Origin of the sequence: Halorubrum salsamenti (assembly GCF_007671685.1) — an archaeon.
GTDB classification, from domain to species: domain Archaea; phylum Halobacteriota; class Halobacteria; order Halobacteriales; family Haloferacaceae; genus Halorubrum; species Halorubrum salsamenti.
Window position 1 is genome coordinate 110,996 of record NZ_VCNL01000004.1, and the last position, 55,486, is coordinate 166,481.

General features: G+C 66.9%; 54 protein-coding genes, 1 tRNA gene and 1 pseudogene (1 of these 56 only partly in view). 25 read left to right on the forward strand and 31 right to left on the reverse strand.

Annotated elements, in window-relative coordinates:
- The 3 genes from FGL94_RS11865 to FGL94_RS11875 form a co-directional block, all read left to right on the forward strand.
- On the forward strand, positions 1-23 hold the end of the coding sequence (locus FGL94_RS11865) for a 50S ribosomal protein L10 (RefSeq protein WP_144925343.1). The gene continues 1,015 nt to the left of window position 1, outside the view; 23 of the gene's 1,038 nt are visible here — the last part of the coding sequence; its start codon lies off the left edge, out of view; the stop codon is at positions 21-23.
- An 18-nt stretch (positions 24-41) separates the two neighbouring features.
- A complete protein-coding gene (rpl12p, locus tag FGL94_RS11870; protein WP_144925347.1) occupies positions 42-386 on the forward strand; it encodes a 50S ribosomal protein P1 in 345 nt (114 codons plus the stop codon).
- A 127-nt stretch (positions 387-513) separates the two neighbouring features.
- On the forward strand, positions 514-705 hold the full coding sequence (locus FGL94_RS11875; protein ID WP_144925349.1) for a hypothetical protein: 192 nt from the start codon (positions 514-516) through the stop codon (positions 703-705).
- On the opposite strand, the gene FGL94_RS11880 is transcribed toward FGL94_RS11875, so the two are convergent.
- Complete coding sequence (locus FGL94_RS11880; RefSeq protein WP_241659171.1) at positions 686-1,384, reverse strand: SWIM zinc finger family protein; 699 nt, start codon at positions 1,382-1,384, stop codon at positions 686-688. The two genes, FGL94_RS11875 and FGL94_RS11880, sit on opposite strands and share 20 nt — an antisense overlap.
- A gap of 181 nt (positions 1,385-1,565) precedes the next feature.
- Here FGL94_RS11880 and FGL94_RS11885 point away from each other — a divergent pair, with 181 nt between their 5' ends.
- Positions 1,566-1,784, forward strand: coding sequence for a DUF7472 family protein (locus FGL94_RS11885; RefSeq protein WP_144925352.1), 219 nt, complete (start codon positions 1,566-1,568; stop codon positions 1,782-1,784).
- 20 nt (positions 1,785-1,804) lie between these two features.
- Here FGL94_RS11885 and FGL94_RS11890 read toward each other — a convergent pair whose 3' ends face one another.
- The 4 genes from FGL94_RS11890 to FGL94_RS11905 all read right to left on the reverse strand — a co-directional run bounded on the left by FGL94_RS11890 (position 1,805) and on the right by FGL94_RS11905 (position 4,809).
- Positions 1,805-2,974, reverse strand: coding sequence for a DNA primase (locus FGL94_RS11890; protein WP_144925355.1), 1,170 nt, complete (start codon positions 2,972-2,974; stop codon positions 1,805-1,807).
- A 100-nt stretch (positions 2,975-3,074) separates the two neighbouring features.
- Complete coding sequence (locus FGL94_RS11895; RefSeq protein ID WP_144925358.1) at positions 3,075-3,530, reverse strand: DUF5518 domain-containing protein; 456 nt, start codon at positions 3,528-3,530, stop codon at positions 3,075-3,077.
- A 7-nt stretch (positions 3,531-3,537) separates the two neighbouring features.
- Entirely contained in the window at positions 3,538-4,239 is a 702-nt protein-coding gene (locus FGL94_RS11900) for an HVO_2922 family protein (protein ID WP_144925361.1), read from the reverse strand.
- Positions 4,240-4,735: 496 nt separating this feature from the next.
- Positions 4,736-4,809: transfer RNA gene (locus FGL94_RS11905), tRNA-Val, on the reverse strand.
- 61 nt (positions 4,810-4,870) lie between these two features.
- On the opposite strand from FGL94_RS11905, the gene FGL94_RS11910 reads away from it, so the two are divergent.
- From FGL94_RS11910 to FGL94_RS19035, 3 genes and pseudogenes are all read left to right on the forward strand, one after another.
- Positions 4,871-5,350, forward strand: a complete 480-nt coding sequence (locus tag FGL94_RS11910; protein ID WP_144925364.1) for a DUF192 domain-containing protein — start codon at positions 4,871-4,873, stop codon at positions 5,348-5,350.
- 63 nt (positions 5,351-5,413) lie between these two features.
- Positions 5,414-5,827, forward strand: a complete 414-nt coding sequence (locus tag FGL94_RS11915; protein WP_144925367.1) for an SHOCT domain-containing protein — start codon at positions 5,414-5,416, stop codon at positions 5,825-5,827.
- Between the two features lie 108 nt (positions 5,828-5,935).
- Positions 5,936-6,084 (forward strand): annotated as a pseudogene (locus tag FGL94_RS19035) (IS6 family transposase); the annotation flags it as partial.
- Between the two features lie 586 nt (positions 6,085-6,670).
- Here FGL94_RS19035 and FGL94_RS11920 read toward each other — a convergent pair.
- Positions 6,671-7,600 carry an NAD-dependent epimerase/dehydratase family protein gene (locus tag FGL94_RS11920; protein ID WP_144925370.1) on the reverse strand — a complete coding sequence of 310 codons (930 nt, stop codon included), beginning with the start codon at positions 7,598-7,600 and terminating at the stop codon, positions 6,671-6,673.
- A 197-nt stretch (positions 7,601-7,797) separates the two neighbouring features.
- Here FGL94_RS11920 and FGL94_RS11925 point away from each other — a divergent pair, with 197 nt between their 5' ends.
- Entirely contained in the window at positions 7,798-8,559 is a 762-nt protein-coding gene (locus FGL94_RS11925) for an SDR family oxidoreductase (protein WP_144925373.1), read from the forward strand.
- A gap of 37 nt (positions 8,560-8,596) precedes the next feature.
- On the opposite strand, the gene FGL94_RS11930 is transcribed toward FGL94_RS11925, so the two are convergent.
- The 3 genes from FGL94_RS11930 to FGL94_RS11945 all read right to left on the reverse strand — a co-directional run bounded on the left by FGL94_RS11930 (position 8,597) and on the right by FGL94_RS11945 (position 12,689).
- On the reverse strand, positions 8,597-9,577 hold the full coding sequence (locus tag FGL94_RS11930) for a Gfo/Idh/MocA family protein (RefSeq protein WP_144925376.1): 981 nt from the start codon (positions 9,575-9,577) through the stop codon (positions 8,597-8,599).
- Between the two features lie 114 nt (positions 9,578-9,691).
- Positions 9,692-10,501, reverse strand: coding sequence for an aldo/keto reductase (locus FGL94_RS11935; protein ID WP_144925379.1), 810 nt, complete (start codon positions 10,499-10,501; stop codon positions 9,692-9,694).
- Positions 10,502-11,513: 1,012 nt separating this feature from the next.
- On the reverse strand, positions 11,514-12,689 hold the full coding sequence (locus FGL94_RS11945; RefSeq protein ID WP_144925382.1) for a mandelate racemase/muconate lactonizing enzyme family protein: 1,176 nt from the start codon (positions 12,687-12,689) through the stop codon (positions 11,514-11,516).
- 115 nt (positions 12,690-12,804) lie between these two features.
- On the opposite strand from FGL94_RS11945, the gene FGL94_RS11950 reads away from it, so the two are divergent.
- From FGL94_RS11950 to FGL94_RS11975, 6 genes are all read left to right on the forward strand, one after another.
- Positions 12,805-13,953, forward strand: coding sequence for an ABC transporter ATP-binding protein (locus tag FGL94_RS11950; RefSeq protein ID WP_144925386.1), 1,149 nt, complete (start codon positions 12,805-12,807; stop codon positions 13,951-13,953).
- Between the two features lie 164 nt (positions 13,954-14,117).
- Complete coding sequence (locus FGL94_RS11955; RefSeq protein WP_144925389.1) at positions 14,118-15,497, forward strand: ABC transporter substrate-binding protein; 1,380 nt, start codon at positions 14,118-14,120, stop codon at positions 15,495-15,497.
- 31 nt (positions 15,498-15,528) lie between these two features.
- Positions 15,529-16,494, forward strand: coding sequence for a carbohydrate ABC transporter permease (locus FGL94_RS11960; protein WP_144925391.1), 966 nt, complete (start codon positions 15,529-15,531; stop codon positions 16,492-16,494).
- A gap of 1 nt (position 16,495) precedes the next feature.
- Positions 16,496-17,428, forward strand: coding sequence for a carbohydrate ABC transporter permease (locus FGL94_RS11965; protein WP_144925394.1), 933 nt, complete (start codon positions 16,496-16,498; stop codon positions 17,426-17,428).
- Between the two features lie 78 nt (positions 17,429-17,506).
- Positions 17,507-17,977: a hypothetical protein gene (locus tag FGL94_RS11970; protein WP_144925397.1), complete on the forward strand. Its 471-nt coding sequence runs from the start codon at positions 17,507-17,509 to the stop codon at positions 17,975-17,977.
- A 203-nt stretch (positions 17,978-18,180) separates the two neighbouring features.
- Complete coding sequence (locus FGL94_RS11975; RefSeq protein WP_144925400.1) at positions 18,181-19,047, forward strand: fumarylacetoacetate hydrolase family protein; 867 nt, start codon at positions 18,181-18,183, stop codon at positions 19,045-19,047.
- A gap of 416 nt (positions 19,048-19,463) precedes the next feature.
- On the opposite strand, the gene FGL94_RS11980 is transcribed toward FGL94_RS11975, so the two are convergent.
- Complete coding sequence (locus tag FGL94_RS11980) at positions 19,464-20,336, reverse strand: DMT family transporter (protein ID WP_144925404.1); 873 nt, start codon at positions 20,334-20,336, stop codon at positions 19,464-19,466.
- A gap of 105 nt (positions 20,337-20,441) precedes the next feature.
- Between FGL94_RS11980 and FGL94_RS11985 the strand changes: the two genes are divergently transcribed.
- Together FGL94_RS11985 and gfo6 are read left to right on the forward strand one after the other, a co-directional pair.
- Positions 20,442-20,906 (forward strand): universal stress protein, encoded by a 465-nt coding sequence (locus FGL94_RS11985; protein ID WP_144925406.1) that lies wholly within the window; start codon positions 20,442-20,444, stop codon positions 20,904-20,906.
- 222 nt (positions 20,907-21,128) lie between these two features.
- On the forward strand, positions 21,129-22,202 hold the full coding sequence (gene gfo6 / locus FGL94_RS11990; protein WP_144925409.1) for a D-xylose 1-dehydrogenase Gfo6: 1,074 nt from the start codon (positions 21,129-21,131) through the stop codon (positions 22,200-22,202).
- Between the two features lie 46 nt (positions 22,203-22,248).
- Here gfo6 and FGL94_RS11995 read toward each other — a convergent pair whose 3' ends face one another.
- A complete protein-coding gene (locus FGL94_RS11995) occupies positions 22,249-23,010 on the reverse strand; it encodes an HpcH/HpaI aldolase family protein (protein ID WP_144925413.1) in 762 nt (253 codons plus the stop codon).
- A gap of 1,686 nt (positions 23,011-24,696) precedes the next feature.
- Here FGL94_RS11995 and FGL94_RS12000 point away from each other — a divergent pair.
- On the forward strand, positions 24,697-25,746 hold the full coding sequence (locus tag FGL94_RS12000) for an AAA family ATPase (protein ID WP_144925416.1): 1,050 nt from the start codon (positions 24,697-24,699) through the stop codon (positions 25,744-25,746).
- Positions 25,747-25,749: 3 nt separating this feature from the next.
- On the forward strand, positions 25,750-26,382 hold the full coding sequence (locus tag FGL94_RS12005) for a protein sorting system archaetidylserine decarboxylase (RefSeq protein ID WP_144925419.1): 633 nt from the start codon (positions 25,750-25,752) through the stop codon (positions 26,380-26,382).
- Positions 26,383-26,438: 56 nt separating this feature from the next.
- Here the strand turns inward: FGL94_RS12005 and FGL94_RS12010 are convergent, their stop codons facing one another.
- Together FGL94_RS12010 and FGL94_RS12015 are read right to left on the reverse strand one after the other, a co-directional pair.
- The gene (locus FGL94_RS12010; protein WP_144925421.1) at positions 26,439-27,122 is read right to left on the reverse strand and encodes a haloacid dehalogenase type II; all 684 of its coding nucleotides are present in this window, start codon (positions 27,120-27,122) and stop codon (positions 26,439-26,441) included.
- Positions 27,123-27,180: 58 nt separating this feature from the next.
- Complete coding sequence (locus FGL94_RS12015) at positions 27,181-27,966, reverse strand: pirin family protein (RefSeq protein ID WP_144925424.1); 786 nt, start codon at positions 27,964-27,966, stop codon at positions 27,181-27,183.
- 200 nt (positions 27,967-28,166) lie between these two features.
- Here FGL94_RS12015 and sod point away from each other — a divergent pair, with 200 nt between their 5' ends.
- Positions 28,167-28,766 carry a superoxide dismutase gene (gene sod / locus FGL94_RS12020; RefSeq protein ID WP_144925427.1) on the forward strand — a complete coding sequence of 200 codons (600 nt, stop codon included), beginning with the start codon at positions 28,167-28,169 and terminating at the stop codon, positions 28,764-28,766.
- Positions 28,767-28,899: 133 nt separating this feature from the next.
- Here the strand turns inward: sod and FGL94_RS12025 are convergent, their stop codons facing one another.
- Positions 28,900-29,898, reverse strand: coding sequence for an ArsR/SmtB family transcription factor (locus tag FGL94_RS12025; protein WP_144925430.1), 999 nt, complete (start codon positions 29,896-29,898; stop codon positions 28,900-28,902).
- A gap of 121 nt (positions 29,899-30,019) precedes the next feature.
- On the opposite strand from FGL94_RS12025, the gene FGL94_RS12030 reads away from it, so the two are divergent.
- Positions 30,020-30,439 (forward strand): Rieske (2Fe-2S) protein, encoded by a 420-nt coding sequence (locus tag FGL94_RS12030; protein WP_144925433.1) that lies wholly within the window; start codon positions 30,020-30,022, stop codon positions 30,437-30,439.
- Positions 30,440-30,471: 32 nt separating this feature from the next.
- Here the strand turns inward: FGL94_RS12030 and FGL94_RS12035 are convergent, their stop codons facing one another.
- Genes FGL94_RS12035 through FGL94_RS12050 form a run of 4 tightly spaced genes read right to left on the reverse strand, consistent with a single transcriptional unit; the run spans position 30,472 to position 36,020 of the window.
- Positions 30,472-31,287: a DUF7856 family protein gene (locus FGL94_RS12035; protein WP_144925436.1), complete on the reverse strand. Its 816-nt coding sequence runs from the start codon at positions 31,285-31,287 to the stop codon at positions 30,472-30,474.
- Positions 31,284-31,622, reverse strand: a complete 339-nt coding sequence (locus FGL94_RS12040; protein ID WP_144925438.1) for a DUF7855 family protein — start codon at positions 31,620-31,622, stop codon at positions 31,284-31,286. The genes FGL94_RS12035 and FGL94_RS12040 overlap by 4 nt, the downstream gene beginning before the upstream one ends.
- Positions 31,623-31,673: 51 nt before the next feature.
- On the reverse strand, positions 31,674-31,982 hold the full coding sequence (locus FGL94_RS12045) for a DUF7854 family protein (RefSeq protein ID WP_144925441.1): 309 nt from the start codon (positions 31,980-31,982) through the stop codon (positions 31,674-31,676).
- Entirely contained in the window at positions 31,983-36,020 is a 4,038-nt protein-coding gene (locus FGL94_RS12050) for an LAGLIDADG family homing endonuclease (protein ID WP_144925445.1), read from the reverse strand.
- Positions 36,021-36,238: 218 nt separating this feature from the next.
- Between FGL94_RS12050 and FGL94_RS12055 the strand changes: the two genes are divergently transcribed.
- On the forward strand, positions 36,239-36,484 hold the full coding sequence (locus FGL94_RS12055) for a hypothetical protein (protein ID WP_144925448.1): 246 nt from the start codon (positions 36,239-36,241) through the stop codon (positions 36,482-36,484).
- Between the two features lie 87 nt (positions 36,485-36,571).
- On the opposite strand, the gene FGL94_RS12060 is transcribed toward FGL94_RS12055, so the two are convergent.
- Positions 36,572-36,931: a hypothetical protein gene (locus FGL94_RS12060; RefSeq protein ID WP_144925451.1), complete on the reverse strand. Its 360-nt coding sequence runs from the start codon at positions 36,929-36,931 to the stop codon at positions 36,572-36,574.
- A 180-nt stretch (positions 36,932-37,111) separates the two neighbouring features.
- Between FGL94_RS12060 and FGL94_RS12065 the strand changes: the two genes are divergently transcribed.
- Both FGL94_RS12065 and FGL94_RS12075 read left to right on the forward strand, forming a co-directional pair.
- Positions 37,112-39,454, forward strand: a complete 2,343-nt coding sequence (locus tag FGL94_RS12065) for a DEAD/DEAH box helicase (protein WP_144925454.1) — start codon at positions 37,112-37,114, stop codon at positions 39,452-39,454.
- A 582-nt stretch (positions 39,455-40,036) separates the two neighbouring features.
- Entirely contained in the window at positions 40,037-40,798 is a 762-nt protein-coding gene (locus FGL94_RS12075; RefSeq protein ID WP_186313403.1) for an endonuclease NucS domain-containing protein, read from the forward strand.
- A gap of 62 nt (positions 40,799-40,860) precedes the next feature.
- Here FGL94_RS12075 and FGL94_RS12080 read toward each other — a convergent pair whose 3' ends face one another.
- From FGL94_RS12080 to panB, 3 genes are all read right to left on the reverse strand, one after another.
- Entirely contained in the window at positions 40,861-41,847 is a 987-nt protein-coding gene (locus FGL94_RS12080) for a tyrosine--tRNA ligase (protein ID WP_144925460.1), read from the reverse strand.
- 113 nt (positions 41,848-41,960) lie between these two features.
- Entirely contained in the window at positions 41,961-44,015 is a 2,055-nt protein-coding gene (locus tag FGL94_RS12085) for a DUF460 domain-containing protein (RefSeq protein ID WP_144925463.1), read from the reverse strand.
- Between the two features lie 173 nt (positions 44,016-44,188).
- Positions 44,189-44,995 carry a 3-methyl-2-oxobutanoate hydroxymethyltransferase gene (panB, locus tag FGL94_RS12090; protein ID WP_144925466.1) on the reverse strand — a complete coding sequence of 269 codons (807 nt, stop codon included), beginning with the start codon at positions 44,993-44,995 and terminating at the stop codon, positions 44,189-44,191.
- A gap of 125 nt (positions 44,996-45,120) precedes the next feature.
- Between panB and FGL94_RS12095 the strand changes: the two genes are divergently transcribed.
- A complete protein-coding gene (locus FGL94_RS12095) occupies positions 45,121-45,492 on the forward strand; it encodes a DUF5822 domain-containing protein (protein ID WP_144925469.1) in 372 nt (123 codons plus the stop codon).
- A gap of 34 nt (positions 45,493-45,526) precedes the next feature.
- On the opposite strand, the gene FGL94_RS12100 is transcribed toward FGL94_RS12095, so the two are convergent.
- The 8 genes from FGL94_RS12100 to FGL94_RS12135 form a co-directional block, all read right to left on the reverse strand.
- The gene (locus FGL94_RS12100; protein ID WP_144925472.1) at positions 45,527-46,192 is read right to left on the reverse strand and encodes an HAD family hydrolase; all 666 of its coding nucleotides are present in this window, start codon (positions 46,190-46,192) and stop codon (positions 45,527-45,529) included.
- Positions 46,189-47,388, reverse strand: a complete 1,200-nt coding sequence (locus tag FGL94_RS12105; protein WP_144925475.1) for an acyl-CoA dehydrogenase family protein — start codon at positions 47,386-47,388, stop codon at positions 46,189-46,191. Before FGL94_RS12105 ends, FGL94_RS12100 begins: the two co-directional genes overlap by 4 nt.
- Before the next feature lie 75 nt (positions 47,389-47,463).
- Positions 47,464-48,483 (reverse strand): AIR synthase family protein, encoded by a 1,020-nt coding sequence (locus FGL94_RS12110; protein ID WP_144925478.1) that lies wholly within the window; start codon positions 48,481-48,483, stop codon positions 47,464-47,466.
- A complete protein-coding gene (locus FGL94_RS12115) occupies positions 48,480-49,775 on the reverse strand; it encodes an alanyl-tRNA editing protein (RefSeq protein ID WP_144925481.1) in 1,296 nt (431 codons plus the stop codon). The genes FGL94_RS12110 and FGL94_RS12115 overlap by 4 nt, the downstream gene beginning before the upstream one ends.
- 312 nt (positions 49,776-50,087) lie before the next feature.
- A complete protein-coding gene (locus FGL94_RS12120) occupies positions 50,088-50,288 on the reverse strand; it encodes a dodecin (protein WP_144926154.1) in 201 nt (66 codons plus the stop codon).
- Positions 50,289-50,364: 76 nt separating this feature from the next.
- Positions 50,365-50,703, reverse strand: a complete 339-nt coding sequence (locus FGL94_RS12125; protein WP_144925484.1) for a DUF7116 family protein — start codon at positions 50,701-50,703, stop codon at positions 50,365-50,367.
- Positions 50,704-50,831: 128 nt separating this feature from the next.
- Positions 50,832-51,077 (reverse strand): DUF5816 domain-containing protein, encoded by a 246-nt coding sequence (locus FGL94_RS12130; RefSeq protein ID WP_144925487.1) that lies wholly within the window; start codon positions 51,075-51,077, stop codon positions 50,832-50,834.
- A gap of 83 nt (positions 51,078-51,160) precedes the next feature.
- On the reverse strand, positions 51,161-51,526 hold the full coding sequence (locus FGL94_RS12135; protein WP_144925490.1) for a HesB/IscA family protein: 366 nt from the start codon (positions 51,524-51,526) through the stop codon (positions 51,161-51,163).
- 90 nt (positions 51,527-51,616) lie between these two features.
- Here FGL94_RS12135 and FGL94_RS12140 point away from each other — a divergent pair, with 90 nt between their 5' ends.
- The gene (locus tag FGL94_RS12140) at positions 51,617-53,872 is read left to right on the forward strand and encodes a GH32 C-terminal domain-containing protein (RefSeq protein WP_144925493.1); all 2,256 of its coding nucleotides are present in this window, start codon (positions 51,617-51,619) and stop codon (positions 53,870-53,872) included.
- A gap of 8 nt (positions 53,873-53,880) precedes the next feature.
- Here FGL94_RS12140 and FGL94_RS12145 read toward each other — a convergent pair whose 3' ends face one another.
- Positions 53,881-55,338, reverse strand: coding sequence for an MATE family efflux transporter (locus tag FGL94_RS12145; RefSeq protein ID WP_144925496.1), 1,458 nt, complete (start codon positions 55,336-55,338; stop codon positions 53,881-53,883).
- Positions 55,339-55,486: the final 148 nt, after the last annotated feature.

Below are 55,486 nucleotides of genomic sequence, written 5' to 3' on the forward strand. Positions count from 1 at the left end.
GTCTCGGCGAGATGTTCGGATAACACCACGAGGACACACCAATGGAATACGTTTACGCTGCGCTCATCCTGAACGAGACTGGCGAAGAGATCAACGAAGACAACGTCACCGGCGTGCTCGAAGCCGCCGGCGTCGACGTCGAGGAGTCCCGCGTCAAGGCGCTCGTCGCCGCGCTGGAGGACGTCGACATCGAGGACGCCATCGAGACGGCCGCCGCGGCCCCCGCCGCCGGCGCCGCTTCCGGTGGCTCCGCGGACGCCGCGGACGCCGACGAGGCCGACGAGGCCGACGACGAGGCCGACGAGGAGGAGGCCGCCGAGGAAGCGGCGGACGACGACGAGGAAGACGGCGACGGCGGCGAGGGCCTCGGCGAGCTCTTCGGCTAACGCCGGACGACCACCGAGACCCCGACCGCGTCGACCGGCTCTCGAATATCCGATTTTATCGAACCCGATATCCGGAGTGATAACGCCGTCCGCGAGTTTATATACCGATCTCGGAAACCGAGAGGTGATGAAGATCGTCGACGGCGACAAGGTCGAGTGCGATCGGTGCGAGTCGGTGCTTCCGATCGAGGACGTCTCGCTGCTCGAGAAGGAGACGAACCGCGACTACGAGCGGGCGCTGTGCGAGGAGTGTCTGGGCGTCGTCGGAGTGCCGAAGGGCTACACGCTCCGCCGCGACATCAGTCACCTCGCCGGCTGAGCCGCGAGGCGGGGAACCCGTACCGGGCGCAGTCCGCGACGCTCCGGCCGGGCCGGATCGACTCCGCGTAGACCGCTTCGACGACGGGCTCGTGGGCGCCGTAGTCGACGTTCGTGGGGTACTCTGCGACGACGCGCCCCTCGTCGGTCCGGTAGGCGTCGGCCCGCTCGGTCGTGACCGCGACGACGACGAGTCGCTTTCCCGTCTCGCGGTCGCGGACGACGGCGCCCGGCTCGAACGCGTGTCGGTCACAGAGATGCGGGCCGCCGGCGTCGAACGGGACGAACGTCTCCGCGCCGCAGACCGCGCAGGCGCCGACGCGCTCGTCGGGCGCGGGGACGGATCCCGCGGTCACTTCCATCGCGACGCGGCGGAGGTGCTTACAGCGCGAGCCGCGGATCGCGTGGTCGGGGCAGGTGCAGGTGCCGGCGTCGAGCGCGACCACGTAGGTGCCGCCGTCGGTCTCGACGACGTAGCGCCGGTCGCGGAGCGGGCGGACCGTCATCTCCTCGGCGGCGGCGCGGGCGGATCGGCCGTCACGCTCGTCGTCTTTGCCGGAGGAGACCATAGACGGTGGAGGCGACTCGCTCGACGGTGTCGGTTGGGGCGTCGAGGACGACCCTCGCGACGGAGTCGGATCGGGGGGTGCTGACGCGGGTGAGTTTCGGGTGTGCGTCATAAGTGACTGCGAGGGGGACCCTCGCTTCGCGTCGAGATAGGGGACGGAAACGGATAAATTCGCCGCCAAGGCGGGTCAAGGAGCCGATATTCTGTGATGAGGGCGTTCTCGATCGCCGAATCCGGCCGACCTCGACGCCCTCATCGAAGTCCTTTTTTAGCGGCGACGGAAACTCGCGGGCATGGAAATCGACGCGGAGCTCCGTCGGCAGATCGCGGTCTCGCTGGCGGCGGCCGCGGTCTTCGTCGCCGGACTGGTCGGAATCGGGGTCGCGTTCGGCGGTCCCGAGGGACTGCCGGAGACCGGTGCGATCGCCCTCGTCGCGCTGCTCGCCGCATTCGTACTGTTGATGGCGCTCGTCGGCGCGTACCTCATCCGCGCGAACGGCGACGACGCGTAGAACGGGTCCTCGTCGGACGGCTATTCGCTTTCGGCCTCTCCCGCGGCCGCGTTTTCCTCCCGCCAGTCGGTGACCTCGTCGGCCTCGGCCACGCGTTGCTCGTAGTACGCGAGCGGGTCGACGGCGACCTGCATGTGGTCCTCCTCGTTGTGACAGATCCCGTAGTTCGCCAGCGTCTCGCAGGTCGGCGGCGGGTACTGGCTCCCTCGGTCGTCGCTCAGGTACTCGGTCTGGTACCGGATCCCCTCGGCGTCGAGGCTCGTGTCGGCGCAGAACGCGACCACCTCGTCGGGGCTCATGCCGATTCCGACGAGGAACGCCATCAGCGCGAACGACTCCGGCGGGGAGAGGTCCGTGCCGCGCTCGGCCTTCTCGATCAGGTTCCGCATGCAGGGCGGGAACAGCTCGGGCGCGACCACGTCGACCGGGCCGGCGTAGGTGCGCTCGGAGAGCAGTCGCTTGAGGTCCGCGACGCCGGACTCGAGCTCCGCGGCGATCCCCTCGCCGGCGGCGAGCTCGAACGGGAGCCCCTCCCGGACCCGGTCCTCGACGGCGGCTTCGAGCGCGTCCAACAGCTCCTCGCGGGAGACGCGCACCTCGCCGTCGGCGAGCGCGCGGTTGACGAGCCGCCACGACTCGCCCCACGATGGCGACGTGAGCCGGAGGTACGGCCCCACGGCGATCCAGTAGTGCTCCGGATCGCGGCCGGGCCCGGAGCCGGTCCCCGTCGCGGTCGCGCCGCCGGTTCCCGGATTCGGTCGGGGGGACTCCGGCCGCACCGCGTCCGCGAGGTCGAACTCCGCGAGCACGTCGTCCAGCGTGACGGTCGGGGTCGACACCGACCGCAGCTCGTCGTCGGTCGCGAGGTCCTCGCGGATCCGGTCGATCGCGGTCGCGGCCTCGGCGGCGGCGTACTTCTCGATGGCGGGCTGGGAGTCCAAAAGCGAGACGAGGATCCGCGCGATCGGGTAGGAGAGCAGTTCGGCCTGCGCGTCGTACTCCGACTCGGCGGGGAAGGCGCCGCTCTCGGACGCGACGGTTCCGTCCATCAGGGCGCGTTCCACGCGCTCGCGGGCGCGCTCGACCGCCGGCGCGTCGGCCGCGACGAGCTCCGGAAGCGACACCGCGGCGTCGGCGACCGCCTCGCGGGCGGTCGCGAAGAACGGGTACTTGGCGTCGAGCGCGTCCATGTCCGGGCCGAGGTAGCCACGGGCGGCGAATAAGCGGTGCGGTCCGTGTCGAGGATGGGGACGACCCTCCCCGCGGCAGGCGAGCGTGCCGGAGCCGGGCTCAGAGCCGTCCCCGGAGATAGCGTCCGAGGTAGCCGCCGACGATCCCGGACCCGAGGGTGTAGGCGGCGGCGAGTCCGACCACGAAGAGCGCGATGACACCGAACTCCGCGGGCGCCCCGGCGAATCCGAGGAAGAACAGCAGGAAGACCACGACGGCCGCGAACGGCAGCGTCATCACGACGCCGGCGACCGTGCCCGTCTTGAGCGCGTCCGCCGGCCGACCGCCACAGAGGTAGCCGGCGACCGCGCCGCCGAGGACGGTAGCGAAGGGGACGAACGACAGCACCGATCCGGCGATCCCGCCGACGAGGCCGTATACGAGCACGTCGGCCAGATCTGCAGGCGCGTCGTCTCCGGGCGCGAGGAAGTCGTTCGAGTCGGTTCCGTCCGCGTCTGTGGGGGGTGTGTCAGTGGAACCGATGTCGTCAGTGAGGGACGTGTCGTCGGGGACCATCGTTCGATTACTCCTCCGCTTCCTCCGTCTCCTCCGCTCTTTCCTCGTCGACCGCCTCGTCGTCTCCCGGCTCCTCGACGGCGGCGCCGGGCGCGTTCGACTTCACGCTGTTGAGCCCCTGTTTCGCCTTCTGCTTGGAGGCGTACCCCTGACCGCCGTCGGCGATGACGTTGCCGTTGTCGTGGCGGAGCCGCCAGCGGTGTTCGTCCGCCTTGTCCCTGAATATCTCGAAGATCGCGTCGCTGCCACCTTCGTCGGGCGCCACCTCGTCGCGGGAGACGTCGATCACGTGGGCGCCGGGCGCGTTCCGCTGGACGCTCTCGATGCCGGACGCGGCGTCGCGCTTGTCCGAGTACCCCTCGCCGCCGTCGGCGATGATGTTCCCGTTGTCGTGGCGGAACCGCCAGCGCCACTCGTCGGCGCTGTCCGCGTACAGTTCGAAGGTCGCCTTGCTCGCGGCGGCCTCGTCGTCGATCTGCCCCTCCGCCTCCGGCCACTCCATCTCGACCTCGAAGTGAACCGTCCCGTCCTCGCGTTCGAGTTCGATCTCGACCTCCTGTTCCGCCGCCGGGTCGACCGTCACCGTGCCGGCGTCGTCGACGGGGACCGGCTCTCCGCGGCCGAGCGCCCGCGCGATGCGCCGGAAGTAGGTGGCAAGCGCCTGTCGGCTCCGCGACTGCCGCGACTCGTGAACGGTTTCTTCGGGCATACGGGGAATACGTCACAGCGAGCGCACAAAACGCTATGGCCGATCCCGGGCGACCACCGGTCATTTATAAGCAGATGTGGCGGTGGCGCGTGCCGCCAAGCGGCCGACAGGCCGTGAGGAGGGAGAGACCGAAGGTCTCTCTGAGAGCCGGCGGCTTCGCCGTCGGCGAGAGCACGCCCGAGGGAGTCGGCCGGCGCTTATAAGCGCCGGCCGACGAGGTTGGGGAGGCGTGAGGTGCTGTGCGATTGCGGACGGACGGGACTCGAAGGGGCAGTCCCGAGGACGGCGCAGACGTCGCGTTACCGATCACGTCGGTCCACGGCCGATCGACAGCGCGAGTCGCATCTGCGGCTCGCGGATTGCTCGCCGCAGGAAGTGGGCTCGGGCGGGTTCGAACCGAATAAAGACGGTCGTCTCGCTTCGCTCGACGCTGCGTCTTTCAGGGCTCAACCCGCCTCGCCTACATTTCTGTGACTCACTTCGTTCGTCCCAGAAATGGGCTCGGGCGGGTTCGAACCGCCGACCTCAGCCTTGTAAAGGCCGCGTCATGACCAGCTAGACCACGAGCCCGCAAGGGTTCAAACCCGCCGGGAGCGGAAAACGGTTTCTTTCTGCGGTGCGAGGATCGACCGTGAACCGCCGTCTCCTCGCGGTCGCCGGCGCCTCCGTCGCGCTCATCCTCCTGCTCGCCGCCGCGGTCGCGGCGAACCCGACCCTGCTGATCGCCGGCTACGACACCGCGACCGTCGAGGCGATCGACGGCGAGACCGGCGAGTCGCTCGCGACCGTCGAGGCGCGCGTCGCCGACGGCCTCGCGAAGCAGTACGTCGGTCTCTCCGAAACCGACGAACTCGCCGCCGACGAGGGAATGCTGTTCGTCCACGACGAGACGGGCGAACACGCCTACGTGATGCGAGACATGGCGTTCGGGCTCGACATCGTCTTCGTCGCGCCGAACGGCACTGTCACCGAGATCCGCGAGGCGGAACCCGACTCGCGCCCGTACACCCGATACCGCGGCACGGGGCGGTACGTCCTCGAAGTGCCGCGCGGGTGGAGCGAGCGCAACGGCGTCGAACCCGGCGACCGACTCGTCTTCGATCTGGACTGACCGCCGCCGAAACGCACCTCCCGCGACGAAACCGATTTGCCCCTCGCGGGCGTCGGTCAAGCTATGACCGATCTCCCCCGCCGGATCGCGTGGAACGTTCGCCACCGCTGGCGGCGGATGTTCGCGATCCTCGTCGTCGGCGTCGGCGTCGCCGCCCCCCTCGTCACCGGGCTCTGGTGGTCGCTCCCCCTCGTCTGGTTCTTCGGCCTGTTCGTCGCGTTACCCGTCCTCCACACGCTGACGAAGCCGGTGCCCGACGAGGACGGCGACGGCAACGACGCCCCGGACGACCCCGCGCTCCGCGCGCTCCGCGAGCGCTACGCCCGCGGCGAGATCGACGAGCGCGAGTTCGAGCGCAAGCTCGACCGACTGCTGGAGACCGAGGACGCGGAGACCGCCGACCGCGGCGACGCCGAGGACATCGCGGACCGCGTCCGCGACGGGCTCCGGCGCGAAGTCGAGCGCGTCCGCGAATAAGCCCACAGGTCGGACACCGCTTCGGCGTGTTCCGTGGATCTTGCGGGTCGCCACACCGCTACTCATACTTCCGTTACCGATGGGTGAACCCGGCTCCGATCGCCTAAACTATACTTTTCAAATACTGTTTCGTTTTTCGATATATTCGGTGCTGATCGGGTTCGATCGACGGTCCATAACTGGGTCTCAAGCGTGATCCACAGCCGAAAGTCGATCGGAAACGGAATCACGTTGCGGGTGACGAAACCGTTATTCAGCCTGTCGAAAAACGACACAGACAGTGCTCTACTGCCGATCTGCGTCAAACTATTTGCTGGACATACCGCTTGAAACGACAGGCTTCGCAATTCACCCGGATCGGCAAGAATAAACGTATATATGACTATATTATGTGAAAATCTACAAAAATACGGTACAAATGGTCGTGTGTCCATTAGTAGGGACAGATCACCACTTCGTCGATTCACTCACAAATGCGGCTTGGGTTTAGATATAAACGACACGGAGATCGAGACGTTGATAATCATATTCTATAATATATCTCTTAGAACCACTCAACTTTCAGACTACTTTTTAACACCGGCCAGAAACCGCTAGCGAGTGGCTCAGACCGTTCCGCTTTCGCCGGACTCGGCGTGGCTGAACACTATCGGCAACGCGACCCAGCGACAGAAACCGATGGCCACCGCGAAATCATCCGCGGGAAATCATCTCGGGCCGCGTCGGCGATACCTCGGCCTGTTCCCCTGCGTGGCCGCGGCAGTTCGACCCCACAGGTGGTCTTCGACCCGTTCGTAGCCGGCGCTCGTGTCGTCGTGAGGATCGGTACGGTGGGAGCCGATCTCAGACGAAGCTCGGGCCGTCGACCGACTCGCCTTCGGCCTCGCGCCAGGAGTGTTCGGGCTCCCAGTCGAGGACGTCGCGGGCGTTCTTATAATCGATCGCCGACTGATCGCCCTCCAAGTCGACCTCGGACGGGAGGTCGCCGTAAGTGGCTTCGACGGCGTCGGCGGTGTCCACGCCGAGCAGATTCTCCTTCGCGACGGCCATGAACGGCTCGTGTCCGTCGAAGTCGACCTCCATCGCGCGCTCGGTCAACGAGACCACGTCGCGAATGTCGACGTAAGAGAAGAAGTTGCCGGCCGCGTTGTGGAAGCTGACGCCGAAGTCGTCGTCGAGGCTCGCGGTCTCCATGTCGAAGTGCTCCCGGATCGTCGCCGCGTCGTAGTTTCCGGGGTAGTTGATCCACGACGGGCGGATCGAGGCGACAGACACGTCGTGACGCCGGGTCACCATCTTCGCGATCTCCTCGCCGGTGACCTTCGAGGTCCCGTACGGGTCCTCGGGTCGCGTCGGATGGTCAGTGTCGATCGGGAAGTAGTCCGGGAGGAAGGAGGGCTCCGCGAAGACGGTTCCGTACACCGTCTCGCTGGAGGCCCAGATCACGTCCGCACCGGCGCTGCCCGCGCCTGACAGGACGTTGTACGTGCTGATAGTGTTGTTCTCGTAGACGCGTGCGCCCCCGTGCCCCAGTGGGTTCGGATAGGCCGCGTAGTGGATGACGTAGTCGGGGTCGAACTCCGAGATCAGTTCCCAGGTCTGTCCCTGCTCCGTCAAGTCCGCCGCACGGAAGTCGACGTTCGCGGGCCCTGCGGCCGGGTCGCTCGGCCGTTGAAAGTCGATGCTCCGCACGTCCCAACCCTGCTCTGCGAGTGAGGAGACAATCCAACTCGCCGCACCGCCCAGGCCGCCAGTAACGACTGCTCGTGACATTCGGTCAGAAGGACGGAACCACCGAGTATATATGTTCTGTTGCTGAGCAGAGAACGGGACCCGCATCCCAGAGAAATGCTCCGATCCCGGCCGGTCGCCGCTCATCGTCGCCTGGGGTCACCGTGAGGAGCCGATACTCCTCCGGCTCTCTGGCAGCCAGGGGAAACACATACGGTTACACGGTCCACAGAACGGGTATGGCAGAACGACCGAGTCAGCGGACGGACCCACTTGACGGACAGGCGGCAGTCGTGACCGGTGCGAGTTCCGGGATCGGCGCTGAGATCGCGCGCGTCCTCGCCGAGGACGGCGCGAACGTGGCGATCGCGGCCCGACGCACGGAGAAACTGGAGTCGGTCGCCGAGACCATCAGATCGGAGACGGACGCCGCAGTCGAGGTCGTCACGACTGACGTGACCGACTCCGACGCCGTTGCGGCGCTCGTCGAGGCCACGGTCGAACGCTTCGGCCGACTCGATATCGCGGTGTGTAACGCCGGCCTCGCGGTCGACGAGCCGGTCGCCGAACTGACCGACGAGGAGTACGGTCTGATGCGCGGCGTCAACATCGACGGGATGTTCTACACCGCGCGCGAGGCGATCCCCCACCTGAAAGAGACGGCTGGACACCTCGTGTTTATGGGGAGCATGTCGGGGAACCATCCGCGGCCGGCCAACCCGGTCTACGCCGCGACGAAGTGGTGGACGCGCGGCTTCGCGATCAGTCTCCAGGCCAGCCTCGGCGAGGACGACGTCGCGGTCTCCTCGATCAACCCGACCGAGGTCCGCACGGAGTTCGGCTCCGAAAGCGGGACACCCTCGAAGGAGGCGTTCGAGCCCGGCGAAGTCACCGAACCCATCGAGGTGGCTGACGCCGTGGCCTACGCCGTCCGTCAGGAGTCGCCAAACTCGATCACGTCGCTGGACCTCTACCGGCGCGACAAGATATCGCACTTCTGAGCCGGCAGCGAAAATCCGATTCGACGCGTCTTGGGCCTCAGTCGTCGAGCGAGACGGGGTTGCTGTCCGCGGCGCTCTGGAAGACGGCGTCAAGGACCCGAGCGTGGTTCACGCTCTCCTCCCGGTCGATACGCGGCGTCTCGCCGCGTTCGACGCGGTCCGCGAAGTGCTCAACCTCCAGCCGGTAGTGGTCGGCGGGCCCGAACGTCTCCGTGACCTCCCGGCCGTCGACGCCGTAGGTCAGGGAGGTCTCCCCCTCGACATCGACGTCGAAGGTCGGCTCGGCCTTCAGCCAGCCGTCGGTCGTCTCGACCCGGTAGTACTGGGTGAGCGGCGTCTCGAAGCCCGATTGGACGCGAGCGCTGGCACCGGAGTCGTACTCGAGAACACCGGCCATCTCGGTGTCGACGCCGCAGTCGCGGCCGTCGTGGGTGCGGGCGTAGACGCGGTCGGGTTCGCCGAGGAACATGCGCGCGGCACCGATAGCGTAGGTTCCCACGTCGTACACCGACCCGCCATCGAGGTCGGGATCGAGGCGGATGTCCTCGGCACCGTCGGGCATGCGGAAGGTGAACGCCGACGTGACCGCACGGATGTCGCCCAGTTCCTCCTCGACAACTTCGACCGCACGCTCCGTGAGCGGGTGGAAGCGGTACATGAACGCTTCCATGAGCGTAACGCCGCGCTCCTCGCAGTAGTCGAAGACCGCCTCGGTCTCTTCGGCGCTCCCCGTCAGAGGCTTCTCACAGAGAACGTGGAGGCCCGCGTCGGCGGCGGCGCGGATCCACTCCGCGTGGAGGCCGTTCGGGAGCGGAATGTACACGGCGTCGAGCCCGGCGTCATCGAGCATCGAGTCGTACCCTTCGTAGGCGGCGTCGACGCCGAACCGGTCGGCCAGCGCGGCCGCAGACCCTCCGTCGCGTGACGCGACGGCCGCCACCTCGTGGTCGCTCGCGGCGATAGCCGGGATGACCGATTCAACGCCGATGTTCGCAGTGCTAATAATCCCAAATCGCATACTCGGGTAGATACCCGGGAACAGTATAAAGACCGTGGTCAGCCCGGAGGAATTCAGAAAGGGATCGACCGAATCGCAGACTGGCGCGCGAGCCGACGGGCGCCGTCCGCTCCCCTACCGCCAGGGCGCGCCCTCGCGGTCGACGAACCGTTTTCGCGCTTCGACGGCGTCGATGCGTTCGACGTCCTCCGGATCGAGTTCCAGATCGACGGAGCCGAGATTGTCCGCTAAGTGGTCCCTCCCGGTCGCCTTCGGCACGGCGACCACGTTGTCGGGGTGAGTGACCCACGCGAGACAGGCCTGCGCCGGCGAGACACCGTGTTTCTCTGCCACGGCCGTGACCGCGGGCAGATCGAGCGCCTCGCCGCGACCGAGCGGTGAGTAAGCGACGAGATAGTAGTCGTGTTCCTGCGCGTGGGCGACGAGGTCGCCGCGCGGCAACATCGGATGGCGTTCGACCTGGTTCGCGAACAGCGGCACGTCGAGCGCGTCACGGGCCTCGGCGAGCAGCTCGACGTCGAAGTTCGAGACGCCGACGTGGCGGGCGAGTCCGTCGTCGACGAGGTCATCGAACGCCGACAGCGTCTCCGCGGCGTCGTAGTTGCCGACCGGCCAGTGGACGTAGACGAGGTCGAGCGCGTCTACGCCGAGGAGCGAGAGGCTCTCCTCGATGCCGTCGTACACTTCGTCGTAGGCGAGTCCCTCGGCCATCGGGTGGAGTTTCGACGCGAGGAAGACCGCTTCGCGAGGCACGTCGGCGGCGTCGATCCCCTCACCGACGGCCGCTTCGTTCTCGTAGAAACGCGCCGTGTCGACGTGTCGATACCCCATTTCAAGGGCCGCAGCGACGGTTTCGGCGCACTGTTCGGGGTCGTCGTTCTGCCAGGTGCCGAGTCCGACTGACGGGAGCGGTTCGAGCGTCATGGCTCTATACAGTCGCTGTCCCGTGGTAGTTCATTCGGTTCCTGATGTCAACGGTACGTGCTGACTCTGGACCCGGTCGAACGTCCGACTCTGGACCCGGTCGAACGTCCCTCTCGTGAGGGAACCACTCGGGACCGTTCAACAACGCCGAAGCAGGAACTGCAAACGAGTGGCTCGGATCGTTCGCTTTCACGCGGACTCAGCGTATCTGAACGCGGTCGTTCCGATACCCAGAACACACGTGGACCCGACAGACGAAGCACGGTCGTATAGACGCCATATCTCAGGCCCGAACGGCCGTGAAACCGCTCACGTCGGTCGAGGGGGTGATGCGGCGGAGCGGCTCCGGCGTCACGGCGAGTCCTGAAGACCGGCACCGGAATCAGCTCGGATCGAAATTCCATGGATCCGCGGGTCGATACGCAAGTCGATGCCGCTTCGGGCGCGGTACTCGGCGCAGAGAGCGTATCCTCCCTCGCGAGCCGCGTCAGCAACGGGGCCCTTCACGGAGAGCCCTCCGAACGGGTTCTCGGCGCGGCCAACGCCGTTGGATTCAACGCCAACGTAGCACAGTGTTCTGTCCTCCAGAATGGTCGTTTGCGATCGCGGATACGCTCGTCTCGACTCGACCGGTCCGCTCGGGGTATCGTCCTCGTGGCTCGTCTAGCCCTCGATAAACGATCATTACATAGTACGCTGACAAACTATTTACCGTGAATATCTCTTTATTTTCCATTTTGAATTACGTTGCTACTATTGTAATTTCTACAGACAACGTGTCGGATCGTGTTCTCTAACTCAGAATCTGGCGTGATAGAGGAAGACAACCGTATCGGTCAGCAGAGCCGAGCGGATGACCGCGGGTCACGGGTGTCGCGGGGTGGACGGACACCGAGGACGCTTTCGGCGGGGCGTCGTGGATAGCCGGCGATTGGACCGACCGAGAACGGGTGGACAGCCGAAAGCGAAACGCAACGCGGAGACACCGGGGTGAGAGGCGGACGGCCGTGTGTTACCGGCGCTGGACCTCGCGTTTCTCCCAGTCTTTCTCGAAGAGGTTGATCGTGTGGACGCTGTCTTCGGTGTAGGCGTGCTCTTCGACCACGTCGTGGTCGAGTTCGATCCCGTAGCCGGGGCCCTCTGGGATCTGGACGTAGCCGTCCTCGACCTCGAGCGGGTCCACCAGCAGGTTGTCGACCCAGTCGACGTCGTACGTTTGGAACATCTCTTGGATCCGGAAGTTCGGGATGGACGTACAGAAGTGGGAGTAGATCGCGCCTGCAACGGGACCTTGCGGGTTGTGCGGGGCGATGTCGACGTGGTCGGCCTCCGCGAGGCCGGCGATCTTTTTGCCTTCGGTGATTCCGCCCGTGTTCATGAGGTCGGGCTGGAACACGTCGATGTCCGTCCGGGTGACCAGCTCGAAGAAGTCGTGTTTGGTCATGTGGCGTTCGCCGGTCGCCACCGGGATCGGGGACTTGCGAGCGACCTCCGCGAGGCTGTTGATCGAGTCGGGCGGGCACGGCTCCTCGAACCACGTCGGGTCGAACTCGTCCAGCTCGCGCGCGATCTCGACGGCCTGTCCGGCGGAGAAGCGGCCGTGACATTCGATAAGCAGATCGACGTCAGGGCCGACGGCCTCGCGAACCGCTCCAACGATGTCGACGGCATGGTTCTGCTCTTTGCGGGTCATGGACTGCCAGGCGGTGCCGAACGGGTCGAACTTCATGGCGTCGTAGCCGTCGTCGACGACGCGTTCAGCGGCGCGGGCGAAGCCTTCGGGCTCACCTTGGGTGTCGGTGTACCACCCGTTGGCGTACGCTCGGAGTTCGTCGCCGTGGACCCGTCCGCCGAGAAGGTCGTAGACGGGCTTCTCGAGGAGTTTGCCTTTGATGTCCCAACAGGCCATGTCGACGGCCGAGCAGACGGTGGTGTTAATGATATTTTTCGAGAACCACTCGTCGCGGTACATTTCGAGCCAGAGTTTCTCGGTGTCGAAGGGGTCCTTGCCGATGAAGAAGTCGGACATCTCTTCGATGGCGGCCGCGACGGTCCGCGGCTTGTCGTGTGTGGTGGCCTCGGCGAGCCCGGTGACACCGGCGTCCGTCTCCAGTTCGACGAACACCCAGGGTTTCCACGGGTTCGCGACGAGGTATGTCTCTACACCGGTGATTTGCACGTCCGTCATACAGGCTACATCCCCGATACTACGATATTAAACCTATCGGACCCTGCCGTCTCGTCGTCCCGGCTGCCCGAACCAAATCAAATAAATATATGAGGGGAGAGGATCATGAAATACCATGGCAAACCTCTCGTTACGAGACGCGACGAAGACATTCAACGACGACGGCGACCAGATCGTCGCGGTGGACAATCTGAACTTGGAGATCAAAGACGGTGAGTTCTTGGTCCTCGTCGGCCCGTCGGGCTGCGGGAAGTCGACGACGCTCCGGATGGTCGCCGGATTGGAGACGCCGACCAGCGGGGAGATCGCCCTCGGCGACGAACCGATCCATTGGCAGACGCCGCAGGAACGCGACATCGCGATGGTGTTCCAGTCGTACGCACTGTACCCGCATATGACCGTGTACGAGAACATGGCGTTCGGACTGGAGGAATCGAGCGATCTCCCGGACGACGAGATCGACGATCGGGTCCACACGGCCGCGGAGACGCTCGGGATCACCGATCTCTTGAACCGCAAACCCGGCGAACTCTCGGGCGGGCAACAACAACGCGTCGCGCTGGGCCGCGCTATCGTCCGCGATCCGAAGGTGTTCCTGCTCGACGAGCCGCTCGCGAACCTCGACGCGAAGCTGCGTGCGGAGATGCGGACGGAGCTCCAACAGCTCCAAGAGGAGTTGGGGACCACAACCATCTACGTGACTCACGACCAGACCGAAGCGATGACGATGTCCGATCGGATCGCGATCCTGGACGGCGGAACGCTCCAGCAGGTCGGGACGCCGATGCAATGTTACCACGAACCCGCGAACCTGTTCGTCGCCGGGTTCATTGGGGAACCGTCGATGAACTTCTTCGACGTGACGTTGGAGGACGGCGTCCTCGTCGGTGACGGGTTCGAATATCCGCTTTCCGAGGAGGCGCTCGCGAGCGTCGAGGGAACGACCGAGTTGGTGTTGGGCATTCGGCCGGAGAACATCGAGATCGGCGATGACGCCTCCGATCTGAACGATTTTCCGGGAGTTATCGACGTGATCGAACCGCACGGCAACGAGAACGCCGTCCACCTCCGCTTCGCCGAGGCCGCCACGGAGGAGACCTTCACGTCGACCATCGACGGGATGCGACACTTCACCGGTGGACAGAACGTCAGCGTGTCGTTCCCCGAGGACGCGATCCACCTGTTCGACGCGAGGACCGGCGAGGCGGTTCGGAACCGTATCGTCGAGGAGGTCGAGCAGGTCCAAGAGATCGGGACAAGGTAGAGACGACCGATCGCTCGGACGGCGGCTGGGGACGGAGGGGAGTACAGGGCGAGAGGGAGTACAGGGCGAGAGGGAGTACAGAGGGGCGGATCGATCGTTTCTCACACGATCGATCGGTGTGAAAAACAAAATTATTATATGTGATGAATACAAGTATCTATGGTATGCCTGAACAAGGTAACTCGGAGAGGAACGGCGACTACCTGACACGGCGGAAAATGATCGGTACCGGAGCGGCCGGCGTCGGCGTGATGCTCGCCGGTTGTAGCGGGGGCGGCGACGGTTCCGACGGCTCCAACGGGTCCGACGGTTCCGACGGCTCTGACGGCTCCAACGGGTCCGACGGCTCCGACGGGTCCGACGGGGAAGTGACGGACAACCCGATGGAAGCGCTCCACGGATGGACCGGCGGCGACGGAGCCGAAGCCGCCGCGGAGATCGTCACGATGTTCGAGGAGCGCTACCCCGACTACGAACATCAGATCGAACCGGTCGGCGGCGACGCGAACGTGAACCTCAACGCGACGGTCGCTCGGCGGCTCGCGAACCGGAACCCGCCGGACGCGTTCGCCGGCTGGCCCGGCCTCAACATGGCCCAGTACGGCGGCACGCTGGACAGCCTGACGGAGATCTACGAGGAGAACGGCTGGGAGGACGTGATGGTTCCCAAGGCGCTCGAGGCGTGCCAGATGAACGACGAGTACCGTGCCGTTCCGCTCGGGTCCCATCGACTGAACAACCTCTTTTACAACGTCAGCGTCCTCGAAGAGGCCGGCGTCAATCCCGACGACATCACCGACTGGGACTCGTTCACCACCGCGCGCCAGGCCATCGCCGACGAGACTGACTACATCCCGGTGACGACGACGACGATCGCGCCGTGGACGGTCCTCCAGTACTGGGCGCAGATCATGTTGGGTACCGAGGGACAGGAGCCCTACGAGGCGTGGCTCGCGGGGGACGGCAACAAGGACGCGCTCGTCCGCGCGCTCGAGAAGACGCAGGACTTCGTCCAGACCCACACAAACGAGGACCGAGCGACGCTCAGCTTCCCCGAGGCCAACGACAAGCTCATCAACGGCGAGGCGGGCTTCTTCACGATGGGCAACTGGGCCGCCGGGATGTACCGGAACGCGGAGGACTTCGAGTTCGAGGAGGACTGGGGATGGCTCCCGTTCCCGGGCACCGAGGGCATGTACGTGTTCCACCTCGACTCGTTCATGTTCCCCCAGGACGGGAACGCGCCGGTCAAGGCTCGGGCGTTCGCCGAGCTGATCGGCGATCCCGAGCTCCAGGTCCGGTTCAACAACCTCAAAGGGTCCATCCCGCTCCGGACGGACATCGACGACGGGGAACTAGACGACTTCCTCACGATGAACGTGGAGCACCTCAACAACAACGACCAGTTCCCGCGGACGCTCGCACACGGACTCGCGTGTACGCCCGAGGAGCTCGACGCGTGTAAGGACGCGATGGCCAATAACTTCAGTGACCCGTACGACGCGGAGGCAACGGCGGACGCCCTGCTCGCCGTGTTCGAGTAATTCCCCGAACCTCACCTCTTAAATCATATTTATGGCACGTTCAGAAGACACGGTTACGAGGTCCCAAACGACCTCTTCGAGCGCGACCTCGGACGACCGGTGGGACCGGCTACGGCGGTTCTCGAAGAGCGACTTCGTCCGGAGTTTCCCCTACTGGTTCATCCCGTTCAGCATCATGGGCCTCGGCGTCTACGGCGGGATCGGCTGGAACACGCTGATCTCCCTCACCGACTACGAGGGGTTCACTGACCGGCCGGACTTCACGGACCTCGATCTGGACATGTACGTCCAGGCGATACAGGACCCGGCGGTGATCGTCACCACGAAAAACACGTTCATCCTGATGATCGTTTTCACGACGATCACCATGCTCCTCGGGCTGTTCCTCGCGATACTGCTCGACCGAGAGATCAGGTACAGAGAGAAGATACAGACGATCTACCTGCTACCGATGGCGCTGTCGTTCGTCGTCACCGCCCAGTTCTGGCTCTGGATGTACAACGTCAACAACGGGCTGGTGAACGTCATCTTGGGAGTGGTCGGGTTGGGACCGTACAACTGGATCGGGAATCCCGACCTCGTCCTTTGGGCCGTGATCTTCGCGCTCATCTGGCAGTTCAGCGGCTACGCCATGGTCGTGTTCCTGGCCGGACTCCAGTCGCTTCCCGACGACCAGTTCGAGGCCGCGAGGGTCGACGGCGCGAGCACGTTCAAGACCTACTGGCGCGTGATCATTCCACAGCTGAAGTCGTCGTCGGTCAGCGCGGCGGTCATCCTGTTGATCTTCGCGCTGAAGGCGTTCACCTTCCTCTACTCGATGTTCGGGCAGTACCGGGTGCCGCAGGCCACGGACATCCTCGCGACCCTGATGGTTCGCGAGGCGTTCCAGCTACAGAACTGGGCGTACTCGGCGGCGGTCGCGACGATACTGCTCGTCATGTCGCTCGCCATCATCGCACCGTACCTCCACTACCAGCACAAGCAGGGGAGCCTCTGACATGAGCAAACCAACTCACTCCCGGGCGGAAAGCATCGCGCGGATACTGCCGGCGCTTGACTACAGGAAGATCGGGCTCTCGTTCGTGGTCATGTTCTTCTTCGCCTTCTTCATCTCGCCGATCTGGACCGGGTTCGTGACCGCGTTCAAGACCACCGGGGCGGTCACGTCGACGACGCCGTTCATCCCGCCGGGGCCCAGCGGATTCACGTTGGAGAAGTGGACCGTGGCGTTCGACTACCTCTCGACGGGGATGATAAACAGCCTCATCATGTCCGTCCCGTCGACGATAGCCAGCGTGTTCCTCGGGAGCATCGCGGCGTACGGGCTCACGCTGGTCGACTGGAACAGGCGCCTCCAGTTCTCGATCCTCGTGTTGTTCCTGGTCGGTATCTTCATCCCGTATCAGGCGGTGTTGGTCCCCCTCTCGGACTTCTGGATCAACATCGTCGGGGTCGACGGGCTGCTCGCGCCGCTGGGGGGACTCCCGTACTTCACCGCCCGACATTCGCGGCTGTTCGCGGTGACGGTCACCCACGTCGTCTACGCGATCCCGATCTGTATGTTGCTGTTCCGGGGGTACTACATGTCGCTCTCCGACGAGCTCATCGAGGCCGCCAAGATCGACGGCGCAAGCATCACCAGCATCTACCGCCGGATCGTGCTCCCGCTGTCGAAGCCGATGATCGGCGTCGTGTTCATCTACCAGTTCACGATGATCTGGAACGAGTTCCTGTTCTCGTTGACGCTCATCGGGAGTTCGAGCAGCCCGGCCGCGACCGTGACGCTCGTGTTGTCCGGCTTGGGAAGTGACCTCTCCGGCGTCGACTTCGGCCTCCGGATGGCGGGGGCGTTCGTCGCCGCGCTTCCGACGCTCATCATCTACGTCCTCTTCGCGGAGCAGTTCGCGGAGGGACTCGCCTCGGACAACTAACCCGGTTTCACTTTTTTCGGCGACGGAAGCCGAGCGCTCCCAAAAGGATTACACGGGCGCGGGCGATGTACTGTTACCATGGCGACCGATCCGAACCGGAACGACCGACCGACGAGCGACCCGGGCGACGAGCCACGAGGACGGTGGGGACTGGCGACCTCATGGGCGATCGGCCTGGGTCTGTTCACAGGCGCGGTCGCGGGGACGATCGTTCCCTCCGAAACCGGCGCACAGGAGGTCAGACAGATGGCCGGATTCACCCTCGTGTTCATCCCGGCATTATACGTGGTGGTCACGAGCCGCTGGAGCTACTGGCGGCGGACGAACTCGTACATCCGGTTTGCGGTCTATCAGCTGTCGTTTCTCCCAGCCGCGTACGTCCTCGTTCGGATCGCCGGCTCCGTCTTCGGCTTCACCGGGGCGCTCGGTCAGATCGTGGAAGTGATCGCGGCGCTGGCGGCGTTCGCCGTCGCCGTATGGGTAACGTTCTACGGCGGTGCCGACCGGGCGTGGGTGGAGCTAATCGATCGAACCGGTATCGAGTGGTAAGGGGAGTCGCCAACTTCAGGCCCCGTAACCGACGGCCGTCCCAGACGACCGTCGGTAGCGGTTCGGTGCGGCGGGCGGCGGAACTCGACGGTTGGGCCGTTCGTGTCCCGACCTCGATCGATCCCCGAATTTATTAGTGGTGTCTGTGATACTACGATAGGTTTACGTATGCGGAACACCCGCATACGACGACCGACGAGACCATGCAGTATTACAAGCTCGACACCGCTGACACGGGACTGATTGTCGAAACCGACGGGACGGTGTACGACCTCGGGACGGCCGACACCTCGGTGAACACGTTCCGCGAACTGGCGAAGGCCGCGGCCGTGAGCGGGACATCCATCGACCGAATCGGAACGCGATTGACCCGGTCCGCGGAGACGCTGTCGCCCGCGGTACTGGAGGGAAGTCTGGACCGACCGATCGCCCCCGACGAGGTCTGGGCGGCCGGGGTCACCTACGAGATAAGCGAGGCGGCTCGAGAGCAGGAAAGCGACCGTCCCGACGTGTACATGGACGTGTACGCCTCTGAGCGCCCGGAGCTGTTCTTCAAGGCGACCGCCAGCCGTACCGTCGGAGACGGGGCGGCAGTCGGGATCCGCGGGGACTCCACGTGGGACGTCCCGGAGCCGGAGCTGGGGATCGTCCTGTTCAGGGGAGAGGTCGTCGGATACACCGTCGGCAACGACGTGAGCAGTCGATCGATCGAGGGCGAAAACCCCCTGTACCTCCCGCAGGCGAAGGTGTACGACCGGTGTTGTGCGATCGGTCCCGGCGTCACCTCGGCCGGGTCGGTCTCGGACCCACACGACCTCCGAATGGAGATGCAGATCGAACGGAACGGCGACCGACTGTACGAGGGCTCCACGACGACCGCGAATATGAAGCGGAGCTGCGAGGAGCTCGTCTCGTACTTCTGCCGTCACAACGCCGTTCCCGAACTCGCGGTCCTCCTCACCGGGACGTCGCTCGTGCCGGAGGACGACTTCACACTGGAAGAAGGCGACACCATATCGATAGACATCGACGAACTCGGCCGGATCAAGAACTCGGTCACGCAGGTGTAGCGGGGCGAGTGGATCGCCGCCCCTCTTGTAGGGATACGTTTGCGTGGCTCCGTTGAGATCCCTCTCAGATGACGCTCTCCTCTGAATCGGCCAGTCGATGACGACCGCTTCCCGATCGATAGCGGGGGTACGTGAATCCCTGTGGCGGATCGGTTATTGATAAGTGGCCGAGCGGTGTCGACGGCAGCTGTTTATAAGCGAACGACGAAATCGCTCACGGTCGTTTAAATATCTCATCGCGGCTGACGGACTACAACGCCCACTCCCGACATCGATCGTTCCGAGAGGAACTCCGATCGCCGAGTTCACGCCGCGGTGGGTCCTTGACTCCGGCGCGGTTCCGACGGTTATCCCGACCGTCGCCGGTGGACCGTCAGCAGAGGGGATCGACACTGCGGGTCGTGCGTTTGCGGTCGTCAGAGCGCGATAAGCGTCACTCCGAGGACGGCCATGACGGCCGCGAGGAGCCGGAGTCGGAAGTAGCGTTCCCCGAGCAGGACGCCGCCGAGAACCACAGCGATGACTGCCTGAGTGTTGACGATGGGAGACGCGATGCTCGCGGGAAGGATCGCGAAGGCCGTCGTCGTCGTGTGTTCGGCGAGCGCGACGATTGCCCCCACGCCGACGAACAGGGGAATCTCGCTACGAGTGACCGAGGGCGGGTTACGCACGGCGCTCGGCAGCAGTATGAGCGTGATACCGACGAGCAGTACCGGGACCCACAGGGTCGTCGGTACCCCGATCTCTTGAAGCACAACGCGTTTGCCCACGTCGCCGACCGCATAACACATTGCGCTCAGCAGCGCGAACTGTGCCGGTCGGGAGTGATACACGTTGACGACCGGTCCGAGCAGGTTCCCCGGCTCGTAGTTCACGACGTACACCGCGACTGTCGCCACGACGACGCCGAAAATCTGAACGGCGGTCAACACCTGGCCGAGCAACAGGACCTCGATCGGGAGGACGAACACCGGAACGATCTTGCTGATCGGCGTGACGTACGAGAGGTCCCCGCTGCCGATAGCCCGTAAGAACAGCACGAACGCTATCGCGTGCATGAGGACGGTCAGCACGACGACACCCAGCTCGAGCGGACCGATCCCGCCCGCGAGTTCCCTGCTGAAGTCGGTTCGAGAGACCATGACAGGGGCATACCAGACGACCGCACACGAGTTGAGTAACACCGTGAGCGCCGCCGGCGAGAAGTCGCTGAACAGCCGCTTGAGCGAGAAGATGTATACGCCCCAGGCGACGGCCGCGAGCACCGCGAACGAGATCCCGGGATCCATTACGCGAATGAGACGGTTCACCCCACATCAATAGTTCGGTACCGGCGTTCGCGGAGGGCGGCGACGGGACATACCATTAAGCGTCTCCGGAGCGAGGGTGGACTCATGGCACTCGACACCCTTCTGCTCGCGGTCGGGCCGGGAGACAGCGATCGTACCGACCAGCTGGCTCGGACGGTGGTCGACATCGCAGGACCGGGCGGGACGACGGTCGTTCTTCTCCACGTGTTCACCCAAGAGGAGTACGACTCCGCGACGAACAACCTCGGAATCGACGACGCGTCCGAGGTCACCGCCGACGACGTGGCGAGACGGCACGGAACGGTCAGATCGATTTCAAAGACGTTCGAGGAGGACGGGATCGACTACGAGATCCGAGGCGCCATCGGAACGCACGCCGACGAGATCGTCCGCCTCGCGACGGACACCGACTCCGACCTCGTGGTCGTCGGCGGACGCGGGCGCTCGCCGGCGGGGAAGGCGGTCTTCGGTTCGACCGCACAGGAAGTGATACTCGCCGCACCCTGTCCCGTGACGTTGGTCCGAAACGATCAAAACGGGCATAGCTAATCGACCGTTTCGACGGATTTTGGGGTGGCTCCGCGACGAGGTCGCGGCGGACTGCGACGTGGTCGCGACGGCCGGCGGCGATGTCGACGTGGTGTCGTCCACTGGAAGCGCGCGGATCGGCGAGCGTGTACCGAACGAGCGTCGACGAAGACGGTGTACGGCACTACTGAGCCCGTCCGAGTGGTGGGAACGCTTTTGTGGTCGAGCGCCGATCAGATCGGTATGTCTCCGAACACGCTGTTCAGGGAGTTCGATTCTCGCGACTGGCAGACGGCGACCGACGGGACGGTTCGCTACGCGCTCGTCGGCCTCGGCTGGTGGACGATGGACGTCGCGCTCCCGGCGATCGAGGAATCGACGTTCTGTGAGGCCGCCGTGTTGGTCAGCGGTTCGACCGAGAAGGCGACGCGTCTCGCCGACGAAAACGACGTTGAGCGGGGCATCACCTACGAGCAGTACCATGACGGGGTCGCCGCCGACGCTTACGACGCTGTGTACGTCGCGACGCCGAACGCGTACCATCTCGACTACGTCGAGACCGCCGCGGAGCTCGGCAAGGGCGTCCTCTGTGAGAAGCCGATGGAGGCGACGGTCGAGCGAGCCGAGCGGCTCGTCGAGGCGTGCGAGCGCCACGACGCCCCACTGATGGTGGCCTACCGGATGCAGACGGACCCGTTCGTGCGACTCGCGAAGTCGCTTCTCGACGATGGCGTCATCGGCGAGCCGGTTCAGGTGTACGGCGACAACACGCAGCCGTTACTCGAGATGATCCCCGACGAGGAACAGTGGCGGCTCGACCCGGATCTCACGGGCTACGGCACCTCCGTGATGGATCTGGGGATCTACTCCATCAACACGACACGGTTCCTGCTCGACCGGGAGCCGACGGAGGTACGGGCGAGCATGGCGTCGCTGCATCCGGCATTTGAGGGGGTCGACGACGAGCGGTCGTCGTTCCTCCTCAGGTTCGAGGACGACGTCCAGTTCGTCTCGACGGCCTCACAGCGGGCTCACGAGGACACTCAGTTGAAGATCACGGGCACCGAGGGACAGATCGAGTTGCGGCCGGCGTTCCACGGCGAGGTGGAACTGCGCGTCGAAGCCGGCGATCTCTCGGTCGAGATGGCACACGCGGCTGCCGGCGAGGTCGACGAGATGCGCGAGGAGTTCGACTACTTCGCCGATCGGCTCCTCACCGGGGCGGAGATCGGTCCGGACGGTCGCCACGGGCTCCGAGATATGGAGATCATCGAGGCGATTCACGAGGCGGCGGAGGAAAGCGGACTCCCCCTTTGAATCGGGAGCCGGTGAGAGGCGGGGAGACTGGGGCCGCCTGACTCCACTAGGTCGTGTCAACGTCCGCAGCCAGCGACGACAGGTGTTCGGTGAACAAGCCGGCGTCGACGCCGAGGGTCACGTACTGGACGCCCGCGTCGATCCAGCGGTTCGCGATCGCCGGCGTATCGGCGAACGCGCCGACCGCGACGCCGGCCTCGGCGGCGCGCTCACAGACGTCCTCCATCAGAGCTTCGACCCGCTCATGGGTCACTTGGCCGGGGATCCCCAGCGACTGCGAGAGGTCGTAGGGGCCGAGAAAGACGGCGTCGATTCCGTCGACGCCGAGAATGTCCTCGATATTCTCGACTCCGCGTTCCCCCTCGACTTGGACGATGAGGACGACGTCCTCGTTTTGATCCTCAGTGTACGTGTCGCTCCCCCAGTAGTCGCCGGCTCGGACATACTGTGAGAGGCCGCGGCTCCCAAGCGGATCGAACCGGGCGGCGTCAACGGCGGCCCGAGCGTCGGCCTCCGTTTCGACCTGCGGAACTTGGACGCCGGCCGAACCGATATCAAGTGCCCGTTGGATCTCGGCCTCGTCGTTCGACCGGACGCGGACAATCGGTGCGACGCCGCGGTTCTGCGCGGCGGTGGAAAGTTCGAGAGTGGTCTCGGCACCCAGCGGTCCGTGTTCTTGGTCGTAGACGACGAAATCCATGCCGGCGACCCCGATCATTTCCGAGACCATCGTTGAGTCAAGCAGTTGGATGGTGCCCACGACGGTCTCGCCGTTCAAGAGACGGTCACGGAAGGTTGCGTTCGCCATGGTCGGAGATGTTTTGGATCGTACAAAGCTTTTGTTGTTGCCCCGCTTCCGCGTGGATTTCTTCCTTGACGATCCCCCAATTACGATCGAGAGAGGACTCAATACCGGTGACCTCCGAACAGCGGCCCAGAGGGAGACAACTGACGAGGAAAATCTCCCCCAGTTAGTTTCATATATCAGAACGTAGTTTTCGGAACTCGTTCGTCACTGGACGCGAGGTCCGACCGTCTGTGCGCGTAGACACGGTACCCGTTCTAGAGCATCGATCACGCTCAAAAAAGGTGTTTCGCGATGTAGAACAGTAGAGCTCACAGTGAACCCACCTCGGGGTCGAACCCCGAGGCACTCACCCTATTTATATATAGAGTAACTGATGTGCATTGAGTAGGAATTGACCGCGGCCACCGGAACAATTGGTCTAGAAGGCCGTACGGGCCGATACGTGACCTATCAGCTCTCGATCAGTACGTTACGCAGATTATTCTCTATTACAGAACAGATAGCTGCACTGAGACATCATAGAGACCGGGAGTAATCGTAAGATGCGGGCGTTTCTACAAAGAACCGGCTGCAAACGGATCGGTCGGGTGTCTCGTCGCGATTACACAGTGTGATTGCAACGGTCGTTCCACACCCATAACGACTGCGCGCGTAGATACGTTGCTTCTCCGGTATCCATTCCTCTACAGTATCCATTACAACCTTAAGATCATAATGGCGAGCCATTCGATCGAGATCCCGGAGTAGGCGAGCGAATTGTAAGGACAGAGCCGACCGTCCGGGGAAATCGAACGCGATGATAGTGTTCAGATACGTTGCTGCCACGCGAACGCAAGCGATCTCAACCACTCGTTCGCAGTTTTCGCGATGATGATTAAGATATCTGAGGGGATAACAATTTCATAATATATCTTATGAATAATGTGTTCGACTTTTGTTCCGGTTTCCAACGTCGGTCAGTTTGCGAACGAGACTGTGTTTATGACCGCCTCTTGGAGTAAAACTGATCTATCTGTGAAACACCCATCCTATTTATAAAATATTTATGATGAAACTCGGCAAAGCCGATCGGAAAAATCAGTACATCTTGTCGGATCAAGCGATCTGTGTAGTGGACCTTTTAAACCGGGATCGACGGTTATATACGGTTGATACTGTTCATTATCAATCTGAATCACCCGAAACGTGATTCGGCTCTGGCCAGTTTCTGACTGCAGATCGGCCTTGTACATTTGTTATAGAAACCATTATAAAACTTAATTGTGGTTTATTTATCGCAGCGTGATTCAGACTGCGGCCTGATTCCGGCCGTAGATCAGCGTTGTGTACCTAGTTACGAACGGTAGGTCAACCCCCGATCAATACCAAACACATCAATAAATAAAATAGTATCTAAAAAGTATATTTCAGTCAAGCAGAGGCGTGTGCTGAGCTTCGGCAACAGCTACGATGTCGCTTCTCTCCACAGACGCGACGGTGCTCTCGTTTAAACAACCGCTGCAGCGGTCATTTTCGGCGATAAGTCGTTCGAAGCTGTCTTCGCCGTCAGTCCGTGTCTGGACACGCCTGAACCGGGATGCAACTGACGTCTCCCACGGGGGGCGAGCTCACAGAGGCGTTAGGACCGGCGGTCCGGACGAATACCGGACCGACCGATTCTTGAGCGCGTGGCCCGGAGGGTGCGACATGGAGGGACCGCTGTGGATCGACGCGCACGCCCCGGCGCTCGACGAGATCCGACAGGACGAGGCCCGCGAGCGGTTGGAGCGCGCGGTCGACGAGCCGATGAACCTCGTCGTGCAGGGGCCGCCCGGCGTCGGGAAGACGGCGGCGACGCGGGCGCTGACCCGGGTCGCCCACGAGAACCCCGACAGCGACCTGATCGAGATCAACGTCGCAGACTTCTTCGGTCGGACGAAAAAGGAGATCCGGACCGACCCCCGCTTCGAGGGGTTCCTGCAGGGGCGCAGCCGGATGGCGAAACGCGACATGATCAACCGCGTGCTGAAGGAGTCGGCGTCGTACGCGCCGATGTCCGGTGAGTACAAGACGGTCCTACTCGACAACGCCGAGGCGATCCGCGAGGACTTCCAGCAGGCGCTCCGTCGAGTGATGGAACAGCACCACCGCACCACGCAGTTCGTTATCGCGACCCGCCAGCCGTCGAAGCTCATCGCGCCGATCCGCTCGCGGTGTTTCCCGGTCCGCGTGCGCGCGCCGACCACCGACGAGACGATCGACGTGCTCGAAACGATCTGCGAGCGCGAGGGCGTCGACTACGACGGTGACGGGCTGGAGTTCGTCGCCAGCGCGGCCGGCGGCGACCTCCGAGAGGCGATCCTCTCGGCGCAGGCCACCGCCGTCGAGGGCGGCGAGATCACTATGTCGACCGCCTACGAGACGCTCGGCGAGGTCGGCGACGACGACGCGATCCGAGAGGCGCTCGCCGACGCCCGCGCCGGCGACCTGAAGGACGCGCGGTCGACCCTCGACGACCTGCTCGACGAGGGCGGGTACGGCGGCGAGGAGCTCCTCCAAGAGACCCTGCGCGTCGCCCGCGCCGGCTCCGAGTACGGCGGCGACGACCTCGCGCGGCTCCACGTCCTCGCCGGCGAGGCCGACCTCGACCTCGTCGACGGGCTCGACGACCGGACCCACCTCGTCCACCTGCTCGCGGCGTGGGCGGCGGGGCGCACCGAGCTCCGACCGGACCTGCGGGACCCCGCGGAGGCCTAATCTATGGGACGGAGCCCCCCGCTCGCGGCGGTCCTCCCGTTCGACGTCGTCGACGAGGCGTGGCGGCTGGCGCTCGCGCCCGCGCTCGCCGCCGCGGTGGCGTTCCCGTTCCTGCCGCCGGTCGGGATCGGCCTGCTCGCGCTCGCGCTCGGCGTTCTCTGGTTCCACCGCGACCCCGACCGCTCGACGCCCGACGCAGAGGGGACCGTCGTCGCCCCCGCCGACGGCACCGTGTCGGTCGTGCGAGAGGAGGGAGAACGCCTCCGGGTCGGCGTGTTCATGAACGTCACCGACGTGCACGTGAACCGCGCGCCGCTCGCGGGCGAGGTCCGCGAGGTGCGACACCGCCCCGGTGCGAACCGCCCCGCGTTCAGCAAGGAGTCCGACCGCAACGAGCAGGTCGCGATCGACTTCGGCGAGTACGAGCTGTTGGTCATCGCCGGCTGGTTCGCCCGCCGGATCCACCCCTCGGTCGAGCCCGGCGACGCCGTCGACCGCGGCGAGCGCGTCGGCCACGTCTCGTTCGGTTCGCGTGCGGACGCGGTTCTCCCCGCCGATATCGACGAGAGCGACCTCCTCGTGAGCGAGGGCGACGCGGTGCGCGCCGGCGAGACGATCGTGGCCGAGCGGGACTGAGCTCGCAGATTCTCTTCACTGAGCGTGAGCGACCTCGAACACCGGAGGCGACCGCCTCAGACACCCAGCGCGTCGGCCAGTTCGTGGATCGACTCCACCGTGAGGTCCGGGTCGCCCGCGAACGGCTCCCACGGCGTCCCCTTCCGGTCGACGCGGACCGCCTGCATCCCCGCGTGCGACGCGCCCAGCACGTCGAACCAGCCCGCCGTGACGTGGACGATTCCGTCGATCGGCGTCCCGGTCCGGGCGGCGCCGTGGCGGTACAGCTCCGCCGCCGGCTTGAACGTCTCCACCTCGTCGGCGCTTATCGTGTCCTCGACGAGGTCGCCGATCCCGGCGTGTTCGACCATCGAGTCGAGCATCTCCGGGTTTCCGTTCGAGAGCACGTACGGCTCGTACCCGCCCTCTCGCAGGCGCTCGATCCCCGACCGCACGTCGTCGAACACCTCCAGCTCGTGGTACACCGCGAGGATCTCGTCGCGCTCCTCGGTCGACAGATCGACGCCGTGAGCCGCCAGCGCGTGCGTCAGCGCGTCGCGGTTCATCTCGTAGAAGGGCTGGTAGGCGTCGATCGCGTTCGCGACGAACGTGTACGCCAGCGAGCGCGACCGCCAGAGCCGCGACACCGGCTCCGGGTCGGGGACGCGGTCGGCGAGCGCCGCCTCGGCCGCCTCCACGTCGACGAGGGTGCTGTACGAGTCGAAGGTGACGGTCTGAACGCGGTCCGGGTCGAGTGGCATTCGGTCGCCCCTTCGAAGGCCCGCGTTATCATACCTCGTTCTCTACCGCCGAGCGGTTTTATAAGACGAACGGCCCTTGTTGGCGGATCGGCTCGCCGTGCGGACGCCCGGAGACGGCGACGAACCGGAGCCTCTCTCCCTCGTCGCTCTCTACCGTCACCTCTCTCGCGTCCGCGTTCGGGAGCACGTCGCCCGCGCCGAACTCGCGGCGGGCGTCGGCGTCGGCGCCGGCGTCGGCTTCTCTGACGGTCCCGCTCCCCTCCACGCCGTAGAGGAACCCGGACCACTCGTCGGGAGTCTCCCACGTCCACGCGTCGGTGACGCGAACGTCGAGGTACTCCATGGGGGTGTACAGCTCGATCGGCGATCCCTCGCCGACGACGGTCGTGACGGTCGCACCGTCGAGCTCGGCCGTGGGAAGCTCCTCGGCGCTCGCGTCGACGTAGTCCGGGTCCGCCTCCTTCTCCTCGCGGGGAAGGTTCACCCACAGCTGGAGCCCGTTACAGGCCTCGCCGTCGGCGGGGAACTCGGAGTGCCGGATGCCGCTCCCGGTCGTGATCCGCATCGCCTCGTTCTCGCGGGCGGTGTGCTCGACGCCGAGCGAGTCCGCGTGGTCCATCCCGCCCTCGATCATGTACGAGACGATCTCGAACCCCTTGTGCGGGTGCATCGGGAACCCCTTGTCGGGGTCGATGTAGAACCGCTCGAACAGCACGAACGGGTCCAGGTTGTCGGGATGGCCGCTCGTCGGGAACGCGCGATCGGAGTTCACGCCCGTCCCGTGTCGGACCGTCTCGCCGGAGAGCGGTTCGACGCCGCCCGCGGCCGCCTCGTCTGGTGTCATACTCGATCTGACTAGTTCGGCACTGATAAGGGTCGCGACGCCGGTAGTCGAGAATAACCAGATACCGTATGGTTGTCTCAAAATATCGATCCAGTACCCTATTGAGTGGTGTATAACGAGCTGTAGTAGTAACAGAAATATTACTGAAATGCGTTACAGAGAACGTTCATACCCGTTCCGTGCATAGACAGGAATGTAACATGAGCTACGAACTCGATCCGCTGCCGTACGATTACGACGCGTTAGAGCCGCACATTTCCGAGCAGGTGCTGGAATGGCATCACGACACCCATCATCAGGGGTACGTGAACGGGTGGAACGCGGCCGAGGAGACGCTCGAGGAGAACCGCGAGTCGGGCGACTTCTCGTCGTCGGGCGGCGCGCTCCGGAACGTGACCCACAACTCGTCGGGGCACATCCTCCACGACCTGTTCTGGCAGAACATGAGCCCCGAGGGCGGCGACGAGCCCGAGGGCGCGCTCGCCGAGCAGATCGAGGAGGACTTCGGGTCCTACGAGGCGTGGAAGGGCGAGTTCGAGGCGGCGGCGTCCGCGGCTGGCGGCTGGGCACTGTTAGTGTACGACTCGTTCTCGAACCGGCTCCGGAACGTCGTGGTCGACAAGCACGACCAGGGAGCGATCTGGGGCGGTCACCCGATCCTCGCGCTGGACGTGTGGGAGCACTCCTACTACCACGACTACGGCCCGGCCCGCGGCGAGTTCGTCGACAATTTCTTCGAAGTCGTCGACTGGGACGAGCCCGCGACCCGCTACGAGCAGGCCGTCGAGCTCTTCGAGTAACGAACACTGACCGATCGGCCGAACTCGGCCGATCCGACCGAGGTATTCCACCGTTCGCCCGCCGGGTCGTTCGGCCCGCTCGACGGGCGCTTTCGTTCCGCGAGCGGCGGCGCCGGCTTGCGACCTCTCCGACTCACTCCGACAGCGTCGTCTCCACCACGTTCACCGACTCGTCGACGACCACTCGGAGCTCGTCGCCGGCGCAGGGCAGCGAGAGCCGAACCCGGAGCGGATCCTCGGAGACGACCGTCGTCCGCTCGTCGCTCACGCACCAGTCGAACTTCCAGAACGGTTCGGTGTTCAGGTCGACGCCGCGCTCGGAGAAGAACAGCAGCGTCTCCGCGTGGTCCAAGAGGGTGACGCCCACCGTCGACCGCAGCCGGTAGTTACACCGCCCGCAGACGTGTTCGACGGCGACGTCGAGGTCCTCCTCGTCGGGGTCGCGGACGAGCGTCGTCTCGACCGCGCCGGTGCACTCGGGGCAAACGCCGTCCGCGGCCAGACAGTAGTGGTGGCGGACGTAGTGGTGGAACGCCTGTAACAGCTCGTCGGTCGTGCGGTCGTCGAGCCCGCCGGAGGGGAACGGGTAGCTCACCTGAATCGTGCCGCAGTCGGCACAGCCCACGGTGAGCGTGTCGTCGACGTACCAGCCGTGGAGGTCGCCGTCGCAGTCGTAACACGACCCCTCGACCGGGAAGAACCCCACCTGCGCGCGCTCGGTGAGCGTCCCGGTGAAGATGGCGCTGACGACCTTGCGGCCGGGGTACCGGAACTCGTAGCCGTCGTCGCTCCGCTTGACGAAGTGGCCGGTGAGCTGTCGGAGGTGGTAGTTGAAGTTGGCGCTGTCGTCGATGTCGACCCGCTCGAAGAGGTCGGTGAAGCTCACGGGCTCCTCGTCGGCGCCGAGTTCGAGGAGGGCGCGCAGGATGTCCACTCGAGTGTCGTTGCCGAGGGTGGCGAACACCTCCGCGGGGAGCACTCGGGACTCCGTCCGGAGGGCGGCCGTCAGGTCGCCGTCGGCGTCGACCTCTCGCTCCGCTCCCGCGTCGGCCTCCGCCGCCGGATCCGTTTCGGTCGCCGCGTCGGCCTCCGCACCCGCGTCCGCGCCGGCGGTCCGATCGAACTGACTCACACCGGACATACGCGACACGACCGGATAAAACCCATCGAACGGAGCAGTCCGCCGAACCGGTACCGGTCGAACGTCGGACCGGTCGGCAAACTTTTCGACCGCACGGCCTTACAGCGACCCCATGCCTGGCACCACCGCGATCGCCGACCGCTCCGAGATCCCGGAGAGCGGGTCGTACCGCTTCACCGCCGAGGACGCCTTCGGAAACGAGACGGAGGTCATCCTCGTTCCGTGCGAGGAGGAGCCGGGCGTCAGGGCGTGGGTCAACAACTGCACGCACGAGGACCAGCGCCTCGACACGGGCCGCGGCGCGGCGATCCGCGAGGGCGAGATCATCTGTCCGCGACACGGGTCGATGTTCGACGCCTGCTCCGGCGAGTGCGACAACGGAGAGGCGTCGGGGACCACGCTTCCCGGGGTGGATGTCGCGGTCGAAGACGACACCGTCCTCCTCACCGACGAACACTACGACTACCTGCACGACGGCGGCCTGAACGACGGCGACGACGGACCGGAGTCGTCCTCGCACCTCTCGTTTTGAGGCGGTGTGATTCCGGCTCCGATCGAGTACAATCAGGATCTCGGCCGCCCGAACGGTCGGACCGCCGGCGCGTCGATCACCGACTCCGGTGCCGCTTCGCCGCGGTCGGCGATCCACTTGACCGCTTCCGCGCCGAGCGCGATCGGACCGCCCAAGTCCGAGATCCGGACCGCCGCCAGCGACGCCGCGAGAGGTGGGCCGTCGTACGCCGCGGGCTCTACGCCGGCGTTATCGGGGTCCGCGCCCGGAACGACCGACAGCGCGTCGCGGAACGCCGGATACACTTCCCGCGCGAGCTCCCGCCGGGCGTCTCGGCGTCGATTCCGTAAGCGGTCCCGAAGTTCGAGGCGTCGCTCGCGGGCGTCGCGGGCGTCGGCGGCCCGTTCTCGGGCGCGTTGAAGCGCCTGTTCGGCCGCGATCCGCTCGCTCTGTGCGGCCGACAGCTCCGCGGCCGCCGACTCCAGGTCGCCGAGGGCCTCGTCGGTCTCCGCCTCGATCTCTCGGCGCGCTCGCACGCCCCCGCGGAGGGCCGCGACGCGCTCCTTCAGCCGGTCCTCCTCGCCGCTCGCTGTCGCGACCCGGCGCCGAGCCGCGTCGAGATCGACCGGCTCGACCTCGATCGCCGCGACGCGATCGCGGATCTCGATCAGTTCCTCCGCGATCGACGACGCCAACCCGAGCGTTCGGGCCGCCGCCGCGAGTTCGCGCCGAAGGCTCGATTCCGTCGGAACGCGACCGATCACGGCGGTCGGCTCGGGAATCGGCAGTTCGAGAGCGGTAGCTATCTCGTCGTTTTCGGGCACTTCGTCGGGTCGTTCTCGATCGCCCCGCCCACCGGTCTCGCTCACAGTTCGTCGCCCCGCATCGAGTCCGGGGCCGGGTGGTCAGTTCCGGCGGCGAACGCGGCGTACGGCGTCGATTTCGCGTCGCGGTTCGCGTACGCGCTCGCCGCCTCGCGGACCGGTCCGTCGAGCGCGACGAACTCGTTGAACGGCTCCGTCCGCTCGATCTGTACGTCTCCGCGGTACGACTCGCGCAGCCGGAGTGCGAGGAACGCGGCGTACACCGTTCCGTCGAGCAACGCTGCCCGCCCGAACCGCCGCGCGACGACCTCTTCGTGGCGCCGACAGAGGTTCCGGAGTCCGGTGCGGGCCGCCGTCGAATACGTCACGACCAGCAGCACGAATGCGGCTGATCGGCTCCGGAACTTATCGGTTCCGAACCGATACGACGATCATACTCGTTCCACGTCGAATTCGGGGACAGAGTCGGCTTTCGTATTTGTCATATCCGTTAAACGATCGAGCCCAGAGAGCGTGAGCACCCGCTCCCGTGCCGCGGGCGCCGAGGGCGCGACCACGATCGTCCCGTCGAGCGGTTCCTCGCCGACCGCGCGGAACACGTCGTCGTCGCCGTCGAACTCGGTGGCGTACGTCCGGAGGACCGCCGCCACGCGCTGCTCGGTGTCGGCGAGGTCGGCGTCGCCGTTCTCGAACGCTCGAAGCGCGTCCTCGACGTTCCGTATCGCGGAGATCCGGTCCATCTACGTGGTACGGAGGTGACCCTGCTTGGGCTCGTACACTTCGCCCTTCGTCCGGAGCTTCTCGATCTCCTGTTCGGCCTTCCCCGGGTCCATCCCGATCTCGCCGGCGCGGTCGAGCACCTCCTCGACGGGCGCACCCTCCTGGTACTCCTCCTCGACGTCCGCGATCAGTCCCTTGATGTTCTTGATTCGGTCGCGCTGGCTCTTGGAGGTGCCCGTCTCGACCACGTCGGCGTCGAACTGCCCCGTCTCGGGATCGACGCCGATGTCCTTGAGACAGGACTCGACGATGTCGGTCGCGCGGTCGGCGTCCTCGCGCTCGACGGTGTCCGAGAGCCGGAGCCGCGCGCTCGCCTCCGCGAGACGCACCATCGCCTCCAGCTTCCGGGCGGTGACGGGTACCGGGGCGTCCTCGTCGGCGCCCTTCGAGCGCAGGTCGACGTAGAACTCCTCGATCAGCTCCTTCGCCTCCTCCGTCATCGTCGGGTAACAGGAACGCTTCGCGTGGGCGATGTACTTTCGGAGCAGTTCGGCGTCGATCTCCGGCGCGACCTCTTCGGTCACCTCCGCGACCTGCTCCGGCGTGAACTCCGAGCTCGCCAACTCCTCGCGCTGGGTGTTGAGCTCGCCGGCGTAGTTCGTCTTGATGATGTGCTTCGCCAGCCTGGAGTCGTGTTCCGGATCCGGGCTGTCCGTCACGGTGAAGATGAGATCGAACCGGGAGATGAGCGCGGGTTCGAGGTCGATCTGCTCGCCGATCGGCTCGTACTGATCGAACCGCCCGTACTTGGGGTTCGCGGCGCCCAAGAGGGAACACCGCGCCTTCAGCGTCGCGTTGATCCCCGCCTTCGAGACGGAGATCTTCTGCTGTTCGAGCCCCTCGTGCATCGCGGAGCGGTCGGAGGAGTTGTGAACGACCACGCCGTTCGCGACGAAGTTGTGCGTCTCCTCGACTGTCAGGTCGTACACCTTCGGGGTCCGTCCGTCCTCGATCCTGGCCAAGATCGACCGGAGCTCCGCCTTGACGGCGTCCACTTCGCTCGCGATCGCGTCTCGTAGGTCCTCAAGTCGGTCCGGCTCAACGGCACCGGACAGCCACCGCGAGACGGTCGCCTGATCCACGTTGAGCGACGACGCGACATCCCCTTGACTGACGCCGTATGCCTCCAGCGCCGACGCCAACTCCGCCCTCGTGTCTCCGACCGGACCGCGTTCGATCAGGCTCCGTGCGCGCTGTTCAACGTTCTCGACGGGGCCGCCGAGAACGTCAGCGAGCCGCTGCCGGAGCACCTCGCTGCGGTGTTCGGCCGATTCCGGGGGGACAGCTTCGACCGACTCCACCCGGCGCCACTTCACGTCTCCGCGGACGAACTCCCGTAGGCTACCGAGATCGGTCTCCTCGACCGCAACGAGCGTCTCTCGGAGTCGGTCGGTCACCATCTGGCGAACCTCGTCGCTCTCGCCCCACCCGCGGGAGATCTGTTGCTGTGACAGCGCCGTTCCCTCCGCGAGTTCGGACTGTGACACGTGGTACCGGCCGCGCATCTCGGAGAGAGTCTCCCACGACGGATCGTCGCCGAGCATCGATCGGTCCGCGGTCGCCGCCTCCAATCTGTCCTCGAACGCGGCGAGCACCCGGCGGGCGCGGTGGAGCGACACGTTCGCCGTTCCACTCTCGAAGTCGTGATACGTGACCGCGTTGAGTCCGCATTCGCTCTGGTGAAGCCGGAGCGACTCGCGACGCTCCGCCAGCACGCCGTCGATCTCTGGAATCACGTCCAGAATTGTGCGGTCGCCGTCGGCGGCGTCGACAACGCGGTCGAGCGCTTCTGCCTTTCGAGAGGCGGTGAACCCGATAGCGCGGCGGAACGCCGTGAGCGAGTCGGCGTCGGTCACCGTGAGGTAGTACACGTCTCGACTCTCGTCTCGCTCGCGATGCTGGAGCTGGCTCGACACGCCGAACTGTAAGAGGAGGGTTTGCGTGCCCTCCAGCAGGTCCCGGCTCGCGGAAGCGATCCGAACGTTCCCGGCCGACTCGTCGACGTGTCCTTCGCTGTCGGCCAGCGCGCGGACGAACGCCGATTTCGCCGCGCGGCTTCCGGCCGACACGGCGGTCGGGAAGCATTTCTCGTCGTACCGACCCAAGTTCATCCCGGCGTCGAGGACGGCGTCGGCGTGCTCTTTCCCGGTAACCCGGACCGTCTCGACGCCGCCCTCACGCTTTTCGCTCGGAGGACGCGTTGGTTCCGAGCCGAACGCCGCCCGCGCCGCTCGCTCGAAGTCGTCCAAGAGCTCGTCGTCCGCGTTGGTGAACCGGACGCCGTACACGCCCTCGTCGCGGTCGTAGTAGACGTTCCCGTCGCCGGAGAGGTACCCGAGGACGCTCGCGGTCGCGGGGTCGACGCCGTCGTCGACGGGCTCGGCAGCCGGCCGATCGCCGCCGTTCGCGGCCATCGTTCCGCCGTCGGCCGCCTTCGTCGGAATCTCGCGGGGAACGTACACCCAGTCGCCCGCGTCGATCGCGGTCGCCTCGCGCTCGACGCGCTCGCCGCCGTCGAGGACGAAGAACGGGTGGTCCGCCGTCGCCGTCAGCGACTCGCCGGTCTCCGTCGTCACGCGGGTCAGCTCCGAGGGCGCGTCGTACTCGTGGACCGAGAACACGGGACGCTCGACCAGCTCTCCCTCCTCGCCCATCGACCAGACGTCGAGGTCGACGTCGCGGATGCGGCGACCGTTCGAGAGCTCCTCGATCTCGCCGTCTTCGGCGGCCTCCCTCGCCAGTTCGTCGATCCGTTCCACGCGGCCGTCGGCGAGCGTGACGAGGGTGTCGCCCGTGACGCAGTCCATCTTGTCCAGCTCGTCGACCGCGGCGATCCCCTTGTCTGCGAGGACGAGCGCGCCGGCTTCGAGCGACCACTGCTGGCCGTCGCCGAAGTCGTCTCTCACAGCTGCGGCCGTAAGGCCTGCAGCGGATGATCCCTTACCCGAAGTATAAACTGATCTTGGAGCAATATTTTCTACATAACTGATCATCTGTGATTTTCCGGTACCAGGGTCACCGATCAGGAGCATATGCAGGTCCCCGCGGATCCGCGAGCCGTCGGGGAGGTGTTTGGTGACCCCGGAGAACAGCTGGAGGATCATCGCGAGCTTCTCCTCCTCGTAGCCGTAGATGGCGGGCGCGATGGAGTTGACCATCGCGTCGTAAATGTCGTCGCGGTTGGAGAGCTCGATGATCTCGCGTTTGTCCGCCTCCGTGATGTCCATGTCCTCGAACTCCTCGTCCTCGATGGCGATGGAGACGCCGTCCATGTACAGATCGAAGATGGCGGACTTCTCGTTGCCCTGTTCGACCTGCTCGATGTGGAGGACGCCGACGCAGGTGACGTGGTCGCCGGGGCTCACCTCGCCGGTGATGTCGTCGACGATGTCGACGTCGATGTTCTGGGGCGTTTCCCCGCCGCGAAGTCCCTCGGGCGACTCCTGGATACGGAGCTTCTGGGAGTCGATGAACTCCGACTGATCGAAGTTGACGCGGAAGGGGCCCTGTCGCTCACACCCCTGACACTCGTGGGGCTCTTGGAAGCCGCCGTCGCTCTGCGGGATGTACGTCATCGTGCCGCAGCGCTGGCACTCGAAGGCGGCCTCGGTCACCTTCGGGCGAACGTCCGTCGCCTTGCGGACGATGCCCTTGATCGAGACGAGCTTGCCGATGTGGTCGTCGTGGACGCGGATGCCACGGATATCGATGCTTTCGGGGAGGTTCTCGATCCGAACGTGCGCCCGCCCGAGGCTGACGTCTGCGGGGAGGTCGTAGAGCCGAAGCGCCTCCTCGGCGTACTCGCGCATCTGCTCCGGCTTCGTGCGGAAGTCCTCGGCGAGGTCGCGGTCGAACTGGTAGAGGTCGTCGTACTCGACGTACAGCGAGCGCTGTTCGTTGGGGTATCGCTGCGCGAGGGTGCCGATCTCCTCGCGGTAGTAGTTGCGGTAGAACTGAATGAACCGCTCCGTGAGGTCCTGATTCCCGGCCTGAGCCATTACGAAATCACTTCGTCGCCATCACGTATGAACCTCATGCTCGGGGCGGACGTGATTCCGCTCGGTCCGCTGCGTTCGAATTAGCTCGGACCTGATTAGTTTTTGGGGGTACTCGAAATCAGACGGATATCGATACTAATCAACGACTGGAGCGTTGTAAAATTTATAACTTTTGAAACATGTATCTTTATAATACCTTAAAATAACGTACCGATCACATGTCAGGAGAAAATGACACCGGTAACCCGATCGTCGTAGCACTCGTCTCTCTGCTTATCCCCGGGCTGGGACACATTATCGGCGGACTGAAAGGCCGCGGCCTCTACTGGATCGCGGGCTGGGCGATCTACCTGCTGGTCTCCTTCGTCCTCGTGTTCGTCGGGATCGGGATCTTCATGTTGTTCCTCGAACCCGTGTGGCGGATCGCGTCGGCGATAGACGGATACGTTCAGGCCAGCGACTGAGGCGTCGACGGCGTCGGTCGCCGTCACCGAACCGGTTTCTCTCGGCGAGTCCTGTCAGAGGCGACCGGCACGAGACGAGCGACCGGCCTACGTCTTCCCCACGTACGTCGCGTCCGCGGAGGTACGTCCGTCGTTGAAGGAGAGCACCTTCGCGCGGATCACGTCGCCTTTCGCCACGTCGCCGGGGATGTCCTCGGTGAAGACGACGAATCCCTCCACCTTACCGACGGCGACCTCTTCGCCCGAGTGGTGGTCGGTGAGTTCGGTGACACCGAACTCGTACGTCTCGCCGATCTCGACCGGCGGCTCGCGCTCTTGGGCGGCCTCGTGGGCGCGCTTCGACTCGCGCGCGTCCGACGAGGGAGCGCGCAGGCGACGCGCGACGACCAACAGGACGAGCAGGACGATCACGGCGGCACCGATGACGACCGGCGACGACGGTAACATACCGGGCGGTCGACCCGTGGTCACCTAAACGCTCGGGGTTCGCGGTGCAGTTCGGGTCCGCCGGCATCGACTGCGGTCGCGCCGGCCACATGAGAAACGCCTTTGCTCTCGAAGCCCCCCGTTCGACGTGATGCGAACGACTCTCGGTCGCCGTCGAGTCGCCCACGGGCGTGGTGCGGCGTGAAGGTCGCGGACGCGGTGCCGGAGTTCGCCGACGCCTTCGGGTTCGAGGAGTTCAATCGGATGCAACGCGAGGCGCTCCCAGGAATCTTGGAGACCGACCACAACGTGGTCGCGTCGGCGCCGACGGCCTCGGGCAAGACCGCCCTCGCCGAGCTCGCGATCTGCAAGACGCTCTCGGAGGGCGGGACCGCGCTGTTCATCGCGCCGCTCCGAGCGCTCACCAACGAGAAGGAGAGCGAGTGGGAGCGGTTCGAGGAGCTCGGCTACTCGGTGTACGTCGTCTCCGGCGAGCGCGACCTGAACCCCCGTCGCGCCGAGCGCGCGGACGTGCTCGTGACGACGCCCGAGAAGGCCGACAGCGCCACCCGAAAGCACGACTCCGGGCGCTATTCGTTCATCACCGACGTGGACTGCGTCGTCATCGACGAGGTCCACCTGCTCGACAGCGAGAAGCGCGGCGCGGTGCTCGAAGTCACCGTCTCGCGGCTCCGCCGCCTGCAGGACCCCCGCGTCGTCGCGCTCTCGGCGACGATGCCGAACGTCGCGGACGTCGCCGAGTGGCTCGACGCGCCCGCGGAGACGACCTACGAGTTCGGCGACGAGTACCGTCCGGTCGATCTGGAGACCGGAGTCAAGACGTACTCGCACGGCTCGAACGCCTTCGCGGACAAGTACCGGCGACTCTACCGCGCGCTCGACCTGGCCGAGCCGCACGTGCGCGAGGACGGGCAGGCGCTCGTGTTCGTCTCCTCGCGACAGGACACGGTGCAGGCCGCGAAGAAGGCGCGCGACGAGATCACCGACCGCGACATCCCGATCGACTCGCGGGGCGACTACGACTTCCACAACGAGGCGAAAGAGCTGACCAACGACACGCTCCGCCAGTCGGTCACCGACGGCGTCGGCTTCCACCACGCGGGGCTCGGGAAGGAGGACCGCGACCGCGTCGAGGAGTGGTTCAAGCAGGGGAAGATCAAGCTCCTCTTCTCCACGTCGACGCTGGCGTGGGGGGTGAACCTCCCGGCGCGCTGCGTCGTCATCCGCGACACGAAGTACCACGACCCGCTGGAGGGCGAGACCGACATCTCGCCGCTCGACGTGCTCCAGATGCTCGGGCGCGCCGGCCGCCCTGGCTACGACGACGTGGGATACGGCTGGGTGGTCTGCGACCGCGCGGACGCCGACAAGTACCGCGAACTGCTGAAGGAGGGCAAAGAGATCGAATCCCGGCTCGCCGCGGAACTGGAGTCGCACCTCAACGCCGAGATCGCGATGGGGACCATCCGCGGGCTCGAAGACGTGATGGAGTGGCTGGAGACCACCTTCTACTACGTCCGCGCCGAGTCGAAGCCCGAGGCGTACGAGTTCGCCACCCTCCGCGACCGCGTCCGCGACACCCTCGAATCGCTCGTCGACGACGGCTTCGTCGCGGCCGACGACCAGCTCGCCATCGAGCCGACGGGACTCGGACGACTCGCCTCGAAGTACTACCTGCGGCTCGACACGGCCCGTCGTTTCCGGCGGCTCGCCGACCGGGAGACGCTGACGGTCGATTCGGTGTTAGAGACCGTCGCGTCGGCCGGCGAGTTCGACTCGGTCTCCGCGCGGTCGGCCGAATCGGACGCGATCGACCGGATCCTCGACGGCCGCGACACCGAGTTGGAGGACGGGCACCGCAAGGTGTTCGCGATCCTGCTCGCCGGGATGGCGGACTCGATCCCCTCGGACCTGCGCTCGGACGCGTGGGTGATCCGGCAGAACGCCCTCCGTCTGCTCGCCGCGCTCTCGGAGTTCCTCGACCGGTTCGCCGGCCCCCGCGCCGCCAACCTCGCGTGCCGCGTGGAGGCGCGCGTCGAGCACGGGGTCTCCCGCGAGGCGGTCGCGCTCACCGCGATCGACGGGGTCGGCTCCGGCCGCGCCGAGCGGCTCGCGGACGCCGGGCTCACCTCCCCCGCGGACGTCGTCGACGCCGGCGCCAAGGAACTCGAGAACGCCGGCATGAGCGGCTCCGTCGCCGAGCGGATCGTCGACGCCGCCCGGGACTGTCCCCGGATCGACGTGGACTGGGGCGACTTCCCCGACGCCATCGCCGTCGGCGAAAACGAGATGTGCGAGGTCGCCGTGGCCGCCGTCTCCGGGAGCGCCCGCGCGGGGATCCGGGTGACCGTCAACGACGTGGAGATGACCGCGACGACGACGTACCTCGACGGGGCGACGACGGTCCCGGTCGGCGTGTTCGGAACCCCGGACGCCGACGAGCTGGAGTTCGTCGTCGAGGTCGTCTTCCCCGACCTGCCGCTGATGCCCGTCAGAGCGACGCGGACGGTTCGGGTGGAGTAGGGAGTGTTGCTGTCGGAATCCGACCTTGTGAGTCGCCGCTGACGACGGGGTATTTAAACAGCGATGAGCGACAGCGACGATCGCTTATAAATAGCTGTGCGGTGGCGCGCGCCTCCGAGTGGCCGGTAGGCCACGAGGAGCGCCGCGTGAGGGAGTCGGTCGCCCGGAGCAACGCGGAGGGCGACCGACGAGGCTGGGGAGGCGTGAGGTGCTGTGCTGTGCGGGGTGGGACTCAAAGGGGCAGCCGCGAGGACGAAGACGGGCGGCGCAAGGACCGCAGGAGTGAACGGAGTGAGTGACGAGGACCGCAGCGAGGCCATCAAGTCCTCGCGGCTGGGGCTTTGGAGGTGTTCACCGTCGATCTAGTGCCAGTAATCGTTTATAAACGAGCGACTGTGGATTTGGTTGCCTTCACCGTCAATCCGGAATCTCTCATTTATAAGCGATCGATCGGAACTCCGGAGTCGTTCACCACGCTAGCAACCAGAGACACCCGATCTCGATCGCTCACGACACCCGTTCCACATCCGTAATAAACCCCCGCTCCCGCCGCTTTTCACCCATACCGCGGCCACCCGTCGTATGCCCGAACGACTCCGCGTGTTCGCAGGCGACTGCCGAGTGACCGAACGCGGCGACCGTTCCCGCACCCACCGCGGGCGCGTCGTCGTCCTCATCAAGCCCGACGACACCACCCTCGTCCACGACGCCGACGGCTACCAACCGGTCGCGTGGCTCACCCGGCCCGACTCGGTCGTCGTCGAGGGCGACGGCGACGGATTCTCGATCACCGCCCGCGACGGCACTCGCCGGCTCCGGGTCGTCGCCGAGGAGGCGACCGCGAGCCGCGCGCTGCCGGTCACCGAGGCCGGCCTCCCGGTCGGCACCTGTCCGGAGGACGGCGGGGTGCTCGTGCGCTCGCGCGGCGACGTGGTCTGTCTCGACTGCGAGGAGCGATGGGGGCTCCCGGCCGGCGCGAGCGTCACCGACGGGGTCTGCGACGACTGCGGGCGCCCGAAGATCCGGATCGAGCGCGGCGAGCCGTTCCACCTCTGTCTCGACCCCGCGTGCGACCCGATGGAGGCCGCCGTCAGCGACCGGTTCGACCGGGTCTGGGACTGTCCGGACTGCGAGGGCGACCTCACCGTCCAGTCCGCGCCCGGTCGCGTGTATCTCGCCTGCGAGAACCGTCCGGACTGTGAGACCACCTTCTCGATCCCCTCCGGCGTCGTCGTCGACGAGTGCGACTGCGGGCTCCCGGTCTTCGAGACGGCCGCCGGCCACGGCTGTCTGGACGGGAGCTGTGAGCATGAGGGACACGTCGCTCCCGGCGGGGAAAACTGAAATCGCGGCGCGACTGCGCGCGACCGGGACCGCCGCGCGACCGGGACCGAAACCGCCTCCGCCTACTCCGCGAGCTGCTCGCGCCCAGGCGCGATCAGCCGGTCGAGGTACTCCGCGAGCGCGCCCTTCGCGTCGGCGGGGTGGAGTTCGCCCGACTCCAGATCGGCCTCCAGCGCGTCGTAGGTCTCGTACTCCAAGTCGCCGCCGTACTCCTCGGGGCGCTCGACGACCACCGTCTCGAACCGCGGGAACACGTGGTACTCGAACACCTGTAGGACGGGGTTCTCCCGCGACTCGCCGTCGTCGGTCGGCTCGGGGTCGGCCGTCGGCGGGCAGTACGCGTCGTTCACCTTCGACTCGATGTCGTCGCGAGAGTCCTCCATCGAGATGGTGACTCCCTCGCTGGAGGACATCTTCCCGCGGCCGGTGCCCAGGTCGGCGATGAGCGGGGTGTGCAGGCTCGTCGGCGGCTCGCGGTCGATGCTCGGGAGCACGTCGCGCGCGAGCATGTGGACCTTGCGCTGTTCCATCCCGCCGACCGCCAGATCGACGCCGAGGTACGGGATGTCGAGCGCCTGCATCAGGGGGTACACCGCCTGCGACACCTTCACGGAGTCGCCGGAGGTGATCTCGGCCATCGCGCGCTCGGCCCGCGCGAGCGTCGTCTCGAGCTCCAGCGAGTGGAGGTCGAGCGTGTAGTCGTCGTCGAGCTGGAAGTCGGAGCCGAGCACGAACTGCGTGTTCGACTCGTCGAGCCCGTAGGCGATGAACTGGTCGCGCATCCGTTCGGCGGTGTGGCGGATCTCCTCGAACGACCCCTTGTCGTTGAGGTAGGCGTGCACGTCGGCCAGAAGGACCGTCACCTCGAACCCTGCCTCTTGGAGGTCGATCAGCTTGTTCGCGGTGAGCATGTGCCCGATGTGGAGGACGCCCGAGGGCTCGTAGCCGACGTACGCCCGCTTCCCGTCGGGGTCGTCGGCCAGCGCCTCGATCTCCTCCTCGGTGACCACCTCGGCCGCGTTCCGGGTGATCCGCTCGTAAGCGTCCATACTCCCGACTGTGCGGTTGTCGGTCATATGACTTCTGGATGCGTGCGGACGGGTGGCGGGGACGGGAAGGAGAAGAGCGTCTCGGCGGGGAGCCGCCGCGGAGGCCTCCGGACTTACTCCTCAGTTTCGGGCAGGGTCCGCCCCGCCCGATGCTCCGAGATGATCCGGTCGAGGTGCTCCTGTTTCTCGGTCTTCCGCCGCCGTTCGGCCCGGCGCTCCCAGTCGTCGAGGGCGGCCGCCACGGCCTCCTCGCTCGCGACCGCCAGCTCGTCGACCTCGCGGACCGGGACCGCGTCGGCCGGGAGCACCGGCACGTCGTGGTCGAAGAGGACCTGATCGGCCACGTCCGAGAGGTTCCCGTCGCGGATCACGGCGCGGGGGTCGGTCTCGGCCAGCCGCTCCGCGGTCCGCCGGCCGGCACCGGAGGCGTCCCGGAGGTAGACCACGTCGCCCGCGACCAGCCCGTACGCCTCGTCGGCGGCCTCGATCGCGTCGAGCGTGAACTGCTCCACGATCTTCACGCTGACGAGCCCCCGATCGTCGGCCACGTCGTCGAAGTTCGAGTGGTCGAGCCGCCACAGCTCCTTCAGCGTCTCCACTTTCCCCTCGAGCTCCGCGACCCGCTCTCGCGCCTCGTCGCGCTCGCGCTCCAGCCGGTCCGTCTCGCGTTCGAGCCGCGACACGGCGCGCCGGGAGCGCGCCTCGATGCGCTCCTCGCGTTTCGCCTCCTCCAGCTCGCCCTCCAGCTCTTCGATCCGCTCGTCGCGCTCGGCGAGGTCCTCTTCCAGCGACTCCGCGTGCGACTCCAGCCGGTCGACGCGCTCGCGGAGCCGCCGGATCGTCTCCTCCTCCTCGGTGCGCTCGGGCTCGGTGGGGTCGGCCTCGTCGGCCTCGTCGTCGCCTCCCCCGCCATCGCCGCTCCCGCCGTCCTCGCTCAGATCCGCGATGACGGACTCCACGGAGGCGTCGCCGGCGACGACGCCCGCGATCACCGCCTCGCGGTCGAGCCGTGGCGGGGTCTTCGCCGCGATGCGTTCGAACTGGTCCTCGTGGTCGTCGTAGGCGTACAGCGCCGCCGCCAGCGCGTCGCGTTCGTGGTCGTTCTGGTAGTTCGTCTCCCGGGTCCGGTGGAGCTTCTCGTCGACGGGGAGGTCCGTGGTCGGTCGCCACCCGGCGGCGTCGAACGAGCGCCGGAACTTCTCGACGGTCTCGGGCATCGGCTCCACGTCGGCGGCGACGATGATCGGGCGCCCCTGCTCGATGATCCACTCGGTCACGTCGGCGGTGTCCGCCGTCCGCGAGGAGTACAGCGCGTGGACGGTGCCGTCGAGCCCGACCACGGCGGCCGCGGTGGTAGTGCCGGGATCGATCCCGACGATCACCCGATCGCGCCGCTGCACGAGCGGCTCGTACTCGATCCCGTCGCGGCGCTCGCGCTCGACCTCGACGCGCACGTCGCCGGCTCGCGAGCTCGACACGGGGATGTCCTCCGGGCGCGCTTCGACCGTGAACGTCGCGTTCGCGTAGCCGCCGTACTTCTCGGTCACGTCGCGCTCGAACGACAGGTTCGCCTCCTTCAGCTTCGACTGGACCTGTCGCGTCCGCTTCCGAACGTTTCCGTGGATCCGCCGGGTGTAGCGGTCCTGGCTCCACCCGCCCTTCCCGGTCGAGCGCCCGCGGGACACCTTCACCGTCGTCTCGTCGGTGAAGGCGGTCACCTCGTGACCGACGTTGGCGGCCGCGAGCCGAGCCGACGCCTCCGCCTCTTTCATCGGCTCCTTCCCGTAGGGGATCCCGTGGCGAGAGGCGACCCGCGAGAGGGGCTCCGGGCGCTCCGCGCCGGTCACCTGCACCAGCCGCGTGCCGTCGGGGAGCGACCGGAGGAACCCCACGAGTTCGTTTTTGTCCGCCGCCAGCTCGTAGGCGTTGTCGGTGGCGACGTACAGCGGCTCGCGGTCGTCGATCAGCCGGCAGAGCTTCCGGAACGACACCACGTCGCGGGTGACCCGCGCCATCGGGCCGTCCGCGTCGGGCGCGTCCGGGTCGTCCTCGTCGACGGGGTCCAAGATGACGAGGGCGTAGGAAGGGTCGTCGCCGCGAACGTCGCCGCTGTGCACGTCGACGCCGAACACCGGCCGGTCGCGGGCGCGGATGGTCCGGGTTGTCACGGGTTCACTAGGCCGTTGGCGCGTATATACCCCACGCCGGGTGTGGCGGTTTCGGCGCGGGATCCGGCTCAGTAACTGACGACTGGTGTGGGTGTTGCAGTTTGTCGACTGCGGATACGTTATTTATAAGCCTGCGAGCGATAGCGACGACCGTTTATAAATAAACATCCGACTCAGTACAAATCCTCAAGCTCCGACTCGACGTGCGAGTGCTCCTCGGCCGGGAACTCGCCGTCCGTCACCGCCTCCTTGTACGCCTCGACCGCGTCGAGCATCTCGCCGCGCACGTCGCCGAACCGCCGGGAGAACGGCGGCGACCACTCGCCGAGCCCCACCGCGTCGTTGATCACGAGCACCTGCCCGTCGCAGTCCGGGCCTGCACCGATACCGATCGTCGGGATCTCCAGCGCCTCGGTCACCGCGCCCGCGAGGTTCGCGGGAACGTGTTCCAACACGAGCGCGAACGCGCCGGCCTCGACGTGCTCTCCGGCGAGGTCGATGATCTCCTCGGCGGCGTCCCGATCGGTCCCCTGTCGCGTGTAGCCGCCGAGCCGGTTGACGTGCTGGGGCGTCAAGCCGAGGTGCGCCATCACCGGAATCCCGATGTCGGTCATCCGCCGCGTCATCTCGACGGTGTGGGGACCGCTCTCGATCTTCACCGCGTCGGCGTTCGCCTCCTTCAGGAGCCGGCCGGCGTTGCGCACCGACTCCGCCTCGTCGACGCCGAAGGAGAGGAAGGGCATGTCGGCGACGACGAGCGCGTCCTCCGTCGCGCGGGCGACCGCCGCGGTCCGGCTTTTGACCTCTGCCATCGTCACGGGGAGCGTCGAGTCGTAGCCGAGGGCGGCGTTGCCCATGCTGTCGCCGACGAGGATGACGTCGATCCCGGCCTCGTCGACGACCGCCGCCGTCGGGGCGTCGTAGGCGGTCAGCATCGTGATCGGCTCGTCGCCCTCCCGGAGTCCCCGCGTCGTGGTCATACCTCGAACACACCCGGGCACCCCGTTAAAGTCGCCGGAATCAGGAAAATCGGGTCCCTCCCGGACCACTCCCTCCGCGTGCGCGGACCGTCACCGATTTGCGCGTCCGTCACGGACGGTCCGGCGTGCAACCTGTCGAGCGGGCCGACTACGAGGGCGTCGACTACGGCTGGGTGATGCAGACGACGTTCGTCGTCACCATCCTCGTGGGCGCGCCGGTCGTCGCGGTCCTCTCCGCGTTCGTCACTCTCGACTCGTGGGGGGCCCGCGCGGCCTTCGCTATCCGGGTCGGTGCCCCGATCTGGTTCGTCACCGCCGTCGCCGTCGCGGTCTACGCGCGACGCACCGACGCCGGTGACGGTGGAGTGGCGAAAGCTGACGACAGCGACGCCGACAGCGGCGACAGCGATGGCTCCGGGGCCGCCGATTCCGGAGACGCCGACGCCGGCGAGGGTGAGACGTCCGGCGAGGACGACTCCGCCGACGGAAACGCCTGAACCGCTACCCGATCTCCCTCATCCCCCGGTTCGGTCACCGATCGATCAGGTCCGCCGCCCACGCGAAGGGGACGCCCGCGCGCTCCGCCGCCACGGCGTCGCGCCGCGAGTCACCGACGAACAGCGCGCGCGCCGGCTCGGCGCCGAGGCGCTCGACCGCCGCGAGCACCGACTCCGGCTCCGGCTTGTGCGTGTCGACCGTGTCACGGCCGACGATCGCGTCCGGGTCGAGCGCGTTGCCGAGCCCGTGGGTCTCCACGGCGACCCGGCAGGCCTCCTCGCAGTTGAGCGAGCAGACGCCCGCGGGAGGGGCGTTCCGGCCGTCGTCGACCCCCGCGACGCCCTCGATCAGCCGCCCACCGAGCGGGAGCAGTATCGAATCGCGCGCGCCGGCCCGTTCGTGAGCCGCGATGGTCTCCTCGACCGGGCCACGGATCCCGTACTCCCCGGCGGCTTCGAGCAGGCCCCACAGGTCGTCGGTCGGGGATATCATCGCGTGCTCGGCGTACACGTCGAGGACCGACTCCGCGACCGCGCCCCAGTCGACCGCGAGCTCGACGAGGGTGCCGTCCAGGTCGTAGACGACGGCGTCGTACGCGGCGAGGTCGATCGGTCGGCCGACGCTCGAAACGGTGCCGGCGACGCTTTTGGGGGCGTCCCCGTCCGTCTCGACCGGGAAATCGGCGTCGTTGCCCGTCATTGGCCCAACACCCCCCGCGCGATGATCGTCTTCTGGATCTCCGTCGTTCCCTCGTAGATCTCCGTGATCTTCGCGTCGCGGTAGAACCGCTCGACGTCGAACTCCGTCGTGTAGCCGTACCCGCCGTGGATCTGGACGGCCTCGTTGGTCACGGACATCGCGGTCTCGCTGGCGCGGTACTTCGCCTGCGAGGCCGCGACGCGGTTGTCCTCGCCGGCCTCCGCCTGCCGGCACGCCTCGCGGACCAGCAGGCGGGCCGCCGAGACGTCGGTCGCCATCTCAGCGAACTTGTGGCGAATCGTCTGGATGTCGTCGATCGGCCCGCCGAACTGCTCGCGCTCCGCGGCGTACGCCTTCGCCTCGTCGAAGGCCGCCTGCGCCAGCCCGACCGCCTGCGACGCGATGCCGATCCGGCCGCCGGTGAGCGTCCGGAAGGCGGCCGAGAGCCCTTTCCCCTCCTCGGTGAGCCGGTTCTCGACTGGAATCCGGCAGTCGTCGAAGCTGATACCGGTCGTGTCCGAGGCGCGGAGCCCGAGCTTCTCCTCCTTCTTGCCGACCTCGAACCCCTCGGCGTCGGCCGGGACGAGGAACTGGGTGATCGACCCGCGGTCGTCGGCGGTGCCGCCTTCGCCCGTCGCCTCCCCGACATCGGGGGCGTCGGCCTTCGCGAAGACGACCGCGACCCCGCCCCGCTGCCCGTTCGTGATCCACTGCTTCTCGCCGTTGAGGACGTACTCGTCGGTCTCCGGGTCGTACTCCGCGGTCGTCGACATCTCCGCCGGGTTCGACCCCGCGTGCGGCTCGGAGAGGCAGAACATCCCCACGGGCCGTCCCTCGGACGCCATCTCCGGGAGCCAGCGCTCCCGTTGGTCCTCACTGCCGAACTCGGCGATACAGGAGGTCGCGAGGCAGTGGACGGAGAGCGCGGTCGCGACCGCGAGGTGACCGTACGCGAGCTCCTCGTTGACGATCGCGTAGGTCGTCTCGTCGGCGCCGAAGCCGCCGTACTCCTCGGGGACCGTGAGGCCGGTCAGGCCGAGTTCGGCGAGTCCGTCCCACACCTCCTCCGGGAACGACTCGGTCTCGTCGGCCTCGCCGGCCCCGGGCCGGACCTCCTCGGCCGCGAACTCGCTGACGAGGTCGCGGATCGCCTCCTGTTCGTCGGTGAGCGACGAGCCGACGCGTGCGCCAGTCATACCATTCGGTTCGATCTCACACTGAAAAAGGTGAGCGATCGGGGGTGGGGGTCCGGCTCGCTCCGGAGCCTCCCGCTACTCCCACAGCGGGTACAGCTCGTCGCGCGGCGCCTCGTCGATCCGGTCGCCGTCGAGGAGGACGGTCCCGGAACCGTCGCCGCCCTCGCTACCCTCGCCCCCGCCACCCCCCTCGTCCTCTGCCGCCCGCACCTCCCCGATCTCGCCGGCGCCGATCCCGGCGGCCGCCAGCGCGTCGGTCGCCTCGTCGACGCGCTCCGGAGGCACCGCCGCCAGCAGCGCGCCGGAGCCGAACGTCGCCAGCGGGTCGACGCCGAGCGCGGCACAGCAGGCCTCCGTTTCGGGTCGAATCGGGACTCGGTCGCGTTCGACCACCAACCTGGTCCCGCTCGCGCTCGCGGTCTCCACGAGGGCGGTCAGCAGGCCGCCCTCGGTGGGGTCGTGCATGGCGCTCGCGGCGTCGCGCGCGGCGGCCCCGTCGGGGACGACGCTCACCTCGTCGAGGAAGCCGGCGGCCGCGTCGAGCGTCGCGGCCGGCACCCCGGCCTCGGCGCACTCCTCGCGGAAGTCGGTCGCGAGGATCGCGGTCGCCTCGATGCCGGCGCCCTTCGTGAGCAGGAGCCGGTCGCCCGGCTCGGCCCCGCCGCTCGACACGAACCGGTCCGTGGTGCCGAGCGCGGTCATCGAACAGAGCGGACGCTCCAGCGACGGCAGCACCTCGGTGTGGCCGCCGACGATCGCGACGCCCAGACCGCGGGCGGTCTCGTCGACCTGCTCCGTGACGGTCCGCCGTCGCGCCGGGTCGTCGTCGGGGAGAAAGAGCGTGTGGGTGAGCCACCGCGGATCCGCGCCGCTGGCGGCCACGTCGTTGCAGGCGACGTGGACCGCGAGTTCGCCGACCGCGTCCGCCGCCAGCGACAGGGGGTCCGCGGCGACGACGAGGGTCGACTCGGCGCCGTCGAGGTCGATCGCGGCCGCGTCCTCGCCGTAGGCCGGTCCCACGTCGACCGCGGCGTCGTCGGCGCCGGTCGCCGCGAGCACCTCTGCGAGCGCCTCGGGGCCGAGCTTTCCGGTCATCGGTCGCGGAGCCACGCGACGACGGCCTCCGGGTCGGCGTCGATCCCGCCGCCCTGCGCGAACGTCGGGCCGCCCCCGCCCCCGCCGCCGAACTCGTCGGTGACGGCGTCCACGACTGCGCCGGCGTCAGGGGCGTCCCCGTCGTCCGCGTCGCCGCCGCCGACCGCCCCGTCCGCGACCGCGGCGACCACGAACGGCGCGTCCCCCGCCCCGACCGCCGCGATCGCGTCGGGCGAGCCCTCCGCGGAGAGGACGCGCCGGGCCGGCTCGCGCAGGTCGTTCGGGTCGGCGTCGTCGACCGTCCCGACCGCCCACGTCGCGCCGTCTGCGTCGGCCTCGGTCGTCGGGAGCTCTCGCAGGCGAGCGGCGAGCAGGTCGGCGGTGGCGCCCTGGAGGTCGGCCTCCAGTTGATCGGTCCGCTCGCGGAGCCGGTCGACCGCGTCCGGGAGGTCGCCGATCCGCGCGTCGAGGGCCGTCGCCGCGTCGAGCGCCGCCGCGTGGACCGCGGCCTCGTGGTCGATCGCGGTCGGCCCCACCGCGAACTCCACGCGGGTCACGCCCTCGCCGGGGTTCGACCGGTCAAGCACGGAGACCGGGCCGATCTCGCTCGTGTTCCGGACGTGGGTCCCGCCGCAGGCGGCCACGTCCCAGGTCGGCGCGTCCGCTCCGCCCCGTTTCCCGTCGCGCTCCCCGCCGCGCTCGCCGACCGTCACGACCCGGACCGCCTCGCTGCCGCTCATCGCGCCCTCCTCGGTCTTCGTGTTGAACGCGATGCCGTCGAGCGCGCGGGCCTCGCCCTCGGGGAGGGTCTCCCACGACACCGGCAGCGAGTCCCAGACGGCCCGATTCGCGAGCCGCTCCAGCTCGACGAGATCACCGTCGTCGAGCGGCTCCGCGGTCGTCAGGTCGACGCGGACCTTCGTCTCCGAGATGTCGAAGCCGGCGTAGCCGAGGTCCTCGCAGGTCCGCCGCGCCGCGCCGTACAGCACGTGTGAGGCGGTGTGCGCGCGGGTGCAGTAGGTCCGAAACGCGCCGTCGACGATCGCCGAGACGGTCTCTCCGGCCTCGGGGAGCGTCTCGGCGCCTTCGTCGAGGACGTGGACCACCCGGCCGTCGCGCTCGATCACGCCCGCGACGAGGGTCCCGTCGACTGTCCCCCGATCCGCCGGCTGACCGCCCGACTCGGCGTAGAAGTACGTCTCGTCGAGGACGACCTCGCGGCCGTCGACCGATTCGACCGTCGCCTCGAACTCCCGGACATCGGGTTCCGCCGGCGCGCGTGACGCAGTCATTGGCGGTCCGTGGTGGCGGTCGGATAAATAGGTGGGCGCCTCGGCGATCGCTTATAACTGAATGTGCGGTCGGCGCGCGCCTCCGAGTGGCCGCCATCGGCGGCCGCGAGGAGCGCGAACGGGACCACGAACGTCGTTCCTGCTCGCTTCGCTGCGCGGGCTGCGACGTTCGGCGGTCCTCGCGGCTGGGGCTTTGGAGGCCGTCTCCGCCGCTCCGCCATCAACAGCTTATAAGCGGGCCTCTGATGGGCTCTCGACTCCCACTGATACCTAAAAATCCGAAACCGCGGCTCGTCGAGACGCGCCGACCGCTCAATCCTCAAGCTCGAACGCGACCTCGACCTCGGCCTGGTACTCCCGGTCAACCGCGCCCTTCAGTTCGACGCCGAATTCCTCGACTTCGACCCAGTAGACGTTCTCCAGCGTGTCCTCGGCGCGATCGATCGCCTCGTCGGCGGCGTCGTCGAAGCTCTCCTCGCTCGTCCCGATCAACGTGATCTTTTTAAACACCATGTCACGTGGTAGTTGCACGCACGGCGATATAAAAGCAGGTGAAAATCCGCGACGGCGCGTCAGTCACTCGCTGCGGTCAGGGGCTGCCGGGTGCGCCTTCCATCACCGCGAAGTCCTCGCCGTCGGCGTCGATGCCGATCACCGCCCAGTCGTACGGGGGTTTCTTCGAGACGAGGCGGTCTCGCAGGTCTCCCGCCCGGTCGCGCCACGTGACGAAACAGCGGAGCCGCGGTGTCTCGCCGCCGTCCGCCAGATACGGGTCGAGATCGTCGTCCTCCATACACAACACGGTCACGAGCACACGCCGCCATTTTCGCTCCGCGACGAACTCCTGTCCGCCCTCGGAGACGGTGTACCCGAGTTCGCGAAAAACGTCTCTGGCCTCCGTCGTCGGTGGGATGCTCGCAGTGGCCATCTACCTCGACGTTGGCCGGCTTCCGTGATAAACTTTCTCACGATTCCGGTCGCCCGCGAGACCGGTCGAGCAGACACGGGCCGTGCCTCTAGTCGAGCGCGGTAGATCCCCCGATCACTCCTCTCCCGCTACTCGTGGGCGGCGTCCCACTCGTCGGGCTTCCTCAGGTTGCCGCACTCCGTACACTGGATCCGTCCCATCGTGTCCATCGCGGTGTCGAACGACTCGCAGTTCCCGCACTGGAACCCCCACCGCGAGGACCCGTCGGCGTCGGCGAACACGACGTAGAAGGGACCCTCGGCGCCCCGCTCGACCTGCGTCCGGTCGGTGTACACCCGCTCGCCGTCGGTCGTCGTCAACGCGTCGAGACTCATACGTACCCGTATCGGTCGGAGCCGTTTAAAAGCGTGACTCGACCGTGAGGAGAGCCGCGGGACGGCTGCGGTCGACGGGCCGGTTACGTCCGGAACGACTCGCCACAGCCGCACTCGGAGACGACGTTCGGGTTCTCGACCTCGAAGCCGGCGGCCTGCAGGCCGTGCTCGTAGTCGAGCTTGCTCCCGCCGATGTAGTTCCGGCTCGCCGGGTCGACGAACACGCGCAGCCCGTGGTGTTCGACCACGAGGTCGTCGTCTTCCGGCTCCGTGTCGAACCGCATCCCGTACGAGAGGCCCGCGCAGCCGCCCTGCTGGACGAACAGCCGGAGCCCGGCCTCATCCGTGTCGAGGCCCTCGCCCTCGAGGAGCGAAAGTGCCTCCTCCGCGGCGTCTGCGGTCACCTCGATCGCCGGGTCGCTTCCCGTATCGACCGTTTCGGTGCTCATGCGAACACGTTCCGTCCGAACGATAAAAACCCTGCCGGCGCCGGCGGCGCGGACGACACGGTTTTGACTCGGTGGCGAGTGAACGAGAGTATGACGGCGTCGCCGTCCCGCGTCGGGATCCTCACCGACGGGGACCGCTCCGAGGAGCAGCGCGCCGCGGCCGACTGGCTGGCCGCGCGCGACGGGATCGCGGTCGAGACGGTCGCGTTCGACGGGCTCAGCGACCGCGACGTCTCCACCGACTTCGACGCGCTCTGGTGGCACCGCGCGGCCCCGATCGCGGAGACCGACCCACTCGACGACGCGGCCGGGACGATCGACCGGTACCTCTCCGACGGCGGCGGCCTCCTCTTGACGCTCCGCGCGATGGCGTCGATCGACCGTCTCTCCGTCGAGTCGGTCCCGCCCGACCGAGTCGGCGAGGAATCGCTCGCGGAGCCGACCGGCGTACTGTGGCGCTCGCTGTACGCCGACCATCCAGCGATGGCGTCGCTGGAGGGGCTTCGGCACCCCGTTCGAGAGCGCGGCACGGTCCCGGCGGTCCGGTACGAGCGCGTGCTCCCCCAGCGCGGCGAACCCCTCGCCTCGACGATCCGCGGCGACACCGCGGTCCCGGACGAGGTGACCGCCGTCTCGTGGCGAGTCGGCGAGTGCAGCGAGCGAGACGAGCACAACGAGTACGCCGAGTCCGCGGGCGCTGTCGTCGGGCTCGGCGCGCCCGTCCTGTTCGCCGGCCCGCCCGCGTCGGACGACGGCCCGACCGCCGACCGGCTCACGGAGACCCGCGACCGCCTCGTCGCCGGCTGCCTCCGGAGCCTCACGGTCGACGGCGGGACGGTCGCCCGACCGACCGACGCCGAGGACATGCGCCGGCTCCGCGACCGGGTCGACGCCGCCGGCGAGGACAGGCCCGGCGGCCGCCCGAAGTACCACCTCACGCCGCCCGCCAACTGGCTGAACGACCCGAACGGGCTGATCCGGTGGGACGGGCAGTACCACGTCTTCTACCAGTACAACCCCGCGGGTCCGTTCCACAACACGATCCACTGGGGCCACGCCGTCAGCGACGACCTCGTGACGTGGCGCGACGAGCCGGTCGCGCTCGCTCCCTCCCCCGACGGCCCCGACCGCGACGGCTGCTGGTCGGGCTGTGCGGTCGACGACGACGGCACCCCGACCCTGCTGTACACGGGCGGGAACGGCCGCGATCAGCTGCCGTGTCTCGCGACGGCGGACGACTCGGGCCTCCGGTCGTGGGAGAAGTACGAGGGCAACCCCGTCATCGAGTCGCCGCCGGCCGACCTCGACGTGCTCGAAACGGAGCACTGGCGCGCCGAGTTCCGCGACCACAACGTCTGGCGCGAGGGCGGGCGTTGGCACCACCTCATCGGGACCGGCCTCGCCGACGGCGGCGGCGCGGCGCTGCTGTACACCTCCGAGACGCTCACCGACTGGACCTACGAGGGGACCCTGCTCGCCGGCGGGCCCGACGCCGGCGCGGTGTGGGAGTGCCCCGAGCTGATCGATCTGGGCGATCGCCGGCTCCTCCACGTCTCCGACTACGAGAACGTCGTCTACTTCCTCGGGACCGTCGAGGACGGCGAACTCGCGGTCGAGTCGGAGGGGCTGCTCGACCACGGCGACTTCTACGCGCCGCAGTCGCTGACCGACGCGAACGCCGGTGACGGCGGCGACGATGACGCGGACGACGCCGCTCGCTCGCTCACCTGGGGCTGGCTCCCCGAGGCCCGCGACGTGGACGCGCAGTGGGACGCCGGCTGGTCCGGCGCGCTCTCGCTCCCTCGCGTGATCGAGACCGCCCCCGACGGCGACCTCCGCCAGCGCCCGGCCGACGAGGTGACCGAACTCCGGACCGAGCGACTCGCAGACGCCGCCGCTATCGACCTCGCGCCCGACGACCGCCGCCGGCTCGACGTCTCGGGCGCGGCGATCGAGATCGAGGCGGAGATCGCGCTCGACGACGCCGAGGCGGTCGAGCTCTCCGTGTTCGAGACGCCCGACCGCGCCGAACACACCCCGATCCGCTACGCGCGCGACGGGACGCTGTCGGTCGATCGCGCCCCGTCGAGCCGTGATCCCCGCGCGTTCGCCGACGCGCAGTCGATGGCGGTTCCCCCTTACGACGAGCCCCTTTCCCTGCGCGTGTTCCTCGATCGCTCCGCGATCGAGATCTACGCGAACGGGCGCCGCTGTCTCACGAGCCGAGTGTATCCGACCCGCGACGACGCGGTCGGCGTCTCCGCGCGCGCCGAGGGAGGCCGCGCGGCGATCGCGTCGCTGTCGGCGTGGGAACTCGGCGAGGCGATGCCGACGGGCGAGGAGTGAGCGGCCGATCAGTCGTCCGTCGACTCCGCGGTCGCCACCGGCTCGTCGACGTCGCTCGCGACGCCCCGGTCAGTGAGGTCGCCGCGGCGCCACGTCCCCCGGCGGTACCACGCGTACGCGACGGCCGCGCCGACGACGTTCGATACCGCGAACGACAGCCAGATGCCGGTCTCGCCGATCCGGTCGGCGGCGACCCACGCGATCGGGAACCGGATAACTCCGAGCATCAGCACCGAGATGGCCGCGGCGGTGAGCGTCTTCCCCGCCCCGCGGAAGCTCCCGGTGTACGCGCGCATGACGCCGATGAAGCCGAACGTCAGCGCGACGATCCGGAGGAACTGCGAGCCGACCGCGACCACGCGGGCGGCGTCGGCCTGATCGGCGCCGACGAACACGGAGACGATCGGCTCGGGGACGAGGAAGACGGCGACGCCGGCGACCGAGAGGACGGCAAACAGCGTCTTGGCCGCCAGAGTCGCCGCCCGTTCGGCTCGGTCGGGCTTGCCCGAGCCGATGTTCTGGCCGGTCATCGTCTCGACGCCGCGGGCGACCGCGATCGCCGGGAGGAAGACCACGGAGAACACCCGCGTGCCGATCCCGTAGGCGGCCACGACCGGGTCGGGGAACAGCGCGACGATGAAAAGCAGGAGGTTCATCGACACCGCCCGCCCGGTTCCCTCGATCGAGGCCGGCAGGCCGATGCGGAGAAGCCGGCGCAGGTAGCTCGCGTCCGGCGTCATATCCCGGAGGTTGATCTGGACCCCGCGCACCCCGCGGAACATGATCGCCAGTCCGACGATCAGCGCCAGCGCCCGAGAGAACACGGTCGCGATCGCCGCGCCCTCGATCCCGAGCGCGGGGAACGGCCCCCATCCGAAGATGAGGAACGGGTCGAGCGCGATGTTGAGCACGACGGAGCCGAACATCACGAGCATGGGAGTGATCGTATCGCCGTACCCGCGCATGAGCGCGATGAACACCGCGAACCCGAACATGGCCACGAGCCCCAGCGAGATGACCTCCATGTAGCTCGACGCGAGGGGTAACACGTCCGCCGACGCGCCCATCAGATCGAGGAATTCCCCGACGAAGAAGTAGCCGACGCCGCCGAGGAGCACCGAGGCGATCACCGCGAACGTCACCGTCTGCGAGGCGGCGTACTCCGCCTCGCGCGCCTCGCCCGCCCCGGTGTACTGGGCGACGAGCACGCTGCCGGCGACGGAGATCCCCATCCCGAGCGAGATCAGCAGGAACACCATCGGGAACGCGAAGCTGATCGCCGCGAGCGCGTCCGTGCTGTACTGGCCCAGCCAGAACGTGTCCGCGAGGTTGTACGCCGTCTGAAAGAGGTTCGTGACGACGATCGGCATCGAGAGGAAGAAGAGCGGCTTCGCGATCCCGCCCGACGTGAGGTCGAACTCCTCGGGCCCCTTAAACAGGGCGTCGGCGCGGTCGAGGAGTCCCATCAGCGGGACGCCCTCGTGCGCTTTCGCAGTTCGTCGGCCGAGAGGCGACTCCCGGTGTCTCTCTCCTCGGGATCGGTACGGAACGCTGCCGTCGGGGTCGCCGTCGCTCCATCATCCATCGTGGTCGATATCGTACTTACTGACTAGT

Bases quoted from the DNA above. Each gene is read 5' to 3' on its own strand.
- FGL94_RS12110 (WP_144925478.1), bottom strand. From the start codon at position 48,483: ATGACCGGAAAGCTCGGCCCCGAGGCGCTCGCAGAGGTGCTCGCGGCG.
- FGL94_RS12000 (WP_144925416.1), top strand. From the start codon at position 24,697: ATGGAGGGACCGCTGTGGATCGACGCGCACGCCCCGGCGCTCGACGAG.
- FGL94_RS11970 (WP_144925397.1), top strand. From the start codon at position 17,507: ATGGCGACCGATCCGAACCGGAACGACCGACCGACGAGCGACCCGGGC.
- FGL94_RS12060 (WP_144925451.1), bottom strand. From the start codon at position 36,931: ATGTTACCGTCGTCGCCGGTCGTCATCGGTGCCGCCGTGATCGTCCTG.
- FGL94_RS12005 (WP_144925419.1), top strand. From the start codon at position 25,750: ATGGGACGGAGCCCCCCGCTCGCGGCGGTCCTCCCGTTCGACGTCGTC.
- FGL94_RS12130 (WP_144925487.1), bottom strand. From the start codon at position 51,077: ATGAGTCTCGACGCGTTGACGACGACCGACGGCGAGCGGGTGTACACC.
- FGL94_RS11920 (WP_144925370.1), bottom strand. From the start codon at position 7,600: ATGTCACGAGCAGTCGTTACTGGCGGCCTGGGCGGTGCGGCGAGTTGG.
- FGL94_RS11890 (WP_144925355.1), bottom strand. From the start codon at position 2,974: ATGGACGCGCTCGACGCCAAGTACCCGTTCTTCGCGACCGCCCGCGAG.
- panB (WP_144925466.1), bottom strand. From the start codon at position 44,995: ATGACCACGACGCGGGGACTCCGGGAGGGCGACGAGCCGATCACGATG.
- FGL94_RS11965 (WP_144925394.1), top strand. From the start codon at position 16,496: ATGAGCAAACCAACTCACTCCCGGGCGGAAAGCATCGCGCGGATACTG.
- FGL94_RS12080 (WP_144925460.1), bottom strand. From the start codon at position 41,847: ATGGACGCTTACGAGCGGATCACCCGGAACGCGGCCGAGGTGGTCACC.
- rpl12p (WP_144925347.1), top strand. From the start codon at position 42: ATGGAATACGTTTACGCTGCGCTCATCCTGAACGAGACTGGCGAAGAG.
- FGL94_RS12145 (WP_144925496.1), bottom strand. From the start codon at position 55,338: ATGGGACTCCTCGACCGCGCCGACGCCCTGTTTAAGGGGCCCGAGGAG.
- FGL94_RS11935 (WP_144925379.1), bottom strand. From the start codon at position 10,501: ATGACGCTCGAACCGCTCCCGTCAGTCGGACTCGGCACCTGGCAGAAC.
- FGL94_RS12105 (WP_144925475.1), bottom strand. From the start codon at position 47,388: ATGACTGGCGCACGCGTCGGCTCGTCGCTCACCGACGAACAGGAGGCG.
- FGL94_RS11950 (WP_144925386.1), top strand. From the start codon at position 12,805: ATGGCAAACCTCTCGTTACGAGACGCGACGAAGACATTCAACGACGAC.
- sod (WP_144925427.1), top strand. From the start codon at position 28,167: ATGAGCTACGAACTCGATCCGCTGCCGTACGATTACGACGCGTTAGAG.
- FGL94_RS12135 (WP_144925490.1), bottom strand. From the start codon at position 51,526: ATGAGCACCGAAACGGTCGATACGGGAAGCGACCCGGCGATCGAGGTG.
- FGL94_RS12045 (WP_144925441.1), bottom strand. From the start codon at position 31,982: ATGGACCGGATCTCCGCGATACGGAACGTCGAGGACGCGCTTCGAGCG.
- FGL94_RS11915 (WP_144925367.1), top strand. From the start codon at position 5,414: ATGACCGATCTCCCCCGCCGGATCGCGTGGAACGTTCGCCACCGCTGG.
- FGL94_RS11885 (WP_144925352.1), top strand. From the start codon at position 1,566: ATGGAAATCGACGCGGAGCTCCGTCGGCAGATCGCGGTCTCGCTGGCG.
- FGL94_RS12075 (WP_186313403.1), top strand. From the start codon at position 40,037: ATGCCCGAACGACTCCGCGTGTTCGCAGGCGACTGCCGAGTGACCGAA.
- FGL94_RS11875 (WP_144925349.1), top strand. From the start codon at position 514: ATGAAGATCGTCGACGGCGACAAGGTCGAGTGCGATCGGTGCGAGTCG.
- FGL94_RS11945 (WP_144925382.1), bottom strand. From the start codon at position 12,689: ATGACGGACGTGCAAATCACCGGTGTAGAGACATACCTCGTCGCGAAC.
- FGL94_RS11925 (WP_144925373.1), top strand. From the start codon at position 7,798: ATGGCAGAACGACCGAGTCAGCGGACGGACCCACTTGACGGACAGGCG.
- FGL94_RS12100 (WP_144925472.1), bottom strand. From the start codon at position 46,192: ATGACGGGCAACGACGCCGATTTCCCGGTCGAGACGGACGGGGACGCC.
- FGL94_RS12050 (WP_144925445.1), bottom strand. From the start codon at position 36,020: ATGGCTCAGGCCGGGAATCAGGACCTCACGGAGCGGTTCATTCAGTTC.
- FGL94_RS12015 (WP_144925424.1), bottom strand. From the start codon at position 27,966: ATGACACCAGACGAGGCGGCCGCGGGCGGCGTCGAACCGCTCTCCGGC.
- FGL94_RS12125 (WP_144925484.1), bottom strand. From the start codon at position 50,703: ATGGCCACTGCGAGCATCCCACCGACGACGGAGGCCAGAGACGTTTTT.
- FGL94_RS11880 (WP_241659171.1), bottom strand. From the start codon at position 1,384: ATGACGCACACCCGAAACTCACCCGCGTCAGCACCCCCCGATCCGACT.
- FGL94_RS12140 (WP_144925493.1), top strand. From the start codon at position 51,617: ATGACGGCGTCGCCGTCCCGCGTCGGGATCCTCACCGACGGGGACCGC.
- FGL94_RS11980 (WP_144925404.1), bottom strand. From the start codon at position 20,336: ATGGATCCCGGGATCTCGTTCGCGGTGCTCGCGGCCGTCGCCTGGGGC.
- FGL94_RS11895 (WP_144925358.1), bottom strand. From the start codon at position 3,530: ATGGTCCCCGACGACACGTCCCTCACTGACGACATCGGTTCCACTGAC.
- FGL94_RS12120 (WP_144926154.1), bottom strand. From the start codon at position 50,288: ATGGTGTTTAAAAAGATCACGTTGATCGGGACGAGCGAGGAGAGCTTC.
- FGL94_RS12115 (WP_144925481.1), bottom strand. From the start codon at position 49,775: ATGACTGCGTCACGCGCGCCGGCGGAACCCGATGTCCGGGAGTTCGAG.
- FGL94_RS11960 (WP_144925391.1), top strand. From the start codon at position 15,529: ATGGCACGTTCAGAAGACACGGTTACGAGGTCCCAAACGACCTCTTCG.
- FGL94_RS11900 (WP_144925361.1), bottom strand. From the start codon at position 4,239: ATGCCCGAAGAAACCGTTCACGAGTCGCGGCAGTCGCGGAGCCGACAG.
- FGL94_RS11955 (WP_144925389.1), top strand. From the start codon at position 14,118: ATGCCTGAACAAGGTAACTCGGAGAGGAACGGCGACTACCTGACACGG.
- FGL94_RS11985 (WP_144925406.1), top strand. From the start codon at position 20,442: ATGGCACTCGACACCCTTCTGCTCGCGGTCGGGCCGGGAGACAGCGAT.
- FGL94_RS12010 (WP_144925421.1), bottom strand. From the start codon at position 27,122: ATGCCACTCGACCCGGACCGCGTTCAGACCGTCACCTTCGACTCGTAC.
- FGL94_RS11975 (WP_144925400.1), top strand. From the start codon at position 18,181: ATGCAGTATTACAAGCTCGACACCGCTGACACGGGACTGATTGTCGAA.
- FGL94_RS12055 (WP_144925448.1), top strand. From the start codon at position 36,239: ATGTCAGGAGAAAATGACACCGGTAACCCGATCGTCGTAGCACTCGTC.
- FGL94_RS11995 (WP_144925413.1), bottom strand. From the start codon at position 23,010: ATGGCGAACGCAACCTTCCGTGACCGTCTCTTGAACGGCGAGACCGTC.
- FGL94_RS11930 (WP_144925376.1), bottom strand. From the start codon at position 9,577: ATGCGATTTGGGATTATTAGCACTGCGAACATCGGCGTTGAATCGGTC.
- gfo6 (WP_144925409.1), top strand. From the start codon at position 21,129: ATGTCTCCGAACACGCTGTTCAGGGAGTTCGATTCTCGCGACTGGCAG.
- FGL94_RS12030 (WP_144925433.1), top strand. From the start codon at position 30,020: ATGCCTGGCACCACCGCGATCGCCGACCGCTCCGAGATCCCGGAGAGC.